Annotated in this window: 63 protein-coding genes and 2 riboswitches (2 of these 65 running past the window's edge); of the genes, 28 read left to right on the top strand and 35 right to left on the bottom strand. The window is 65.0% G+C overall.

What is annotated here, in order from left to right; translation table 11 throughout:
* The 5 genes in view from G566_RS0105935 to G566_RS13665 are tightly spaced (each overlapping or abutting the next) and all read left to right on the top strand, a layout consistent with a single transcriptional unit that may run on beyond the window.
* Positions 1-1,192, top strand: the 3' portion of a protein-coding gene (locus G566_RS0105935) for a DUF3089 domain-containing protein (RefSeq protein ID WP_022679760.1). Its footprint begins 20 nt before the window's first position; 1,192 of the gene's 1,212 nt are visible here — the last part of the coding sequence; its start codon lies beyond the left edge, outside the window; it ends in the stop codon at positions 1,190-1,192.
* On the top strand, positions 1,189-1,656 hold the full coding sequence (ruvX, locus tag G566_RS0105930) for a Holliday junction resolvase RuvX (RefSeq protein WP_029131316.1): 468 nt from the start codon (positions 1,189-1,191) through the stop codon (positions 1,654-1,656). The genes G566_RS0105935 and ruvX overlap by 4 nt, the downstream gene beginning before the upstream one ends.
* Positions 1,656-2,018 (top strand): peptide-methionine (R)-S-oxide reductase MsrB, encoded by a 363-nt coding sequence (msrB, locus tag G566_RS0105925; RefSeq protein ID WP_022679758.1) that lies wholly within the window; start codon positions 1,656-1,658, stop codon positions 2,016-2,018. Before ruvX ends, msrB begins: the two co-directional genes overlap by 1 nt.
* Positions 2,018-2,920 (top strand): peptidylprolyl isomerase, encoded by a 903-nt coding sequence (locus G566_RS0105920; protein ID WP_022679757.1) that lies wholly within the window; start codon positions 2,018-2,020, stop codon positions 2,918-2,920. The genes msrB and G566_RS0105920 overlap by 1 nt, the downstream gene beginning before the upstream one ends.
* The gene (locus G566_RS13665; protein WP_022679756.1) at positions 2,917-3,216 is read left to right on the top strand and encodes a DUF952 domain-containing protein; all 300 of its coding nucleotides are present in this window, start codon (positions 2,917-2,919) and stop codon (positions 3,214-3,216) included. Before G566_RS0105920 ends, G566_RS13665 begins: the two co-directional genes overlap by 4 nt.
* Here G566_RS13665 and G566_RS0105910 read toward each other — a convergent pair.
* On the bottom strand, positions 3,213-3,824 hold the full coding sequence (locus G566_RS0105910) for a glutathione S-transferase family protein (protein ID WP_156874441.1): 612 nt from the start codon (positions 3,822-3,824) through the stop codon (positions 3,213-3,215). The genes G566_RS13665 and G566_RS0105910 overlap by 4 nt on opposite strands.
* A gap of 96 nt (positions 3,825-3,920) precedes the next feature.
* On the opposite strand from G566_RS0105910, the gene G566_RS0105905 reads away from it, so the two are divergent.
* Positions 3,921-5,387: a Do family serine endopeptidase gene (locus tag G566_RS0105905; protein WP_243442417.1), complete on the top strand. Its 1,467-nt coding sequence runs from the start codon at positions 3,921-3,923 to the stop codon at positions 5,385-5,387.
* A gap of 49 nt (positions 5,388-5,436) precedes the next feature.
* Entirely contained in the window at positions 5,437-5,952 is a 516-nt protein-coding gene (locus tag G566_RS0105900; protein WP_022679753.1) for a methylated-DNA--[protein]-cysteine S-methyltransferase, read from the top strand.
* Between the two features lie 4 nt (positions 5,953-5,956).
* Here the strand turns inward: G566_RS0105900 and G566_RS15345 are convergent, their stop codons facing one another.
* Complete coding sequence (locus G566_RS15345; protein ID WP_243442416.1) at positions 5,957-6,688, bottom strand: PEPxxWA-CTERM sorting domain-containing protein; 732 nt, start codon at positions 6,686-6,688, stop codon at positions 5,957-5,959.
* 124 nt (positions 6,689-6,812) lie between these two features.
* On the opposite strand from G566_RS15345, the gene G566_RS0105890 reads away from it, so the two are divergent.
* A complete protein-coding gene (locus G566_RS0105890) occupies positions 6,813-8,300 on the top strand; it encodes a tetratricopeptide repeat protein (RefSeq protein ID WP_022679751.1) in 1,488 nt (495 codons plus the stop codon).
* 8 nt (positions 8,301-8,308) lie between these two features.
* Here the strand turns inward: G566_RS0105890 and G566_RS0105885 are convergent, their stop codons facing one another.
* The 9 genes from G566_RS0105885 to G566_RS0105840 all read right to left on the bottom strand — a co-directional run bounded on the left by G566_RS0105885 (position 8,309) and on the right by G566_RS0105840 (position 15,630).
* Entirely contained in the window at positions 8,309-10,315 is a 2,007-nt protein-coding gene (locus G566_RS0105885) for an acetyl-CoA carboxylase biotin carboxylase subunit (RefSeq protein ID WP_022679750.1), read from the bottom strand.
* A gap of 420 nt (positions 10,316-10,735) precedes the next feature.
* Entirely contained in the window at positions 10,736-11,047 is a 312-nt protein-coding gene (locus G566_RS13660; protein WP_169522768.1) for a UrcA family protein, read from the bottom strand.
* A 123-nt stretch (positions 11,048-11,170) separates the two neighbouring features.
* Positions 11,171-11,638: a DUF2269 family protein gene (locus G566_RS0105870; RefSeq protein WP_022679747.1), complete on the bottom strand. Its 468-nt coding sequence runs from the start codon at positions 11,636-11,638 to the stop codon at positions 11,171-11,173.
* A gap of 10 nt (positions 11,639-11,648) precedes the next feature.
* The gene (locus G566_RS0105865; protein WP_022679746.1) at positions 11,649-13,181 is read right to left on the bottom strand and encodes an acyl-CoA carboxylase subunit beta; all 1,533 of its coding nucleotides are present in this window, start codon (positions 13,179-13,181) and stop codon (positions 11,649-11,651) included.
* A gap of 62 nt (positions 13,182-13,243) precedes the next feature.
* The gene (locus G566_RS0105860; protein ID WP_022679745.1) at positions 13,244-13,936 is read right to left on the bottom strand and encodes an ATP12 family chaperone protein; all 693 of its coding nucleotides are present in this window, start codon (positions 13,934-13,936) and stop codon (positions 13,244-13,246) included.
* A complete protein-coding gene (locus tag G566_RS0105855; RefSeq protein ID WP_022679744.1) occupies positions 13,933-14,136 on the bottom strand; it encodes a hypothetical protein in 204 nt (67 codons plus the stop codon). Before G566_RS0105855 ends, G566_RS0105860 begins: the two co-directional genes overlap by 4 nt.
* A gap of 9 nt (positions 14,137-14,145) precedes the next feature.
* Complete coding sequence (locus G566_RS0105850; protein ID WP_156874440.1) at positions 14,146-14,418, bottom strand: hypothetical protein; 273 nt, start codon at positions 14,416-14,418, stop codon at positions 14,146-14,148.
* The gene (locus G566_RS0105845; RefSeq protein ID WP_022679742.1) at positions 14,381-15,034 is read right to left on the bottom strand and encodes an HAD-IA family hydrolase; all 654 of its coding nucleotides are present in this window, start codon (positions 15,032-15,034) and stop codon (positions 14,381-14,383) included. Before G566_RS0105845 ends, G566_RS0105850 begins: the two co-directional genes overlap by 38 nt.
* The gene (locus G566_RS0105840; RefSeq protein WP_022679741.1) at positions 15,031-15,630 is read right to left on the bottom strand and encodes an FMN-binding negative transcriptional regulator; all 600 of its coding nucleotides are present in this window, start codon (positions 15,628-15,630) and stop codon (positions 15,031-15,033) included. The genes G566_RS0105845 and G566_RS0105840 overlap by 4 nt, the downstream gene beginning before the upstream one ends.
* 83 nt (positions 15,631-15,713) lie before the next feature.
* Between G566_RS0105840 and G566_RS0105835 the strand changes: the two genes are divergently transcribed.
* Entirely contained in the window at positions 15,714-16,808 is a 1,095-nt protein-coding gene (locus tag G566_RS0105835; protein WP_022679740.1) for an MBL fold metallo-hydrolase, read from the top strand.
* A gap of 8 nt (positions 16,809-16,816) precedes the next feature.
* Here the strand turns inward: G566_RS0105835 and G566_RS0105830 are convergent, their stop codons facing one another.
* From G566_RS0105830 to G566_RS0105820, 3 genes are all read right to left on the bottom strand, one after another.
* A complete protein-coding gene (locus G566_RS0105830) occupies positions 16,817-17,209 on the bottom strand; it encodes a DUF983 domain-containing protein (protein WP_029131312.1) in 393 nt (130 codons plus the stop codon).
* Positions 17,210-17,366: 157 nt separating this feature from the next.
* Positions 17,367-17,822, bottom strand: a complete 456-nt coding sequence (locus G566_RS15785; protein WP_022679738.1) for a PEPxxWA-CTERM sorting domain-containing protein — start codon at positions 17,820-17,822, stop codon at positions 17,367-17,369.
* A gap of 374 nt (positions 17,823-18,196) precedes the next feature.
* The gene (locus G566_RS0105820) at positions 18,197-19,714 is read right to left on the bottom strand and encodes a M20/M25/M40 family metallo-hydrolase (protein WP_022679737.1); all 1,518 of its coding nucleotides are present in this window, start codon (positions 19,712-19,714) and stop codon (positions 18,197-18,199) included.
* A 350-nt stretch (positions 19,715-20,064) separates the two neighbouring features.
* On the opposite strand from G566_RS0105820, the gene G566_RS15020 reads away from it, so the two are divergent.
* Complete coding sequence (locus G566_RS15020; protein WP_084706777.1) at positions 20,065-20,217, top strand: light-harvesting protein; 153 nt, start codon at positions 20,065-20,067, stop codon at positions 20,215-20,217.
* Positions 20,218-20,235: 18 nt separating this feature from the next.
* Positions 20,236-20,505 carry a light-harvesting protein gene (locus G566_RS0105815; RefSeq protein WP_029131311.1) on the top strand — a complete coding sequence of 90 codons (270 nt, stop codon included), beginning with the start codon at positions 20,236-20,238 and terminating at the stop codon, positions 20,503-20,505.
* A gap of 193 nt (positions 20,506-20,698) precedes the next feature.
* Here the strand turns inward: G566_RS0105815 and G566_RS0105810 are convergent, their stop codons facing one another.
* Genes G566_RS0105810 through ispH form a run of 4 tightly spaced genes read right to left on the bottom strand, consistent with a single transcriptional unit; the run spans position 20,699 to position 24,572 of the window.
* Positions 20,699-22,108: a PucC family protein gene (locus G566_RS0105810; protein WP_022679736.1), complete on the bottom strand. Its 1,410-nt coding sequence runs from the start codon at positions 22,106-22,108 to the stop codon at positions 20,699-20,701.
* Positions 22,109-22,149: 41 nt separating this feature from the next.
* Positions 22,150-22,629, bottom strand: coding sequence for a ribonuclease HI (gene rnhA, locus G566_RS0105805; protein WP_022679735.1), 480 nt, complete (start codon positions 22,627-22,629; stop codon positions 22,150-22,152).
* Positions 22,622-23,578, bottom strand: a complete 957-nt coding sequence (gene thrB / locus G566_RS0105800; protein ID WP_022679734.1) for a homoserine kinase — start codon at positions 23,576-23,578, stop codon at positions 22,622-22,624. The genes rnhA and thrB overlap by 8 nt, the downstream gene beginning before the upstream one ends.
* A gap of 16 nt (positions 23,579-23,594) precedes the next feature.
* The gene (gene ispH / locus G566_RS0105795; protein ID WP_022679733.1) at positions 23,595-24,572 is read right to left on the bottom strand and encodes a 4-hydroxy-3-methylbut-2-enyl diphosphate reductase; all 978 of its coding nucleotides are present in this window, start codon (positions 24,570-24,572) and stop codon (positions 23,595-23,597) included.
* Between the two features lie 86 nt (positions 24,573-24,658).
* On the opposite strand from ispH, the gene G566_RS0105790 reads away from it, so the two are divergent.
* The 7 genes from G566_RS0105790 to G566_RS0105760 all read left to right on the top strand — a co-directional run bounded on the left by G566_RS0105790 (position 24,659) and on the right by G566_RS0105760 (position 31,899).
* On the top strand, positions 24,659-25,306 hold the full coding sequence (locus tag G566_RS0105790) for a hypothetical protein (protein ID WP_022679732.1): 648 nt from the start codon (positions 24,659-24,661) through the stop codon (positions 25,304-25,306).
* 237 nt (positions 25,307-25,543) lie between these two features.
* A riboswitch (glycine riboswitch) is annotated at positions 25,544-25,637 on the top strand.
* A gap of 1 nt (position 25,638) precedes the next feature.
* Positions 25,639-25,746: riboswitch (glycine riboswitch) on the top strand.
* 43 nt (positions 25,747-25,789) lie between these two features.
* On the top strand, positions 25,790-26,929 hold the full coding sequence (gene gcvT, locus G566_RS0105785; RefSeq protein ID WP_022679731.1) for a glycine cleavage system aminomethyltransferase GcvT: 1,140 nt from the start codon (positions 25,790-25,792) through the stop codon (positions 26,927-26,929).
* Positions 26,926-27,297 (top strand): glycine cleavage system protein GcvH, encoded by a 372-nt coding sequence (gene gcvH / locus G566_RS0105780; protein ID WP_022679730.1) that lies wholly within the window; start codon positions 26,926-26,928, stop codon positions 27,295-27,297. The genes gcvT and gcvH overlap by 4 nt, the downstream gene beginning before the upstream one ends.
* Positions 27,298-28,068, top strand: a complete 771-nt coding sequence (locus G566_RS0105775; RefSeq protein WP_022679729.1) for a class I SAM-dependent methyltransferase — start codon at positions 27,298-27,300, stop codon at positions 28,066-28,068.
* A gap of 5 nt (positions 28,069-28,073) precedes the next feature.
* Positions 28,074-29,441 carry an aminomethyl-transferring glycine dehydrogenase subunit GcvPA gene (gene gcvPA, locus G566_RS0105770; protein ID WP_022679728.1) on the top strand — a complete coding sequence of 456 codons (1,368 nt, stop codon included), beginning with the start codon at positions 28,074-28,076 and terminating at the stop codon, positions 29,439-29,441.
* On the top strand, positions 29,441-31,003 hold the full coding sequence (gcvPB, locus tag G566_RS0105765; RefSeq protein ID WP_029131308.1) for an aminomethyl-transferring glycine dehydrogenase subunit GcvPB: 1,563 nt from the start codon (positions 29,441-29,443) through the stop codon (positions 31,001-31,003). Before gcvPA ends, gcvPB begins: the two co-directional genes overlap by 1 nt.
* 134 nt (positions 31,004-31,137) lie before the next feature.
* Positions 31,138-31,899, top strand: a complete 762-nt coding sequence (locus G566_RS0105760; RefSeq protein WP_169522766.1) for an Npun_F0296 family exosortase-dependent surface protein — start codon at positions 31,138-31,140, stop codon at positions 31,897-31,899.
* A 98-nt stretch (positions 31,900-31,997) separates the two neighbouring features.
* On the opposite strand, the gene G566_RS15335 is transcribed toward G566_RS0105760, so the two are convergent.
* Together G566_RS15335 and G566_RS0105755 are read right to left on the bottom strand one after the other, a co-directional pair.
* Positions 31,998-32,147, bottom strand: coding sequence for a hypothetical protein (locus G566_RS15335; RefSeq protein ID WP_156874437.1), 150 nt, complete (start codon positions 32,145-32,147; stop codon positions 31,998-32,000).
* Entirely contained in the window at positions 32,144-32,758 is a 615-nt protein-coding gene (locus G566_RS0105755) for an arylesterase (protein WP_022679725.1), read from the bottom strand. Before G566_RS0105755 ends, G566_RS15335 begins: the two co-directional genes overlap by 4 nt.
* A gap of 68 nt (positions 32,759-32,826) precedes the next feature.
* On the opposite strand from G566_RS0105755, the gene G566_RS0105750 reads away from it, so the two are divergent.
* The 4 genes from G566_RS0105750 to G566_RS0105735 all read left to right on the top strand — a co-directional run bounded on the left by G566_RS0105750 (position 32,827) and on the right by G566_RS0105735 (position 37,554).
* A complete protein-coding gene (locus G566_RS0105750) occupies positions 32,827-33,531 on the top strand; it encodes an ABC transporter ATP-binding protein (RefSeq protein ID WP_022679724.1) in 705 nt (234 codons plus the stop codon).
* 12 nt (positions 33,532-33,543) lie between these two features.
* Positions 33,544-34,242, top strand: a complete 699-nt coding sequence (locus G566_RS0105745) for a dienelactone hydrolase family protein (protein WP_022679723.1) — start codon at positions 33,544-33,546, stop codon at positions 34,240-34,242.
* Positions 34,243-34,262: 20 nt separating this feature from the next.
* Positions 34,263-36,719 (top strand): ABC transporter permease, encoded by a 2,457-nt coding sequence (locus tag G566_RS0105740; RefSeq protein WP_243442415.1) that lies wholly within the window; start codon positions 34,263-34,265, stop codon positions 36,717-36,719.
* Positions 36,720-36,816: 97 nt separating this feature from the next.
* Positions 36,817-37,554, top strand: coding sequence for a Bax inhibitor-1/YccA family protein (locus G566_RS0105735; protein ID WP_022679721.1), 738 nt, complete (start codon positions 36,817-36,819; stop codon positions 37,552-37,554).
* A gap of 69 nt (positions 37,555-37,623) precedes the next feature.
* On the opposite strand, the gene G566_RS0105730 is transcribed toward G566_RS0105735, so the two are convergent.
* The 8 genes from G566_RS0105730 to G566_RS13650 are packed head-to-tail and all read right to left on the bottom strand — an operon-like array spanning position 37,624 to position 43,917.
* Positions 37,624-38,214 carry a 2-hydroxychromene-2-carboxylate isomerase gene (locus tag G566_RS0105730; RefSeq protein WP_022679720.1) on the bottom strand — a complete coding sequence of 197 codons (591 nt, stop codon included), beginning with the start codon at positions 38,212-38,214 and terminating at the stop codon, positions 37,624-37,626.
* Between the two features lie 11 nt (positions 38,215-38,225).
* Complete coding sequence (locus G566_RS0105725) at positions 38,226-38,948, bottom strand: SDR family NAD(P)-dependent oxidoreductase (protein ID WP_029131306.1); 723 nt, start codon at positions 38,946-38,948, stop codon at positions 38,226-38,228.
* Complete coding sequence (locus G566_RS13655) at positions 38,945-39,391, bottom strand: PaaI family thioesterase (RefSeq protein WP_022679717.1); 447 nt, start codon at positions 39,389-39,391, stop codon at positions 38,945-38,947. Before G566_RS13655 ends, G566_RS0105725 begins: the two co-directional genes overlap by 4 nt.
* Positions 39,388-39,861, bottom strand: coding sequence for a MarR family winged helix-turn-helix transcriptional regulator (locus tag G566_RS0105715; protein ID WP_022679716.1), 474 nt, complete (start codon positions 39,859-39,861; stop codon positions 39,388-39,390). Before G566_RS0105715 ends, G566_RS13655 begins: the two co-directional genes overlap by 4 nt.
* 30 nt (positions 39,862-39,891) lie before the next feature.
* The gene (locus G566_RS0105710) at positions 39,892-40,797 is read right to left on the bottom strand and encodes a dienelactone hydrolase family protein (RefSeq protein ID WP_022679715.1); all 906 of its coding nucleotides are present in this window, start codon (positions 40,795-40,797) and stop codon (positions 39,892-39,894) included.
* Entirely contained in the window at positions 40,794-42,383 is a 1,590-nt protein-coding gene (locus G566_RS15780) for an NTP transferase domain-containing protein (protein WP_022679714.1), read from the bottom strand. The genes G566_RS0105710 and G566_RS15780 overlap by 4 nt, the downstream gene beginning before the upstream one ends.
* Positions 42,359-43,330, bottom strand: coding sequence for an XdhC family protein (locus G566_RS0105700; protein ID WP_051135953.1), 972 nt, complete (start codon positions 43,328-43,330; stop codon positions 42,359-42,361). The genes G566_RS15780 and G566_RS0105700 overlap by 25 nt, the downstream gene beginning before the upstream one ends.
* Positions 43,297-43,917: an SRPBCC family protein gene (locus G566_RS13650; protein ID WP_022679712.1), complete on the bottom strand. Its 621-nt coding sequence runs from the start codon at positions 43,915-43,917 to the stop codon at positions 43,297-43,299. Before G566_RS13650 ends, G566_RS0105700 begins: the two co-directional genes overlap by 34 nt.
* 183 nt (positions 43,918-44,100) lie before the next feature.
* On the opposite strand from G566_RS13650, the gene G566_RS0105690 reads away from it, so the two are divergent.
* Positions 44,101-44,661, top strand: a complete 561-nt coding sequence (locus tag G566_RS0105690; protein ID WP_022679711.1) for a cold-shock protein — start codon at positions 44,101-44,103, stop codon at positions 44,659-44,661.
* On the top strand, positions 44,661-45,116 hold the full coding sequence (locus tag G566_RS0105685) for a DUF192 domain-containing protein (protein ID WP_022679710.1): 456 nt from the start codon (positions 44,661-44,663) through the stop codon (positions 45,114-45,116). Before G566_RS0105690 ends, G566_RS0105685 begins: the two co-directional genes overlap by 1 nt.
* A gap of 18 nt (positions 45,117-45,134) precedes the next feature.
* Here the strand turns inward: G566_RS0105685 and G566_RS0105680 are convergent, their stop codons facing one another.
* Both G566_RS0105680 and infA read right to left on the bottom strand, forming a co-directional pair.
* A complete protein-coding gene (locus tag G566_RS0105680; protein ID WP_156874436.1) occupies positions 45,135-45,467 on the bottom strand; it encodes a hypothetical protein in 333 nt (110 codons plus the stop codon).
* 125 nt (positions 45,468-45,592) lie between these two features.
* Positions 45,593-45,853: a translation initiation factor IF-1 gene (infA, locus tag G566_RS0105675; RefSeq protein ID WP_017668801.1), complete on the bottom strand. Its 261-nt coding sequence runs from the start codon at positions 45,851-45,853 to the stop codon at positions 45,593-45,595.
* 181 nt (positions 45,854-46,034) lie between these two features.
* Between infA and G566_RS0105670 the strand changes: the two genes are divergently transcribed.
* Positions 46,035-47,144, top strand: coding sequence for an S-(hydroxymethyl)glutathione dehydrogenase/class III alcohol dehydrogenase (locus G566_RS0105670; protein WP_022679708.1), 1,110 nt, complete (start codon positions 46,035-46,037; stop codon positions 47,142-47,144).
* Complete coding sequence (gene fghA, locus G566_RS0105665; protein WP_022679707.1) at positions 47,144-47,971, top strand: S-formylglutathione hydrolase; 828 nt, start codon at positions 47,144-47,146, stop codon at positions 47,969-47,971. Before G566_RS0105670 ends, fghA begins: the two co-directional genes overlap by 1 nt.
* Here the strand turns inward: fghA and G566_RS13645 are convergent.
* Positions 47,968-49,635, bottom strand: coding sequence for a thiamine pyrophosphate-binding protein (locus G566_RS13645; protein ID WP_022679706.1), 1,668 nt, complete (start codon positions 49,633-49,635; stop codon positions 47,968-47,970). The two genes, fghA and G566_RS13645, sit on opposite strands and share 4 nt — an antisense overlap.
* Positions 49,632-51,074: a DUF1254 domain-containing protein gene (locus tag G566_RS13640; RefSeq protein ID WP_022679705.1), complete on the bottom strand. Its 1,443-nt coding sequence runs from the start codon at positions 51,072-51,074 to the stop codon at positions 49,632-49,634. The genes G566_RS13645 and G566_RS13640 overlap by 4 nt, the downstream gene beginning before the upstream one ends.
* A 93-nt stretch (positions 51,075-51,167) precedes the next feature.
* Between G566_RS13640 and G566_RS0105650 the strand changes: the two genes are divergently transcribed.
* Both G566_RS0105650 and G566_RS0105645 read left to right on the top strand, forming a co-directional pair.
* Positions 51,168-52,343, top strand: coding sequence for an acetyl-CoA C-acetyltransferase (locus G566_RS0105650; RefSeq protein ID WP_022679704.1), 1,176 nt, complete (start codon positions 51,168-51,170; stop codon positions 52,341-52,343).
* 1 nt (position 52,344) lies between these two features.
* Positions 52,345-53,244: a crotonase/enoyl-CoA hydratase family protein gene (locus G566_RS0105645; protein ID WP_022679703.1), complete on the top strand. Its 900-nt coding sequence runs from the start codon at positions 52,345-52,347 to the stop codon at positions 53,242-53,244.
* A gap of 20 nt (positions 53,245-53,264) precedes the next feature.
* On the opposite strand, the gene G566_RS0105640 is transcribed toward G566_RS0105645, so the two are convergent.
* The 3 genes in view from G566_RS0105640 to mgtE are tightly spaced (at most 51 nt apart) and all read right to left on the bottom strand, a layout consistent with a single transcriptional unit that may run on beyond the window.
* Positions 53,265-53,600, bottom strand: coding sequence for a GntR family transcriptional regulator (locus G566_RS0105640; RefSeq protein ID WP_022679702.1), 336 nt, complete (start codon positions 53,598-53,600; stop codon positions 53,265-53,267).
* 51 nt (positions 53,601-53,651) lie between these two features.
* A complete protein-coding gene (locus G566_RS0105635) occupies positions 53,652-54,062 on the bottom strand; it encodes a DUF1489 domain-containing protein (RefSeq protein WP_022679701.1) in 411 nt (136 codons plus the stop codon).
* Positions 54,062-54,369, bottom strand: the final stretch of a protein-coding gene (gene mgtE / locus G566_RS0105630; protein WP_022679700.1) for a magnesium transporter. It continues 1,102 nt past the right edge of the window; only the last 308 of its 1,410 coding nucleotides appear in the window; its start codon lies beyond the right edge, outside the window; the stop codon is at positions 54,062-54,064. Before mgtE ends, G566_RS0105635 begins: the two co-directional genes overlap by 1 nt.

The following is a 54,369-nucleotide window of genomic DNA, read 5'->3' as shown; positions in this document are numbered from 1 at the left end:
GGCCAATATCGCCGCGCCAACGGCCAAGCCGGCGCGCGTGGAACGACCGGCGCGGCTGCCGCGGCTGTTCTTGTGGCTGGTGGCGATTGCCATCATCCTTGTCATTGTGGCCGCCTTTGCCTGGCGGCTGGCCGGCAACCGCCTGCTCAGCGCGGCGTTGGTGCCGGGCGGCGCGTTTGAAGCCGCCGCAGCCGGCACGCCCTATGATTATGGCGATCCTGCCAGTTGGGCGGCGCGGCCGGGCGGCCTGAAGGATGGGGCCGATGATCCCACGGCGTTCCTGCCGGAAGGCGCGCCTGCCATGGCCAGGGGCGATGTGTCGGTGTTCTTCATTCCGCCCACCGCCGCCTTTGGCAATTCGCAGTGGAACGGCCGTTCCAGCGATACGGCAACGGCGCTGCGGCTGGCTGGCTTCCTGCGCACCGAAGCCAGCGCGCTGGCGGCGGCCGGCCCGCTGTGGGCGCCGCATTACCGCCAGGCGGTGCTGGGCAGTTTCCTTGCCAACACGCCCGAAACGCGGCGCTTTGCCCAAGCCGCCCAGCGGCTGGCCTATGCTGATGTGAAGGCGGCTTTCGCGCGCTTCCTGGAAGCGCAGCCGCCAGGTGGGCCGATCATCCTTGCCGGCCACAGCCAGGGTGCGCTGCACCTGTTGCGCCTTCTGAAGGAAGAGGTGGCGGGCACGCCGCTCGCTGCCCGCGTTGTGGCAGCCTATGCGGTGGGCTGGCCGGTGTCGGTGAGCGCCGATCTGCCGGCGCTGGGCCTGCGGGCCTGCGAACGGCGTGATCAGGCGCGCTGCCTGCTGAGCTGGCAGAGCTTTGCCGAGCCGGCCGACGCGTCGGCGATCCTTGATGTTTATTACGCTGGCACGGGCCTGGCGGGCACCTCCCGCACCGGCACGGCGATGCTGTGCAGCAATCCCCTCACGGGCAGCATCGGCGACGCCGCCCCCGCCAGCGCCAACCCCGGCAGCCTGGTGCCTTCGGCGACGCTTACCGCCGGCAAGCTGGTGACGCCCGGTGTGCCGGCGCGTTGTGATCCCCGCGGGCTGTTGCTGATAGGTGAAGCACCAAGCGGCTATCCGGCGTTCGTGCTGCCGGGCAATAATTTCCACGTGTTCGATTATCCGCTGTTCTGGCAGGCCGTGCGCCTCGATGCGGCGGCGCGGGTGGCGGCGTGGAAAGCGGAACGCTGATCTCGGCCAGCGCGCCGGATTATGCGGCCGTGCTGCCCGATGCCGGCCGGCTGGGCGGACTGGACGTGGGCACCAAGACCATTGGCCTTGCCACTTGCGACTCCAGTTGGAGTTTCGCCAGCCCGGCCCACACCATCGCACGGACGAAGTTCAGCGCCGATCTGGCCGAACTGAAGGCCTGGGTCGCCAAGGAGCGATTGGTTGGCTTGGTGATCGGCTTGCCGTTGAACATGGACGGCACAGATTCATCGCGCACCCAATCGGTGCGGGCGTTTGCGCGCAACGTCGCTGTGTTGGGCCTGCCGTTGCTGCTGTGGGATGAACGCTGGTCCACCGCTGCGGTGGAGCGCGCCATGATCGCCGAGGATTTGTCGCGCGCCCGTCGTTCGGAGCGGGTGGACAGGCTGGCGGCGAGCTATATCCTGCAAGGCGCAATCGATGCCCTTGCCCGTTGGAGAGTGTGATGAGCTGCCTTAGCCCCGAAGCCCGCGCCGTGCTGTTCGAACATGCCACCGAACGGCCGTTCACTTCGCCGCTCAACGATGAAAAGCGCACTGGCGACTATCACTGCGCCGGCTGTGGTGCGCTGCTCTACCGGTCGGGCACCAAGTTCAACTCCGGTTCCGGCTGGCCGAGCTTTTACGACGCCGTGGAAGGCGCGGTGGGCACAAAGACCGATGTGAGCCACGGCATGGTGCGCACCGAAGTCCATTGCGCCGGCTGCGGCGGGCATTTGGGCCATGTGTTCCCCGATGGGCCGCCGCCGACAGGCCTGCGCCACTGCATCAACGGCCTGGCGCTGGACTTTCAGGCGGAGGACGCCTGATGCGCAAGCTGCTCCTCCTCGCGGCGCCACTGCTGCTGGCGCAAGCGCCGCCGCCGTCCTTGGTCAACACGTCCGCCGATGATATTGCCGCCAACGCACCGGGCGCGCATTGGCTCGACATCAACCCCGATCACATCATGGTGATGGACAGCGCCGCCGGCCGCATGGTGATCCAGCTGGCGCCGCAATTCGCGCCGCAGCACGTGGCGGCCATCCAGAAACTGGTGCGTGCCGGCCGCTTTGATGAGAGCCGTATCGTGCGGGTGCAGGACAATTATGTCGTGCAATGGGCCGCCAAGCCGGAGAGCGGCAAGGAACCGGTGAGCCAGCCGCCCGATGTGCGCGAACAGCGCGTGCGGCCGGAACGGCTGCCGGCGGAGTATGAGCGCCCCATCGCCGATGTCGCCTTCACGCCGTCGCCGTTCAAGGACAGCTATGCCGAAGCCGGCTTTGTGTCGGGCTGGCAGGCAGCGCGCGACCAGAGCACCGGCACGGTGTGGCTGGCGCATTGCTATGGCACGGTGGGCGTGGGCCGCGACATGCCGCCGGATACCGGCGACGGCGCCGAGCTTTATGCCGTGATCGGCCATGGCCCGCGCCATCTTGATCGCAACATCGCCAACGTGGGCCGGGTGCTGGCCGGCATCGAGCCGCACGCCGCCCTGCCGCGCGGCACCGAGGCGCTGGGTTTCTACAAGGATGAGCGTCAGCGCACCAAGATCACCCGCGTGCGCCTCGCCAGCCAGATCCCCGGCTTTCCGCGCTGGCAGATGATGGACACGGCCAGCCCCAGCTTTGCCCAGGTGGTGCAGGCCCGCGCTAACCGCACCGGTTTCTTCGTGCGTCAGGCCGGCGCGGCCGATCTGTGCACGCTGAAAGTACCCGTGCGTGAGGTGAAATGACACCGATCATCAAGCTGTTGCGCGCCGATGAATGGGCACAGTTTCAGGAAACGCGCGTGTTTGCCGGATCGGCGGATGATCTGCGTGATGGCTATATTCACATCTCCACGCCCGAACAGGCGCCCGGCACCCTGACCAAATGGTTTGCCGGCGATGTGGGCGTGATGGCGCTGACGCTGGATGCCGACGCGCTGGGCGACGCGTTGAAGTGGGAGGAAAGCCGCGGCGGGCAATTGTTCCCGCACCTCTATCGCCCGCTCAGGCTGGATGAGGTGATCGCGGTGCGCGCGGCCTAAGCCTTCTGCGCCGCCTTGGCGCGCTGGAAGCCATCCCGCGCCTGACACCGTTCCCAGTATGACAGCAGATGCGGGCCAACCTCGCCGAGGTGGCCGAGATTGCCCGCCAGCAGCAGCGCATAGGCGACGGCGATATCGGCGACGGTGAACGTATCGCCGCACAGCCACGGCCGGCCATCAGACAGTGCGCGTTCGGCCCAGGTGGTGCGGGCGATGAACCAGCGGCGATAGTCGCTCGCCACCTTGGGGTTGCGGTTTTCCGGTTTCTCAAGCTGCGTGTAACGCAGCACCAGCGTCTGCGGGAAGGTGAGTGTCGCGTCGGACTGGTGCAGGAAATTCAGGTAATCACCATAGCGCGGATCGCCGGGCAGCACCCGCAAGGCGCTTACCTTGTCGGCCAGATATTGGCAGATGGCGGCGCTTTCGGTCATCTTCACGTCACCATCCGTGAAGAAAGGGATAGTGCCGAGTGGGTTCAACTCAAGAAAGCTCGGCTCCATCCAGCGCGGCGGGAAGGGCAGCAGCACCAGCTCATAGGGCAGGCCGAGTTCCTCCAGCGCCCACAGCGGCCGGAAACTGCGCGCATCGTGGCAGTGCCAGAGTTTCATGATGTGCCCCTTCGCAAAGCCAAATCGCTCCCCATATTCATGGCTGCTTAAACTTCGCGCAGCAATCTCGGCATTATGAACAGGATATTCGCTCTCATGGTGGACAGGCTGAAATTGGCGGGCGGCGTGCTTTTGGGCGCGGCGGCGGGCGTCGGGCTGGCGGTGGGCATCGCCCAGCTGTCGGACACCGGCCATGTCGCGGCGCAGATTCCGCCGATGGACACGACCGACGTGCCCCGCGCCGTGCCGCAATCCGGCCAGGTGGCGCTCAGCTTCGCGCCCGTGGTCAAATCCGCCGCGCCCGCTGTCGTCAACATCTACACCGCCACGGTGGATCGCCGGCCGCGCAGCATGAACGAGGAATTCATTCAGCGGTTCTTCGGTGGTGCCCCGGTGCAGCCGCGCGTGTCGCAATCGTTGGGATCGGGCGTGATCGTTGGCGCCGATGGCCTGATCATCACCAACAACCACGTGGTGGAAGGGGCAGACCAGATCCTGGTCGCCCTGGCCGATCGGCGCGAGTTCAAGGCCAAGATCCTGTTTGCCGATCCGCGCCTCGATTTGGCGCTGCTGAAGGTGGAAACCGAAGGCGCCGTGCTCCCGGTGATCCGCATGGCCGATAGCGACCGGGTGGAAGTGGGTGATGTGACCGTGGCCATCGGCAACCCGTTTGGCGTTGGCCAGACGGTGACGACCGGCATTGTTTCGGCACTGGCCCGCACCGGCATCGGCGTTTCCGATTGGCAGTTCTTCATCCAGACTGATGCGGCCATCAACCCCGGCAATTCGGGCGGCGCACTGCTGGATTCGCAAGGCCGGCTGATCGGCGTGCCCACGGCCATCTTCAGCCGCGGCGGCGGTTCCAACGGCATCGGTTTTGCCATCCCCTCCAAGATGGTACGCGTGTTCCTGAACGCGGCCGACAAGGGCAAGCTGGTTTCCGGCTGGATCGGGGTAGAGGGCGAAGCGCTCACCGCCGATACGGCGAAGCAGCTTGGCCTCGATCGCCCCGGCGGGCTGCTGGTGACCGGCGTTGTGCCCGGCAGCCCCGGCGCCAAGGCTGGCGTCAAGGCTGGCGACGTGCTGAAAAGCGTGGACGGCAAGGAAGTCGCCAATGGCGGGCAGCTGCGTTATTCGCTGGCCACCGAAGGCGTTGGCACCACGCTGAACATGCGGCTGTGGCGTGATGGTGCGGAACGGCAGGTGCCGGTGACGCTGGCGCCGCCGCCGGAAAATCCGCCGCGCAGCATCACGCGGCTGGCCGGCCGCTCCATCCTGAACGGCGTGACGGTCGCCAATCTGTCGCCGGCCTATGCCCAGGAACTCGGCGCCGGTCTGCCCGAACAGGGCGTGGTGGTGGTGGCGATCGAGGCCAACGCACCAGCCTTGCGCTTTCTGCGCCCCGGCGCCCTGCTGGAAAGCGTGGGCGGCCAGCCGGTGCGATCGGTGGCCGACGTGATCCGCCAGTCCAACGCCGGCGCGTTGCTGGTGCGCTTTGCCATGGGTGAACAGCGCGCCGAATGCGGGGTGAACAATGCCGGCGGGATCAGCTGCCGGACATGATGGCGGATTTCCGCCAGCGCAGCATCGTGAACGCCGGTAGGAAAGGGGCATGAGCCACACTCTCTCCCGCCTGCCCAGCCCGCTGGGCGATCTCCTCGCCGTCACTGCCGCCGATGGCACGCTGCATGCGCTCGACTTCGCGGATTTCGAAGCGCGCCTGCACCGGCTGTTCGCGCGCCACCATCCCGGTGCCAGCCTCGCGCCGGGCGAACCGCCAGCGGAATTGACGGGAGCGCTCGCTGCCTATTTCACCGGCGCAGTCACCGCGCTCGATGGCCTGCCAGTCGCCCGCATCGGCAGCGAATTCCAGCGCCGCGTATGGGCCGCGCTGCGCCAGATTCCGGCCGGCGAAACCCGCAGCTATGGCCAGCTTGCGGCCGCCATCGGCCAACCCACCGCCAGCCGCGCCATTGGTCTGGCCAACGGTGCCAATCCCATTGGCATCGTCGTGCCCTGCCACCGTGTGATGGGTTCCGGCGGCGCGCTGACGGGCTATGCCGGCGGGGTGGAGCGCAAGGCTTGGCTGCTCAGGCACGAAGGCGCGCTGGCGCCGCTGCTGGCGTAAGGGTTCAGGCGGCTGCCACCGTCCGGCGGCGGCGCAGGGCGGCCCCCACGGCGCCAAAGCCGGCCACCAGCATCACCCAGCTTGCCGGTTCCGGCACCGGTTCCGGGCCAAAGAATTGCAGCTGCATGCGCGGCCGCTCGCCCTGGAAAGCACCATTGCCACCAGTGTTGCGGTAGACCATGTCGCCCAAGATCTCGATTGAACGGAAGCGCGGACCTGGGCTGGCCGGCTCGAACCATTGGCCAATGTTGGGGCTGCTGCTGTCAGCCCTGAAGTTGCCCAAATTGGTGCCATTGATGCGAAAATTGTTGATGTCGATGGCGTTGCTGTTCGCGCCGGCCGTGCGGCTGTCGGCGGTGAGCAGGATATAGTCGAAGGTGGTGCCGATCCGCGCCACCCGGGTGAGGCTGGCAGTTTCACCGGCGCCAAAGCTGCCGTTGCGATCGAAATCGATTTGCCAGGTTAGTGTGCCGCTGAACCATTCCCAGAACAGGCGAAACGCGTGCGGCTGGCCGAGTTGCCACACCGGGGAACCAACGGGGTTCAGCGTCGTGCCCACCACCTGGGTGCCGGCATCGAGCATCACCGCTTCAAACCCGGTGCCGCCCCAACGCGCGCGGGCGCCCAGTTCGGAGGGCAGGGGGGAGACGGGGCCGGACGACAGGATGACCGTGGCCGAGCCGGGAGCCGGCGCAAGGGATAAGACGCCTGCCGCAAGGCAAGCAAGATGGCGCAAGGAAATCACGTTCGACCCAATCCGAATGCAACAGATCCAAAACGGATTCATAAGGGAGAAAGGTTAACGAAAAATTCTCTTCGGCAATTGTTGACGGCTGCCACATTGTTGTGATGCTGGCCTGATGCGTACGCTGCTGTTCCTGTTGATTGGTCTTGTGGTGGCCTCCCCCGGTGCGGCGGCGTGGCGGGTGGCGGAATCGACGCATTTCCGGGTGTATGCCGACATGTCGGCCGCTGATCTGCGGCGGCGGGCAGAACTGCTGGAAGATTATCGCACTCTGCTGGGCAAATTCACCACGGCCCAGGTGGATGATGCGGCGCCGAAACTGGATATCTATATCGTCGATACGATTTCCAGTGCCGTGCCGTTCGGCAAGGTCGGTCCGGATGTCGCCGGGTTCTACAATGCCGGCGATCGCGGCATCGTGGCGTTCGCCACCAAGGGGGAATTCGGCCAGAAGGTGCTGCTGCACGAATATGCCCACCACCACATGTTTGCCTCCACCGGGCAAAGCTATCCGGCCTGGTATTTGGAAGGCTTTGCCGAATATTTCATGACCGCAACCTTCTTCCCGACGCGGGTTGATTTCGGCCTGTTCGATGCCGGCCGCGCCTATTCGCTCAGCCAGCAATGGCTGAACTGGGATCGGGTGATCGGGCGGGAAACGGCAAAACTGCGATCGGCAGACGTGTTGATGTTCTATGCCCAAAGCTGGCTGCTGACCCATTACATGTTCCGTGCGCCGGGCATGTCGGAAAAGCTGAACGCCTATCTGCGGGCCGTCGCCGGCGGCACTGATCCGCTCAGCGCGTTCAAGGCGAACGTGCTGCCCGAGCCGCGGGAACTCAATGGCCCGCTGAAGGCCTATATGAGCCGGATGACCTTCAGCCGGCTCACCCGCAAGGGGCCGGAAACCGCAATGGTGACCGTGCGCGATCTGTCGGCATCGGCGGGCGATGTGATCATGCTGTACGCCTGGCTGGACAACAGAGGCGGCGAGGCGCCGGATCCCAAGGCGGCGCTGGCCCGGGTGCGGGGTGCCACCGCGCGCCACCAGGGCGACGTGCTGGCAACCCGCACATTGGCGCTGGCCGAGATGTACTGGGGGGACAAGGCGCGGGCGAGCAGCTTGCTCGATGGCCAGTTGGCCGCCTCGCCCGGCGATTCCGATCTGCTGCGCCTGAAGGCCGAAGCCCTGCTCGCCGTCGACGCGCGCGCCAATCGCGGTGAGGCGCGGCGCCTGCTGGTGCGGGCCGCGAAGGCCGCACCGGCGGACTGGCGGGCCCTGCATCTGTACGTGCACACCAGCGATATCGAACGCGGCCCGGTGGACGACAATTTGTTCAACGTGGTGCAGAGAATGTGGGAACTGGCACCGCAAGCGTCGGGCATCGTGATCGACATGGCGACCGTGCTGGTGCGCAAGGGCCGCATGGCGGACGCCGCCAAGGTTCTGGAACCAGTGGCCTTCGCGCCGCACGGTGACGGTTATGCGGCGCTTGCCCGCAGCTTGCGCGAGGCAGCGCTGGCCGGCGACGCGGCGGCGTTCGTGAAGCGGCTTGAAGAAGGGCCGCCGAAAGAGGTGCAGGAGACCGCGGAAGCGAAGTGAAGGGCCTTCTAGCCTTCAAATTCCATGATCACCGCATCCACCGCCAGTGAATCGCCGGCCTTGGCCAGCAGTTTCGCCACCACCCCGGCCTTTTCGGCGCGCAGGATATTTTCCATCTTCATGGCTTCCACGGTGGCGAGCTGCTGGCCGGCTTCCACCTTGTCGCCTTCGGCAACCGCGATGGAAACCACCAGGCCGGGCATCGGGCAGAGCAGATATTTGCTCATGTCCGGCGGCACCTTGGCGATCATGTGGCGGGCGAGTTCGGCGGCGCGCGGGGTGAGGACGCGGGCCTTGTGGGCCGCACCGCGGGTGGTGAGCAGGGTGAAACTGCCCTTCCTTGCAACGCTGATGGCGATGGCGGTGCCGTTGATATTGCCGGTGAACAGGCTGTCGCCCACACGCCAGCCGGACTGCACGACCAGATCGCGGCCATCGATGAGGACTTCGTGGCTGCCGGCCTCCCCGGTCACGTCCACCGGCACCTGTTCGCCATCGAGTTCGACGACCCAGTTGATGCCATAGATGGCGCCATCGCCGGAAAGCTGGCCATCGATCAACTGTTCGCGCGCCACGGTTTCAGCGTGGATGATGGCGGCCGCGGCCACCAGCGTATCGCGGGTTTCGGGCGCAACCGGCGCGCCGTGGAAGCCATCGGGATATTCCTCTGCAATGAAACCGGTGGTGACATTGCTGCCAGCCTTGAATCGATCATGCTGCATGATGGCGGCCAGGAAATCGATATTGTGGTTGATGCCCTTGATCAGATAGGAATCGAGCGCATCGGCCTGCGCGGCGATGGCATCGGCGCGGGTCGGGGCCCAGGTGATCAGCTTGGCGATCATCGGATCATAGAACATGCTGATTTCAGCGCCTTCCACCACGCCGGTATCGATGCGGATCAGACGGCCTTCTTGATCCAGGCCGGCTTCCGGCGGCTGGCAGCGTGACAGGCGGCCGATGGAGGGCAGGAAGCCGCGATACGGGTCTTCGGCATAGATGCGGGTTTCGATGGCGTGGCCGTTCAGCTGCACATCGGCCTGGGACAGCGGCAGCGGTTCGCCCGCGGCGACGCGGATCATCAGTTCGACGAGATCGAGGCCGGTGATGCATTCGGTGACCGGATGCTCCACCTGCAGGCGGGTGTTCATTTCAAGGAAGTAGAAGCTGCGATCGGCGCCTGCGATGAACTCCACCGTGCCGGCGCTGAAATAGCCGACATTGCGGGCAAGCGCGACGGCCTGTTCGCCCATCGCCTTGCGCATTTCCGGCGTGACGAACGGGGAGGGGGCTTCTTCCACCACCTTCTGGTGGCGGCGCTGGATCGAACAATCGCGCTCGTTCAGATAAAGGATATTGCCCTGCTGGTCGCCGATCAGCTGGATTTCGATGTGGCGCGGCTGTTCGACGAACTTTTCGATGAACACGCGATCATCGCCGAAACTGGCCAATGCCTCGCGGCGGACGGAATCGAAGCCTTCGCGCACGTCAGCTTCGCTCCACGCGAGGCGCATGCCCTTGCCGCCGCCGCCGGCCGAAGCCTTCATCATCACCGGATAACCGATGCCAGCAGCGATTTCGACCGCGTGTTCGGTGCCGGTGATTTCACCGACAAAGCCGGGCACGACGCTGACGCCCGCCGCCTTGGCGCGGCGCTTGGATTCGATCTTGTCGCCCATGGCGGCGATGGCGGGGGCCGGTGGGCCGATGAAGGCGATCCCGGCCGCGCTCAGCGCCTCAACGAAGCTGGCGCGTTCCGACAGGAAGCCATAGCCGGGGTGAACGGCTTCGGCGCCTGTCGCCTTGCAGGCGGCGATGATCTTGTCGGCGATCAGATAGGATTCGGCAGCCGGCGCCGCGCCGATGTGCACGGCTTCATCGGCCTCGCGCACATGCAGGGCCTGGGCATCGGCATCGGAATAGACGGCCACCGTCTTGATGCCCATCGCGCGGGCCGTGCGGATCACGCGGCAGGCGATTTCACCGCGGTTGGCAATCAGGATTTTCGTGAACAAGGCGTGTGGCTCCCGTCTGCTCGTATGATTGCTCCATAGCGGGGCGGGGCCACCATGCAACATATCGATTTTGGCGATGACCCTTAGCAGGCACGACTTGTTGGGCTTTGCGTCAGGTGCGGTGCATCAGCACAGGCAGGCGGGCGTGACAGATGGTCCCCTTCCCCCGGGCAGCCGATCCCCCCACAGGCTGCATCCATCGGTCATACCCCGGCCGGCGCTGCTGATCCCCTGCAGCGGCGCCGGCCACTCCTCTGATTTCCGGAATTTTCCATGCGTTTGTTCTTTGCCACCATCGCTGCTGCCTTTGCCGCCCTGACCGGTGACGTGGTTCAGTTTGAAGGCCTGTCGCCAACCCGGTGAATGCAAAAGGGCCGGCGCGTGAGCACCGGCCCTTTCGGGTTCAGGCTTGAATGAATTTCAGCGGTTGGAAGCAACCGCAACAGCGAGCCGGGCGCGGGCCGCATCAATCTGCGGCGCAGCAGCCTTCATCGCATCGGTCCGGCAGGCATCAAAGGCCGCCAGTTCGTCACGGGTGAAGGTGACCGGGTATCCGCACAGGCGCGTCACCGCTTGCGACAGGCGCTTGTCCAGCGCGCGCTGGCCAGTGGCCGACGACAGATCGAGATCCGCAGTCTGCACCTTCACCTGCCACTGTTCATAGCCGGGTTCGGCGGCCAGAGCCGGCATCGCCAACGTTGCGGCGGCGAGAAGAGCTATCGTGATGCGCATCATGTACCTCCCAAAACACTTGATGAGAGGATGATGCGAGCAATGTCACGTGAATGCAACAAGATTGTCACGAAAATGTCATTTAAGAGTCTTTTTTCTGCAATATAGCCGTCACATTGGTGCTCAGGCGGGCCGGGCAATCATCAGCCACAGCGCCGCCACCAGTGGCACGGTGGAGATGAGTCCCCAGAAAATCCATCGTTTTGACAAGGCCTTGTAGGCATCGGGCACTGGCCCATCACCGAATTGGCGCGCCATCCGCGCGCTCTTGATCTGGATCGGCACGATCAGCCCCATCCAGATCAATCCGGCGGCGACGAAACAAAGCTGCGCCCAGAGCAACCAGCCGCTAACAAGATCAAATTGGCCTTGAATGGCAAGGCCATAGCCGCCAACCATGGTCAGCACCACGCCCCACACCGTCATCGACCAATCGGTGTAGGTGATGAGTTTCTGGGCGAACTGCAGCACCGGGCCGCGGCCGTCGCGATCGGCGAAATACTTCCAGATCGCCGTCACAGTGATGTTGCCCATCAACATCACGACACCGGTGATGTGCAGGAATTTCCAGACGAGATAGGTTTCGGGCATCACGTCCCGCTTACAACGGGATATTGTCGTGCTTTTTCCACGGGTTCTCGAGCGTCTTGTTGCGCAGTTTCCGCAGGCCCGTCGCGATCCGCTTCCGCGTCGCATGCGGCATGATCACTTCATCGATGAAGCCCATCGACGCCGCCACGAACGGATTGGCGAAGCGGGCTTCATATTCGGCGGTGCGGGCCGCAATCTTGTCCTTGTCGCCGATATCCTGGCGGAAGATGATTTCCACGGCGCCCTTCGCGCCCATCACGGCGATTTCGGCGGTGGGCCAGGCATAGTTCAAGTCGCCGCGCAGATGCTTTGACGCCATCACGTCATAGGCGCCGCCATAGGCCTTACGCGTGATCACGGTGATTTTCGGCACGGTGGCTTCGGCATAGGCGAACAGCAGTTTGGCGCCATGCTTGATGATGCCGCCATATTCCTGCGCCACGCCGGGCAGGAAGCCGGGCACATCCACGAACGTCACGATCGGTATGTTGAAGGCATCGCAAAAACGCACGAAGCGGCCGGCCTTCTTGCTGGCGTTGATGTCGAGGCAGCCGGCCAGCACCGTCGGCTGGTTGGCAACAATACCGACCGTGTGGCCTTCGATGCGCGCAAAGCCGATCAGGATATTGCCGGCATGGCCGGGCTGCAGCTCGAAGAATTCGCCATCGTCGGCGACTTTCTGGATCAGCTCGTGCATGTCATACGGCTTGGCGGCGCTGGCCGGGATCAGCGTGTCCAGGCTGTGGTCAATGCGCAGCGGATCGTCGCTGGTGGACCGGAACGGCGCATCCTCGCGGTTGTTCAAGGGCAGGAAATCGAAGAACATCCGCGTGCGCAGCAGTGCATCGATATCATCTTCCAGCGCCAGATCGGCGACGCCGGATTTGGTGCTGTGGGTGATGGCGCCGCCCAGTTCTTCCTGGGTCACCACCTCGTTGGTCACTGTTTTCACCACGTCCGGGCCGGTGACGAACATGTAGCTCGAATCCTTCACCATGAAGATGAAGTCGGTCATGGCGGGTGAGTAGACCGCGCCGCCCGCACAGGGCCCCATGATCAGCGAAATCTGCGGTACCACGCCGGATGCCAGCACGTTACGCTGGAACACTTCGGCATAGCCACCAAGGCTGGCGACGCCTTCCTGGATGCGGGCCCCGCCCGAATCGTTGAGGCCAATCACCGGCGCGCCAACCTTCATGGCGGTGTCCATGATCTTGCAGATCTTCTGGGCGTGGCGTTCAGACAATGAGCCGCCAAAAACGGTAAAATCCTGCGAGAAGACATAGACCAGCCGGCCGTTGATGGTGCCGCTGCCGGTCACGACGCCGTCACCGGGGATCTTCTGTTCGGCCATGCCGAATTCGGTGCAGTTATGCTCCACATACATGTCGAGCTCTTCAAAGCTGCCGGGATCGAGCAGGATATCCAGCCGCTCGCGCGCCGTCAGCCGGCCCTTCTTGTGCTGGGCCTCGATGCGCTTTTCCCCACCACCCATGCGGGCGGCGGCGCGGCGGCGTTCCAGTTCTTCCAGTTGCTTCAGCATGGGTGTGCACTCCCTTGGTGTCTCCCCTAGCAATTGCGATGCTCGGGGCAAGTGCGTTGTTTTCACCCTGCCAACAGGCGCAGGCAGCGGATCGCCGCATCGAGATCAGCGCGGCGCTCTGCTTCGGCCTTTTCCGCCAACGGATCGCGGCCCCATTGCTGTTCCTGCCAAAGCGCATCGACATGGGCGATGTCATAGGCGGCTTGCGCCTCGAGTTCGCCTTCCGCCACCGCCAATGCCAGCACGGCAGAGCCTGTGATGGTCACGATCGGATCCAATGGCGCCAGCTGGTACGGCGTGAAGGCGGCAAACGCTGTATGAAGGCGCGTCAGCGTCGCCAGCGGCTGGGCGACATGCATGATGCCAGTGGTGATGGTCAGCCCCACGTCGTAACGGCGGGCGAGCCATTCCACCCATGGGTCCCAGGCCGTTGCCTGCGCCGCCAGCAGCGAGGCCGGGCCGTCGGCGCGATAGGCGATAAGTTCGCTTTCCGCATAAGTCGCCAGCCGTTTGGCAAAGCCGGCGTGGTCTGCTGCGACCCGATCAATGGCAGCGTTGGCAAAGCCGCTGAGCGGCAGGCTGCGCGGATCAATCTTCTCGCCTTGCGCCTGCCATTCGCCGGCAATGGCTTCCGCCAGCGATCGCGTGGGCACCGCAAGAGGCACGCGTGCCGGCGTGCGCAGCGGCCGGCCGTCCAGCGCCACGCCGAAAGGCCCGTCGCCGGTGACGGTTGCGTCTTTGTAGAAGCGCTTCATTTGCGGGTGAGGCCCAGATGCTTCGGCCGAACGAACAGCGAGCAGCCGCCAAGCAGCACCACCGCCAGCCCCGGTGCCTGCCCCACTTCGCCCACCAGCCACACGCCGGTGGCCATCACTGCCAGCCCGGTCAGCCGGACGGCGAGATAGATCAGATAGCGTTTCTTCGCTTCGGCAGCGGGGAGGGGGGCTTCACGCATGGATTGGCCTTACCCCCGTCGGCCGCGCTGCAGCAAGACGAATGCCAGCGCAAACTGCAGCACGGCCGCGACCCAGAACAGTCCGCTCGCCACCTCACCGTTTTCGCCGGCCGCTGCACTGCGCCGCGCCAGAACCACGAAAGCACCGCCGAATGCCAACGCCAGGATCGCCATGATCCGGCCCAGCCGCCGCAGCCGGGCGATCATCTCGCCGGAACCCGGCATGTCGTCGGGGGACGGTTCCTCAGCCATTGAGCAGCGCCAGCAGATGATCGGCATCATCGGCGACATGCGCGGCGCCGGCGTCGATCAGTTCATGCGCGTCGTGATAACCCCAATCGACGCCGATACTCTTCACGCCCGCGGCTTCGCCCATGGCGATATCGAAGATGGTATCGCCGATCATCACCGCCTGTTCGGCCTTCGCGCCTGCTTCGGCCAGCGCCATATGAAGCATTGAAGGATGAGGCTTGGACGGGTGGCGATCGGCGGTTTGCAAGCTGACGAACAGGTGATGGATGCCATGGTGTTCCAGCGCCAGTTTCAGGCCGCGATCGGATTTTCCGGTGGCGACTGCGAGAAGCCAGCCCTGCCCATCGAGCGTATCGAGGAGGCTGCGGATACCCGGGTAGAGCGGCTCGGCATCGAGCGCCTTGTCGGCCCGCAGGCGCTGGAAGGCGGTCTTGTAGTCTTCGGCCAGGCTCAGGTGCAGGTCATGATCCGCCTCCGGCAGCAGCGCCTGCATGGCTTCCACCAGGCTGAGGCCGACGATGCGGCGGGTGGCGTGGCTGTCGGGGGCGGGAAGGCGGTGGCGCTGGAAACTCTGCTCCATCGCCCGGATGATGTTGACCTGGCTATCGATCAACGTGCCATCGCAATCGAAAACAGCGAGTTTCATGATGTCTTCCTTGCGGCGCGGATTCTCGCCGCGCCTTCTGTCTCGCCCAGTCGCTCCAGCGCCGTGATCACGCCGGACGCATCGGCCTCGCTGCGGTTCTGGCTGGCCTTCAGCGTGGTACGGATGGCGGCGGGGGTGAGTTCATATCCGGTGATGGCGCGCATCATCGCTTCGGCGCGCGGGCGCTCCATCTTGTGCATGGTCCAGTTCTCGCCCACCCGGGGCTCGAAGGTGGCCGAAGCGACGTGCAGCAGTTCCTCCACTTCGTCCATGCTCATGGCGCGCACCGGGCCTTCGATCTCGACCGCCTGGTAATTCCACGTGGGCACATTGTTGGCCGGCTCCCCATACCAGTTGGGTGAGACATAGTGGCCCGGCCCGCCGACGCTGATCAGCGCGGTCAGGCCATCGAGATGCTGCGCCAGCGCATTGCCACGCGCGAGGTGGAACATCACCGTGCCCGCCGCGCTCACCAGCACCGGCGCATGCGCCAAGCGCGGTCCATCGGGCGTTTGGCCAAAGATGTGGGCAAAGCCTTGCGCCGCCACGAAAGCGAGCGGGTCATCATTGCTGCGAAAGGCGGCATTGGGATGCATAGCGGGGTTTCCCTGCCGCAAGCCCATCCTGTCGGCAAGGAGAGTCGACGCCGCGCGGCCTGCCCGCTACCCCCTTGGTCATCATGACCGAACCACCGCCCTTGCTGCCCATCCCCGCCGGCCAGGCCAGCACGGAACCGCGCGAGGCAGACGAGATCAAGGGCCTGCGCTATCCGCTCGGCCGTTGGGTGCCGGGGCCGGGCGAAGCCGAAGAAGTGGCGCCCGGCATTTTCTGGGTGCGCATGGGCCTGCCGTTCGGGCTGGATCACATCAACCTGTGGGTGATTGATGCCGGCGACGGCTGGGCGATTGTCGACACCGGGGTGGGCCTGCCGGCTTCGAAAGCGGCGTGGGAAGCGCTGTTTGCCGGCGCGTTGAAGGGCAAGCCGGTCACGCGCGTCATCGTCACCCACTATCACCCGGATCACCTCGGCATGGCCGGCTGGCTGTGCCGCAAGTGGGATGTGCCGCTGGAAATCACCCGCACCGAATATCTGCTGGCGCGCACACTCACATTGGATGTGCGCGACGCGCCGCCGGATGAAGCCGTGGCCTTCTCCATCCGCGCCGGCTGGAGCGAGGAACAGGTCGCCGCGATGAAGGCTAAGGCCTGGGGCAGTTTCGGCAAGATCATCAGCAAGATGCCGGCCGGCTTCAAGCGGTTGCGCGATGGCGATGTGCTCAATATCGGCCCGCGCCAGTTCACGGTCGTGGTCGGCCGCGGCCATGCGCCGGAACATGCATGCCTGGTGGCCGACGATGTGATGATCAGCGGCGATCAGGTGCTGCCGCGCATCACGTCGAACGTCTCGGTCTATCCCACTGAGCCCTATGCCGATCCACTGGGCGACTGGCTGGAGAGCATCGATACGCTGCGCGCCATTCCCGATCATGTGCTTGTACTGCCCGCGCACAACGAGCCCTTCTATGGCCTGCACACGCGACTGGACCAGCTCGCCGCCGATCACCATGGCAAGCTGGAAAAGCTGGAGGCCTTCTGCGCTGAACCCCGCACCGCCGTCGACTGCTTCGCCGCCCTGTTCCGCAGGCCGATTGGTGAGGCTGATTACGGGTTGGCAACAGGTGAAACCGTCGCCCACCTGCACTGGTTGGAAGAGCGCGGCCGGGTCAGCCGCGTGAAGGACGGCAGCGGCGTGGACCGTTTCATCAGGGCGTGACTGCCACGTCAGGGCGTCGCGTCGTCGCCGGCTGAAGGATCGCGCTGGAACCCGTGCATGCCCATCCGCCATTGCACGGCGATGATGGCCCCTTTGCACGGCTGCAACAGGCCAATTGCCAGCGCCGCCGTGATTGGCAGGATGATAGCGGAGGCCATCGCAGACGATATGCTGGCGTCCCGCGCCAGATGCACGGCCAGCGGCGCCACCAAGTGGCCGGTGATGAACAGTGAGGCATAGGCCGGAAAATCATCGGCCCGCTGCAGCGACCAATCCTCGTCACAGCGGCCGCATCGATCAACCGGCTTGAGGAACGCCCGGAACAGCCGGCCCTGCCCACAGCGCGGGCACCTGCCAACCACGCCGCGCGCCATCGCCCGCCACAGCGAATGCGGCTTCACGATTGGCGGCTGATCAGGCAGGGCCCCAGCCGCATCGGACGGATCGAGAGGATTCGTGTGAAGGTCAGGCAGCGAGGCGCTCATGCCTGTGCATAGACCAATTGGGAAAAGTTTGCCTGTCGCCTGAACGTCAGGAGCAAGCCTGGCTTTTTCCCATTCAGGCCGAACCTGCCATCGTAAGCCCACGCCGCCGCCGTGCCGCGCCGCCCACCACGCCGAAGCCAAGCATCATCGTGGCCCATGTCGATGGTTCCGGTACGCACGAAATCTGCAGTGTCATGCTGACAATATCATCAACCACGGCGCCCCAGTCCGATCGCTCGAAGGTCACATATTCCGCTGCGGGCTGCGGACTCACCCTGAACTGGAACTGGCCACTCCAAAAACCTGTTTCGGCATCCTGGCCGATATTGGAAGCGCCCCAGAGACGAAAGGGAGTGGGGAAGGGCCCGAGATCAACGTAGGCGCCGCCCCAGAAATCCCAATCACGCCCTGATGAGCAATCTCGCCGATCCGCGCAATATTCGGTTAGAGGTGGCGGCATCCACGGCTGCCGCACGACCATCGTCAGCGTCAGCACCTTGGTCAGGTTTGGCCGGGCGGCGTTCTGCACTTCAAAGGTTTTGGAGAAACCTTCCCCGAACCCTTGCGGATCATACGTCCAGGTGAAGCCGGAGCCCTCCAGCGTCCCGCTGTGGGCCGAGTTCCATCAATTCTGGGGAAAATCGAGATGAAGTCGTCCAACAAATTGCCCGCCGACTGGATGGGTCAAGGGTGCGGTGCCAACCACAACTGTTGCTGCCTCGGCCGCAGCGGCCGGCATTGCCGCCAACAGCAACGCTATCACGTGTACAGGCCTGTTCATGACACCCTCCACCGTTGATCGGAGGACGGTATCATTTCCGGCGTTGCCGAACCATGAAATTAGCGGTGTTAGCAGCTGTCAGCGGCACGCTCATCCGCGCGCCACGGCTGCGTCACGCCAAGCTATTGAACCACTGCCATTTCATAGAGAAAGTCAACGAACCCTGCCGTGCAGCCAGCCAGGCCCTGTACGGCCGGGTTGCTGCTTTCTACCACGAAATATTCGTCCGGCGCATGCGCGCCGCTGCCGTGGCCGAGGCCAAACTGGCCGGCAGGCAGTGAGACCGGCGGCTGGGTGAAGACACTGCCGGGCCAACTGCCGGCGCTGCGCGGGTAGAGCGTGGCGGGCGCGTTGAAGCGGGCATACACGGCCTGTTGAGCGCGCACCACGCGGGCATCCTCGGCGGTTTCGGTGGGGTCGTAGCCGCCGCTCACCACCACTTCGATATCGCCAAAGCCCCTTTTGGCTAGATGGGCCTCCAGCTTGGCTTCGGCTTCACGGAAGGTCTGATTGGGCACCAGACGGCATTCCAGCTTGGCTTCGGCACGGCCGGGCAGCACGGTCTTGCCGCCTTGGCCGGTGTAGCCGGCGACCAGGCCCTGGATGTTGACGGTCGGCTGGCTGGCGAGGCGTTCAAGGCTTTGCTGCCACGGTTCGTTGTTGATCCACATCTTCACGCCCATGGCGCGCTTGGCCTCGGCCTCGCTCTGGCTGGCGGCCGTCATCGCGATCAGTTCCTTTTCCCGCGCTGTCAGCCCGCGCACATTGTCGAACCAGCCGTCGATAGCGGGGGTGAAGCCGTCTTCCTTCACCAGCGTGTTCAGTGCCTGCACGAGGTGCCACACGGGCGAATCCACATGGGCGTGCTGGCTGCTGTGAATGTCGATCTTCGGGCCCTTGCCCCAGCGTTCGCCACTGGCGATCAGCTGGAACTCGATCGGGCCCTTGGCGCCCAGATTGATCATCGTGCTGCCATTGGCCGTCTGCCAGGCGGTAGGAATGACGATGCCGTCGCATTTCTTGAGCGCGGCGAGCACTTCGGGGGCCTGCACGATCTGGTGGAAATTGGGGGAGGCGATTTCTTCCTCGCCCTCGGCGACCAGCACAAGATTGACTGGCAGTTTCTGTCCGGCTTCGCGGAAGGCGTGGAGCGCGGCCAGAAAGGCGGCTTCCGGCCCCTTCTGATTGATGGCGCCGCGGCCGACGATCACCTGGCCCCAGCCCGGCTTGTTGGTGATGCGCGCCTCGAACGGCGGGCTGGACCATTCGGCTGGATTCACCTGCTTCACGTCATACATGAAATAGATGCCCACCGTGCGCTTGGCACCGGCATCGAGCGTGGCGAAAATGCCGGGCTGGCCCTTGGTGGGCATGCGCTTGACCATCTGGAAGCCGGCATCCCTGATCAGGCCCATGGTGTAGGTGCAGGCCTCTTCCATCTGCCAGTTTCCGGCGGCGATGCCGGGGTGGCGGATCCAGTCCTGGATGCGGGCGATGTTCTCGGGCAGCTGCCGGTCGATGCTGGCGCGGATCTTCTTCTGCGCATCGGCGGCCGGGCCTTTCGGGGTGGCGGCCAATGCAGGGGCGGCGGCGATGACGGCGGCGCCGGCAATCAGGCTGCGGCGGTTGAAATCGGTCATGCGGTATCCCCAAAACTGTGAAGCAAAGCAGATCATATCGGACATGGACGAAGGGTAAAGCCCGCTCTGAGCTGGCTTGCCCAGTGCTGCAATGCAGCGAAGGCCAATGTTGCACTGCAAAATTGTCAAGCCAGCCAAATGCAATGCCGCAGTGACAGATTGACACATGCGACAGATTGGATATCAGGGAATCACCTGCGATCTCCTGCCGCGATCCTGCCAACGGGTCGGCCGTTGGTGGAAGGTTGGGGAGGGGCTGGCCAGCGCGTGATGCTGTTTGGCCTGGTAATCAGGCGGGAAGGCATTGGCCGGTTGGCACGGTGACTTCACCAAATGGGAAGGGGAATATCATGGCAGATGATACTAAGGTCTATCCGACCGGACTGACCGAGAAGGAAGCAATGGAAATCAATGAAGGTCTGAAGTGGGGCACCCGTATTTACGGTGCATGCGCAGTCCTAGCCCATATCCTGGCGTATGCACTTACGCCTTGGATGAAGTAATTTAAGGGAGTCTGGCACATGAACGAAGGTCGCATTTGGCTTTACGTCAACCCCAGCGTCGGTCTGCCGCTGTTCTTCCTCGTTTGGGTCGCAGGGGTCGCTTTCTCGATCCATCTGGCGATCCTGACCAACACAACTTGGTTTGCTGCCTTCTGGCAGGGTGGCGCTGCTGTCGCCGCCGCTCCGGTAATGGAAGCTGCCCCGGCTGAAGCCGCTCCGGCTGCTGAAGCTGCTCCGGTGGAAGCCGCTCCGGCTGCCGAAGCTGCTCCGGCTGAAGCTGCCAAGTAAGTCTTTCGCTCGGCATCGCCGGGCAGGCTGGAATGGGCCGGTGCCACCCGCTTGACGGTGGGGCACCGGCCTTTTTTCTTGTGTATCATTTTCCGGGGTGCGCAGCCCCCGTGGGCGAATCAGGCCCGGCGATGTGGGGCAATGGCGGCGGAGTGCAGCGGAAAACCGGCCGCAAAATGCCTTCTGCAGCGCATTAATTTTCGTTTTCGCGGTGCAACAGTGGGCGCATGGCGATCAGCGTGGCCAGCATCAGCAGCAGTTCCAGGCCAAAGATCAGCACATAACCATCCGCCTTGGCGGCCAGGTTGAACCCCAGATCGACGCCGCGGGTGAGATCGCGAACTACGCCGCCGATGGTTGCGCCAATCCCCTGGGAAGTGGCCTGCACCGCGCCCCACGCCCCCATGGCAATGCCAACCTGGTGTTTCGGCGCCAACTGCATGGTGGCTGTCAACGTGCCGTGGCCGAACAGGCCAGTGCCAAGCCCGGCCAGCAGCACGCCCAGGGTGAAAATCGACGGCGCGTCGGATGTGGCGGCGAAGATCACCAGGCCATAGGCCGGAACGCCGATCAGCGCGCCCAGGCTGGCCATGCGGAACGGATCGGCACCCAGGCTCAGAATATAAGAGGCATAGGCAAAACCGATCAGGCTGCCGCCCGCCGTCAGCGCCGAAAGCAGGGTGGTGGTGCCAACGCCCAGATTGAGCACTTCGCCGCCATAAGGTTCCAGCACGATATCCGACATCGAAAAGGCTAATGTGCCCAGTCCCACCGCGAGCAGACGCAGAAGCGTCTTTTCCTTGGCCACAAACAGGTCCCAGCTTTCGCGGAAGCTGGGATCAGGCGCGACTGGCTGAGGCCGCAGCCGGCTGGGAATCCGGGTTTCCTGTTTCCACAGCGCCAAGAAATTCAGGCTGACCGTCACCACTGCGCAGCCCTGGATCACCTGGATAAGCCGCCCTTGCGAGAAATCCGCCAGCACCCAGCCGAAAAACAGGGCCGCACCGATCGAGCCCAGCAGCAGCATGACATACATCAGGCCAACCACATTGGGTTGTTGTTCGGTCTTGGTGAGATCGGTGGCTAGCGCCAGGCCAACGGTTTGGGTGATGTGGATGCCGGCACCCACCATCAGAAAGGCAATGGCCGCGGCCGGCGTGCCCAGCCACACCCGCTCATCAAAAGCTTCCTGCGCCCCCGACAACACCAGGATAGCAAAAGGCATGAACGCCAGGCCGCCAAACTGCACCATGGTGCCCATGTAGATATAGGGCACCCGCCGCCAGCCCATGGCGGATTTGTGGGTATCGGATTTGTGGCCCACCAGCGCGCGGAAGGGCGCGGCGAGCAGCGGCAGCGCCAGCATCACGCCAACCACCGATGCCGGCACACCCAGTTCCACGATCATCACCCGGTTGAGTGTGCCAACCAGCAGCACCAGGCTGATCCCGACGCTGACCTGGATCAGCGACAGACGCAGCAGGCGCGACAGCGGCAATTCCGGGGTGGCAACATCGGCAAACGGCAGGAAGCGCGTGCCCCATGTCGTCCACACCTTAATGAGTTGGGCGTTCAGGCCCTTGGCTGGCTGTTCGGCTGACATGCGGCCTCAAAAAGCCGATTGGCTGGGGTTTGGCAATAGCGTCAATCGCTGTTGGCCGGGGCTGCTGCCCGCAAGGCGGCAATGGCTTCATTGGCCAGCGTATCGGCGCGTTCGTTCTCCGCATGGCCGGCGTGGCCCTTCACCCAGTGCCAGCGCACGACATGCGGGCGGGCGGCTGCAAGCAGGGCCTGCCACAGATCATCGTTCTTCACCGGTTTTTTGTCGGCGGTTTTCCAGCCGTTCTTCTGCCAGCCGTGCACCCATTTCGAAATGCCGTCGCGCACATAGACGCTGTCGGTGGTGAGATCGACGCTGCAGGGCCGGGTGAGGGCGTTCAGGGCCGAAATCGCCGCCTGCAATTCCATGCGGTTGTTGGTGGTATGGGGTTCGGAACCGTTCAGTTCCCGTTCCTTGCCGCCAGCGCGCAGGATGGCGCCCCAGCCGCCGGGGCCGGGATTGCCCTTGCAGGCGCCATCGGTGAAGATGGCAACTCGCGGACGCGCTGGCGCATCGTCAGCCACCCATCATCTCCGGAGTTGCATCCAGATACCATGTCAGGCGGCGGGCAAAGGCCATCGGATCCTTGCGGGTGACCAGCGCATCGGCCGGTGTATTGAGCCAATCAAAGGCGCGGGTGAGGGTGAAGCGCAGCGCGGCACCGGCGGCCAGCCGCGGCAGGGCAGCCCGCTCTGCAGCCGTGAGCCCGACTTCGGCCAGATAGCCTGCCATCAAACCGGCAGCGCGCTCGGGGAAGAACTGCCGGCCATCGGCTGAGAAACACCAGGCGGCGTGGGTGATGGCGACATCATAAGCGCGGGCATCAGTGCAGGCGAAATAGAAATCGATGAGGCCCGTGACGCGCCCATCCAGCATCAGCACATTATCGGGAAACAGATCGGCATGGATGGTCGATTGCGGCAGGCCAGCGGGCCAATCGGCGGCGGCGGCCAGCCCGCGCGCCACGGCATCGGGCAGGCCGGCGTCAATCTCGCCCAGCCGGCCATTGCAGCGGGCGGCGAGCGGCGGCCAGGCCGCGGGGCCAAGCGTGTTGGGCCGAGGGGCGGTGAAATCGGCGAGCGCACGGTGCATCTGGCTCAGTGCGGCGCCAACCGCGCGGGCGGCCTCCGGCGTGGCTTCGGTAACGCTCACACCCGGCAGGAATTCGATCAGGCAGGCCGGGCGACCATTCAGCACCTGCAGCACCTGGCCGCGGGCATCGGCAACCGGGCCGGGGACGGGCAGGCCCTTGGCCGCAAGATGGCCCATCAGCGCCAGGAACCAGGGCAGGTCACCGGCGTCGACGCGCTTTTCATACAGGGTGAGGATGAAGCGCCCGCGTGTGGTTTCGAGCAGAAAATTGCTGTTCTCGACGCCTTCGGCGATGCCCTTGAAGCTGACTGCGGCGCCGACATCATAGCCGGCCAGAAAGGCCGTCAGATCATCGGCGCTGACCGGGGTGTAAACGGCCATCGCTCGGCAACCCGGGTCAGGCGGTCAGCGAACGCGGCAGCTTGAACACCACTTCTTCCACCGCCGTCGTGATATTTTCGGTCGTCACGGCAAAGCGTTCGTTCATCGCGGCCAGCACTTCCTGCACCAGCACTTCCGGGGCCGAGGCGCCGGCGGTCAGCCCGACCGTGGTCACACCTTCAAACCAGGCCCAATCAATCTCGGCCGCGCGCTGGATCAGCCAGCTGCGCGCGCCTTCGCGCTCGGCCACTTCGCGCAGGCGCTGGCTGTTGCTGCTGTTGGCGGCGCCGATCACCAGCACCAGATCACAGCGCGGTGCCATCGCCTTCACGGCGGCCTGGCGGTTGGACGTCGCATAGCAGATATCGTCGCCGCGCGGGCCTTCGATATCCGGGAAGCGCCGTTTCAGTTCGGCAACCATGTCCGACGTGTCGTCAACGCTCAGCGTCGTCTGGGTGAGGAAGCCCAGCTTGCCGCTGTTGTGCGGTTGCACGGCAGCTGCGTCTTCCAGCGTTTCGATAAGGGTCATGGCGCCTTCGGGGACCTGGCCAAAGGTGCCGATCACTTCCGGGTGGCCCTGATGGCCGATGAACAGGATGTGGCAACCGCCGGCCACCAGCCGTTCGGCCTGGCGATGCACCTTGGAAACCAGCGGGCAGGTGGCATCCACATAGGTCAGCCCGCGCTCTTCGGCCTTGGCCGGCACGGCCTTGGGCACGCCGTGGGCGGAAAACACGACCGGCACACCGTCGGGGACTTCGTCCAGTTCCTCGACGAAGATGGCGCCCTTGGCTTTCAGACTGTCGACCACGAACTTGTTGTGGACGATTTCATGCCGCACGAAAACCGGCGCGCCCCAGCGTTCGAGCGCAAGTTCAACGATGTGGATCGCGCGATCCACCCCGGCACAAAAGCCGCGTGGAGCGGCAACCAGTACGTTCAGGGCTGGCAGTTCGGCAGGAACAAAATCCATGGCGGGGGCGACGTTGCTCATGCCCTGGCTGATACGCGATTGGCCCGGCCCGCGCCACAGTTTGTTGGCGCTTGCGGTGACGCCTTTTGCCCCATAGGAGAAGGGGCATGACGAGCCCTGCTTTTCGCCGTTCCATCGCCCTGACCGCTCTTGCCGTGCCGGCGCTGCTTTTGGCCGCGTGTGACCGCAATCCTCTGGTGGTGCGGCGCTCCTCATGCCCGGCCGTCGCGGTGGCGGCCTATGCCGGCGACATGACGTTGTTCCGGCCGGGCGCGGCGGGCACCGTTGCCGATGCGGCCAACATGGACGCCGTGGCGACCATCACCAACGTGCGCGATGACTGCGCTGAAACCAGCGATCAGTTCGTTTCGCGCATCAATTATGACGTTATCGTGCGCCGCACCGACGCGGCACCAGCCCGGCAGTTCGTGCTGCCGGTATTTGCCGCCGTGGTGCAGGCCGGGAACATCGTGAACGCCAAGCAGATTTCCCAGGTGACGGTGAATTTTGCTGCCGGCCAGGAACGGGCCGTTGCCCAGGGCACGGCCACGGCCGCCGTATCGCGCACCGCTGCCGCCGTGCCGCAGGCCATTCTCGACAAGATCAACCGCAAGCGGCGTCCCGGTGAACTGGATGCGGCCACCGATCCGATGGCCGATCCTGAAGTGAAGGCTGCCCTGCGTGCCGCCAGCTTCGAAGTGCTGCTCGGCTTCCAGCTCGACGATCGGGCGCTGGCCTACAACATCGCCAAGTAAGCCAGATTAGGGCAGCGATTCGGCGTGAGTTGACGTTGGTCGCGCCCCATCTGCGCGGTTGATGCTCAACGCCAGGGCAAGGCCGAGGAGCAGGACAATCAGGGGCAGGCGCTTGGCAATCATGCTCTGGAGTTACGGCCGTCTGCCGACGGGGTTGCGGCATTGTGGTGGTCATTCGAGCAGTTGACTCAGGCGCGAGGTTCGCCCAATCGGCGGTTGTCGCCGGGGGCAACTCCGGCGCCGCGCGCGGGAGAGTGTGAAGCGCAAGTTTCACCGCCGAAGGAGCAAGCCGCCCCCGGAATCTCTCAGGCAAAAGGACCGCGCCGGCGTATTAGCGACACTCTGGAAAGCGGGTGCGGGCTCACGCCTTCACCCCACCGAAGGGGTAAGCCGGACATTGTCCGGTCAAAGCTCTCAGGTCTGGCGACAGTGGGGGAACCAGGTTTGGCACAAGGCTGAACCGTGACTGTTGCCGGGGGCCGTATGGCTGATGATGCCGATCTGAAAACACTGCCTTTGGATGCGCTGCACCGCCGCCTGGGCGCGCGCATGGTGTCTTTTGCTGGCTATGCCATGCCGATCCAGTTTGACGGCATCATCGCCGAACATTTGTGGACGCGTGAACATGCTGGGCTGTTCGACGTGTCGCACATGGGCCAACTGCTGGTGGAAGGGGAAGGCGCCGCCGAATGGCTGGAAAGCCTGGCGCCCGGTGACTTCAAGGCGTTGCAGCCGCACCGCGTGCGCTATTCACTCCTGCTGGCCGACAATGGCGGTATCCTGGATGACCTGATGGTCACCAATACTGGCCGCAATTTCTATCTCGTCGTCAACGGCGCGACCAAGCATGGCGACATCGCCCACATGGCTGCGCGGCTGCCGGCTGGCATCACATTGCACCACATGGAAGATGACGCCCTGCTGGCGCTGCAAGGCCCGCAGGCAGTGACGGTGATGAGCCGGTTCGACCTCACCCCCGAGTCTGCCGATCAGCCCGCCTTTGCCGATCTCAAGTTCATGGCCGGTGCACGCTGGCTGTGGAACGGGATCAAGCTGGGCATCACCCGTTCCGGTTACACCGGCGAGGATGGTTACGAGATTTCGGTGCCGGCCGAACATGCCGAAGCGCTGGCCGAGGCGCTGCTGGCGCACACTGAAGTGAAACCGATTGGTCTTGGCGCCCGCGATTCGCTGCGGCTTGAAGCTGGCCTGCCGCTCTATGGCCATGATCTCGATCCGGAAACCACGCCGGTCGAAGCCGATCTGAGCTTCGCCATTTCCAAGCGCCGCAAGACCGAAGGCGGTTTCCCCGGTGCGGAGCGGGTGCTCGATCAATTGTTCAATGGCGCCGCCCGCAAGCGCGTGGGCCTAGCCGTTGAAGGCCGCATGCCGGCTCGTGAAGGCGCGACCGTGTGGGTGGGCGCCGAACAGGTGGGCGTGCTCACCTCCGGCGGTTTCGCGCCCAGCCTCAACGTGCCGATTGCCATGGCCTATGTTGCCACTGGCTGTGCCGCCGATGGCGCGGCGTTGGAAATCGAAGTGCGGGGCAAGCGGATCGCGGCCACAGTAGTACCGATGCCGTTCAAACAGAAGAATTATGTTCGGGAAGGGGACAAGAAATGAGCCGTCTATACACGCAGGATCATGAATGGATCGACGTTGCCGGCGGTGAAGCCACCGTTGGCATCACCGATTATGCGCAGGGCCAGCTGGGCGACGTCGTGTTCGTCGATCTGCCCGACGCCGGTCGCGCCGTGACCAAGGGCGGGGAAGCTGCCGTGGTCGAATCGGTGAAGGCCGCGTCTGATGTCTATGCCCCGGTGTCGGGCACCGTGACCGAGTCCAATCCAGCGCTGGCCGACGATCCGAGCCTGGTCAACAGTGCGCCGGAAGCCGACGGTTGGTTCTTCAAGCTCACCCTGTCCGACGCGTCGGAGCTGGATGGCTTGATGGACAAGGCCGCTTACGACGCGTTTGTCGCCAGCCTTTAAGTGACCACAGGCACCGCCACGCGCTGGGATCCGTCCCTCTATGCAACCCACGCCAGCTTCGTGCCGGCGCTGGGAGCGGCGGTGCTTGACCTGCTGGCGCCGCAGTCGGGCAGCCAAGTGCTCGATCTGGGCTGCGGCGATGGCGTGCTGACACAGAAGCTGATCGCTGCCGGCTGCAGCGTGGTTGGTATTGATGCTGATCCGGCGATGGTGGCGGCGGCGCAGGCCAAGGGCATTGATGCCCGGCTCGGCGACGCGCGCGCGCTCGATTTCGAAGCCGAATTCGATGCCGTCTTCACCAATGCCGCCCTGCACTGGGTCGGCCAGCCCGACGTGGTGACGGCGGGCGTGAAGCGTGCACTGAAGCCCGGTGGGCGTTATGTCGGCGAATTCGGCGGCCACGCCAATATCGCGGCCATCCGCACCGCGCTGATCGCTGTGCTCGCCCGCCACGGCTTCCCGGCCGCTGGAGCCGAAACCAGCTACTATCCCACCGCCGAGGCCTTCCGCGCCGTTCTGGAAGCGGGCGGTTTCGTGGTGGACAGCTGCGCCATCATCCCGCGCCCGACGCCGCTGCCAGAAAGCGGAATGGCCGGCTGGCTGGAAACCTTCCGTGGCGGCTTCATCGACGCCGCCGGCGTGCCCGACGACCAAAAAGACCAGATCATCGCCGAAACCGTCGCTCTCCTCGCCCCGGCGCTGCAAGCCGCCGATGGCCAGTGGGTCGCCGATTATGTCCGCATCCGTTTTTCCGCTCATCTCCCGGAGTAAGGCCCTTGCGTTATCTGCCCCTTTCCACGGCTGACCGCTCAGCCATGCTGGCCACCATCGGTGCCGCCAGCGTCGACGATCTGTTTCGGGACGTGCCTGCCGAAGCTGTGCTGGATGGCCCCATCGCCGGCCTCCCGAACCACGCCAGCGAAATGGCGGTGGAGCGCGCGCTGGTAAAGATGGCCGGCAAGAATTTGACCGCCAGCACCACGCCCTTCTTTGTCGGCTGCGGCGCCTACAAGCATCATGTGCCGGCCACGGTGGACATGGTGATCCAGCGCGGCGAATTCCTCACCGCCTACACACCCTATCAACCGGAAATCGCGCAAGGCACCCTGCAGGTCCTGTTCGAATTCCAGACCCAGGTGGCGCGGCTCACCGGCATGGAAGTGGCCAACGCCTCGATGTACGACGGCTCCACCGCCATGACAGAAGCGGTGTTCATGGCGCGCCGCATCACCCGCAAATCCAAGTGCATCGTGTCCGCCGGTGTCCACCCGCACTATACCTCGGTGCTGAAGACGCTGACCCGCTTCACCGGCGACGTTGTGGAGGCCGGCACGCCCGTGTTCACGCCGGGCGCGCCGGGCGATGACCTGTCCAGCCTGATTGCCAGCATTGACGCCGAAACCAGCTGCGTCGTCGTGCAGAACCCCAATCTGTTCGGCCATGTCGCCGATCTCACCCCGCTGGCCGATGCCTGCCACAAGGCCGGCGCGCTGCTCATCGTCGTGGTCACCGAAATCGTTTCGCTGGGTGCCATCAAGTCGCCGGGGGAAATGGGCGCCGATATTGTGGTGGGCGAAGGCCAGTCGCTCGGCGCCGGGCTGCTGTTTGGCGGGCCGTACCTGGGCTTGTTTGCTTGCCGCGAAAAGCATGTACGCCAGGCTCCGGGCCGGCTGTGCGGCGAAACCGTGGACGCCAGCGGCAAGCGCGGCTTCGTGCTGACGCTGTCCACCCGCGAACAGCATATCCGCCGCGAGAAGGCGACCAGCAACATCTGCACAAATTCCGGCCTGATCGCGCTGGCCTTTTCGGCGCATCTATCGCTGCTGGGCGAAAAGGGCCTCCGCCACCTCGCGGCCCTTAATCACGCCCGTGCCGTGCAACTGGCTGATCGGCTGAGCCGCATGCCCGGCGTGACGCTGCTGAACGGGCCGTTTTTCAACGAGTTCACGCTGGACCTTGGCCGCGAAGCCCGCCCCGTCGTGCGCAAACTGGCCGAAAAGGGCGTGCTCGGCGGTGTGTCGCTGGGCCGGTTGTGGCCGGGCGAAAAGGCGCTGGCCAACGGCATGATCGTGGCGGTGACGGAAACCGCGACCGACGAGGATTTTGACGCGTATGAAGACGCGCTGGACGAGGTGATGGCGTAATGACGACTGCAATGAACAATGTGGGCCGCCCCACCCGCCTCGTCGCCGGCACCGGTGCCGTCGCCGAAACCTTCACCGGCAACAAGGCGCTGATGCTGGAAGAGCCGTTGCTGTTCGAGCGCGGCTCGCTCGACACGTCGGGCGTTGATCTGCCGCCGGTGCCGCCGGTTCCGGATCGCCTCGGCGGCCTTGGCCGTGATGCCGTCATCGGTCTCCCGGGCTTTTCCGAGCCCGAAGCCGTGCGCCATTACACCCGCCTGTCGCGGCAGAATTATGCCATCGATCTCGGCATCTTCCCGCTGGGTTCGTGCACGATGAAGCACAACCCGCGCCTGAACGAGAAGATGGCGCGGCTGCCCGGCTTTGCCGACATTCACCCGCTGCAGCCGCAATCCACCGTGCAAGGCGCGCTGGAACTGATCGACGTGCTCGCCGATTGGCTGATGAAGCTGACCGGCATGCCGGCGGTGGCCATGAGCCCCAAGGCCGGCGCCCATGGCGAGCTGTGCGGCATGGTGGCGATCCGCGCCGCGCTCGATGCGAAGAACGATCCGCGCCGCGTCGTGCTGGTGCCGGAGTCAGCGCATGGCACCAACCCGGCGACCGCGGCCTTCTGCGGATTCACCGTGGAAAACATCCCGGCCAACGATCGCGGCCGGGTCGATCTGGATGCCATGCTGGCCCGGCTTGGCCCGGATGTGGCGGCGGTGATGATCACCAACCCCAACACCTGCGGCCTGTTCGAGCCTGACCTGAAGCGCATTTCCGATGCGGTGCATGCGGTGGGAGGCTATGTCTATTGCGACGGTGCCAATTTCAACGCCATCGTTGGCCGCGTGCGCCCCGGCGATCTGGGCGTTGATGCCATGCACATCAACCTCCACAAGACCTTCTCCACCCCGCACGGTGGTGGCGGGCCGGGTTCAGGCCCAGTTGTGCTGTCGGCCGCGCTGGCCCCGTTCGCGCCGATCCCATTCGTGCGCAAGACCGCGACCGGCCTGGAACTTGTCGAAGAAGACACCGCCGGCACCCATGCGAACCAGAGCTTCGGCCGCATGGTCGCCTTCCACGGCCAGATGGGCATGTTCGTCCGCGCGCTCAGCTACATGATGAGCCACGGCGCCGATGGCCTGCGCCAGGTCGCCGAGGATGCGGTGCTCAACGCCAATTACATCCTTGCCAGCCTGAAGGATCTCTACACCGCGCCGTTCGCCGCCAGCGGCCCGTGCATGCACGAAGCGCTGTTCTCGGATGATTTCCTCGATGGCACCGGGCTTTCCACGCTCGATCTGGCCAAGGCGCTGATCGACGAAGGCTTCCACCCGATGACGGTCTATTTCCCGCTGGTGGTGCACGGCGCCATGCTGGTTGAACCGACCGAGACGGAGAGCAAGGCCAATCTCGATCAGCTGATCGGGGCGATGCGCCACGTCGCGACGCAGATGCTGGCCGATCCAGATGCCTGGCGCACCGGGCCGCATTTCGCGCCGCGCCGCCGGCTTGATGAAACGCTGGCGGCCCGCAAGCCGGTGCTGGCGTTCAAGGACAGCGAAGCGGCATGAACAATCAACATCGCAATCAATGCTGATCAAGGATACTATTCCTTAACCTTGATACTCTAAATCGCCTGCCGTGCGAGGGGTGCACGGAGTTCAAGGGTCGATCTATGCGTATTCAGCTCATGTTGGCAGCGGCAATGGCCGTTTTGCTGCTCTTGTCTGCTCGAGCGGTGTATTCCATCACGATCGAAGCGCCGGGCATCCAGAACAGCACCGCCAGATTTGCGACTGTCGGTGTTGAGAGCTTCAACAGCAGAACTGCTGGTACAAACCAGATATTCAGCTCGAACTTCGGCGGTTCGGCTTTCAACGGCACCTATAGCCGGGTTCAGGTGATCAACGCCGATCAATTTGGCGGCGCCGGCGGCAGCGGCCGTTATGTCGTTCAGTTCGGGACCCCGGGCTTCACGCTGGACCTGACGTCATCGCGGCCGGGCGGTGTCACGTATTTCGGCTTCTGGCTGTCGGCGCTCGACAATGGGAACACTGTGCGTTTCTTTCAGAACAGCACGCAGTTGTTTACCTTTGATGCCACGGTGTTGCGCAATTTCGTCAATGCGCAGCCCAACGCCAGCGCCTATCGCTGCAATCCCAATGCGCCGGCCAATCGCAATTGTGGCGAGCCTTATGCATTTCTGAACTTTTATGCCCACAGCGGCACCAGCTTCGATCGCATCGTTTTCGACCAGGTGACGAGCGGCGGCTATGAAAGCGACAATCACACAGTCGGCCGCTGGTTGCAGCCGGGCGGCACCTGGGTGCCTCACGGCGCATCGGTATCGCCGGCGGGCATCACACCCAATGCAATTCCGGAACCAGCGGCTTGGATGATGCTGCTGGCCGGTTTTGGCCTAGTGGGCGCTATTTCGCGTCGCCGCACGAGTGCCATTTCCGTTTGACAGTTGATTTCGAACCAACGGTTGAATGAGCAGCGCCTTGATCTCTGGATGCGAGGCGGGGGGATTTTGCAGCGAGGACAGCCGTTCAACCGGCCTGATCAGTTAGGCAGCGGCATGGGGCGATTAAACGCCGGGTGAAACGAAGTTGCGCTGCTGTTTGCCTGCGCCCCTGCCACACCGCTCATCGTCGCCACCAGCGCCAATTTCACGCTTTCCGGCAGACAAAGGCCTGCAATCAAGCGCATCACTTCACCAGTGCAAGTTCCCGTTCCACGGCGGGCATGATGCGCTTCACCATCACAGCCACGCCCTTGCCATTGGGGTGCATGCCATCGGCCAACTGCAGGCCGGGCTGCGCGGCAACGCCATCCAGGAAGAAGGGATAGAGCGCCACACCATTCGCCTTGGCCACCGCCGGGAACATGGTTTCAAATTCCGTGACATAGGTTTTGCCCAAGGTCGGATTGGCCCGCATCCCGGCGACCAGCACGCGGGCGCCCTTGGCCTTGAAGGTCTTCACCATCGCATCAAGATTCGCGCGCGCCGTCTTCGGTGGTTGCCCACGCAGCATGTCGTTGGCGCCCAGTTCCAGCACCACCAGATCAGGCTTCGCCTTCATGCCCGCCAGCACCCAGTTCACGCGGGCGCGCCCCTGTGTGCTGGTGTCGCCCGACACGCCGGCGCCCACCACGGTCACGTCGCGGCCTTTCGCTTTCAGCGCCTTTTCCAGTTGCGGGGCAAAGCCCTGGCCGGGCGGCAGCTGATAGCCAGCCGTCAGGCTGTCGCCATAGGCCAGTACCACGAGTGGCCGTGCCAGCGCCGCCTGCGACATGAACAGCGCGCCAAACAGCAACGCCATCTGGTAAAGCGCAGTTCGAACACCTAATTCGGGCAAGACTCGAATCCTTTCAGCCAAGCGGGACGCGGATGAACAGCCATATGGTGATTGAAGCCCGCGATGTCACCCTGCGGCTGGGCAGCGGCGATGCCGCAGTCGATGTGCTGCGCGGGTTGACGCTGGATGTGCCGGCCGGCCAGCGACTTGCCATCCTCGGGCCGTCGGGTTCCGGCAAATCTTCGGCGATGGCCGTGCTGTCCGGCATGGAGCGCGCCACCAGCGGCACCGTGCGTGTGGCCGGTGCCGAATTCACCACCATGAACGAAGACGGCCTGGCCCGCGCCCGGCGCGGCCGTATCGGCATCGTGCTGCAGGCCTTCCACCTCATCCCGACCATGACCGCGCTGGAAAATGTCGCTGTGCCGCTGGAACTGGCCGGTGAAGCCGATGTGCAGGCTCGCGCCAAGGCCGAACTGGACGCCGTTGGACTCGGCCATCGGCTCCACCACTATCCCACCCAGCTTTCCGGCGGGGAGCAGCAGCGTGTCGCCATCGCCCGCGCGCTGGTTGGCCGCCCGGCGCTGATCTTCGCGGATGAACCGACCGGCAATCTCGATGCCGCCACCGGCGCGGCCATCATCGATCTGCTGTTCAGCCGTCTGACGGAAACCGGCGCGACGCTGGTGCTGATCACCCATGATGCCGATCTGGCGCCGCTGTGTGACCGCATCATCACCATGCGCGACGGGCTGATCGTGGATGACCGGATGAATCTGGCGCAAGCCGCCGAATAAGGGGAAAAGACCATGACATTGTTCAGCTATTTCGACGGTACCGACGAACTGGAAGCCTATCTGGCGCTACCGGCCGGCGACGGCCCGTTCCCGTGCGTGCTGATCGCGCCGAACTGGGTGGGGCAAACCGCGTGGGACAACGCTGTGGCTGACAAGCTGGCCGCGCTTGGCTACGCCGCCATGGCCATCGACGTGTATGGCAAGGGCCGTCGCGGCGATCCGGCCGGCGATAACAGCGCCCTGATGGGCCCGTGGGTGGGTGATCGCGCCGCGCTGCGCCAGCGCCTGCTCGCCGCTGTCGATGCCGCCGCCGGCCTGAGCCAAGTGGACGCCAATCGCTTGGCCATCATCGGTTACTGCTTCGGCGGCCTGTGCGCGCTCGATGTCGCGCGCGCTTGCGATCCGCGTGTGAAGGCGGCGGTGAGCTTCCACGGCATCTACAACCCGGGCCTGGGTGCGGCCGGACCAATCAAGGCCAAGGTGATGGCGCTGCACGGCTGGGAAGACCCCTACACGCCGCCGCAGGATCACCACGCGCTGGCCGCCGAAATGACCGCGGCTGGCGCCGATTGGCAGATCCATGCCTATGGCAGCACCTATCACAGCTTCACCAACGAACATGCCAACGCGCCCGGCACCGCGATGTATAACGCGGCGGCTGACAAGCGCAGTTGGGCCGCGATGACCGGCTTGCTGGCCGAAGTCCTCTGAGCCTCGCCCTTCGCCTCGCCTTGCGGGAATTGCGCGGCGGCCTGGCTGGCCTGCGCATCTTGGCCGTGTGCCTGGTGCTCGGCGTCGCCGCGCTTGCTGGTGTCGGCAGCCTCGCCAGTGCCATCAATGCCGGGCTGGCGGAGCGCGGCCAGTTTCTGATGGGCGGCGATGTGGCGCTGCGCGTTTCGGGCCGGAATCCGACGCCGGAACAGCGTGCAGCCGCTGCCACTCTGGGCACGGTGGGCGACGTGGTGAAGCTGCGCGGCATGGTCAGCCGCGGTGATGGTGGTGACAGCGTGTTGGCCGAAGTAAAGGCGGTCGATGCGACCTGGCCGCTCTATGGCCGGGTGGTGCTGGAAGGCGGCGGCAAGGTTGGCCCCGGCATGGCCGCCGCCCAGCCAGTGCTGGCCGACAAATTGGGCCTGAAACCCGGTGACCGGCTGCAACTTGGTCAAACCACGCTCACCTATGCCGGGACATTGCTGGAAGAGCCTGACCGTGCCGGCGATGGCTTTGGCTTTGGCCCCGGCCTGGTGGTGGACGTGAAGGATCTGGAACGGGCCGAACTGATCACGCTGGGCAGCCTGTACACCAGCGAACTGCGCGTGAAGCTGAAGCCCGGCGTGCCCGTCGACGCTGCCCGCGAGCGGCTGGAGGCCGTCGCTGGCGAAGGTGGCCGCGTGCGTGATCGCAGCAACGGCGCGCCCGGTACCCGCAATTTCGTGAACCAGTTGGGCCAGTTTCTCAGCCTTGTCGGCCTCACCGCGCTGGTGGTGGCCGGCGTTGGCGTAGCCGGCGGGGTTTCCGCCTATCTCGGTGCGCGCACCCGCACCATCGCCACGCTGAAAGTGCTGGGAGCCGACAGTGCCACGGTGCGCGCCGTCTACCTGTGGCAACTGGCGCTGGTTTCGAGCGGCGCGGTGCTGATCGGCCTGGCCATCGGCGCGGCGACGCCGGGTGCAGTGGCGCAGTTGGCGGCCGCCAGCCTGCCGGTGCCACCGGCCACCGCATTGCAATGGGGCGCGCTCGCTCAGGCGGCCTATTATGGCCTGGCCATCGCATTGGCTTTCGCCTTGTGGCCACTGGCGGAAGGCGCGGGGATGCCGGCCGCGCGCTTGCTGCGCAGCCTGACCGAGAAACGCACCCGCCCTGACAACACCACGTTGGCGATTATTGCCGGCGCAGCGAGCTCCGTGCTGGCGCTGGTCGTGCTGCTGGCGGACGAACAATTGTTCGTGATGGGCTTTCTGGCTGGCGCCATCGGGCTGATCGTCGTGCTGTGGGCGCTGGCGGCCGGCGTGAAGTGGCTGGCGGCGCGGGTGCCCAAGCCCAAGGGCACGCTGGCGCGTCTCGCTCTGGCCAATCTCCATCGCCCCGGCGCGCCGACGCGCAATCTGGTGGTGGCGCTGGGCCTGGGCCTCACCCTGCTTGCTACGCTGGCCACGATCGAGGGCAATCTGGCCAGCCAGATCAACCGCACTATCCCCACCAAGGCCCCCAGCTTCTTCGTGCTCGATATCCCCAATGATCAAAAGGCCGAATTTGCCGCGCTGGTGGAGCGCACGGCGCCCGGCGGGCGCACGGTGATCGTGCCGTCCCTGCGTGGGCCGGTGACAGCGGTGAACGGCGTGCCGGCGCAGCAGATCAAGGCCGGTGCCGAAGGCTGGATCCTGCGCGGCGATCGCGGGCTTTCCTATGCCGCCGATTTCCCTGAAGCCAACACGCTGGTGTCCGGCAAATGGTGGCCGCGCGATTATGCCGGCCCGCCGTTGATCAGCCTTGATGATCAGGCCGCCCAGGCGCTGGGCCTGAAGGTGGGCGACACGCTGAGTGTCTCCGTGCTGGGCGTGGACATCACCGCCCGCATCGCCAACACGCGGAAAATCGACTGGCAATCGCTGGGCTTCAACTTCGCCATATTGTTCGCGCCGGGTGCGCTGGAAGCCGCCCCGCATGGCTGGATGGCCACGGTGCAGGTGGCGCCCGCCGAGGAACGCGCCGTCGCCCGGGCGCTTTCGGCCCAGTTCCCCACCGCGTCAGTGGTGCGCGTGAAGGATGTGATTGGCCAGGTGCAGACATTGCTGGGCCAGCTTTCTGCCGCCATCCGCGCCGCGGCCAGTGTCACCGTGGCGGCCGGCATCGCTGTGCTGGTCGGCGCGTTGGCCGCGGGCGCACGGGCGCGCACTTATGATGCGGTGCTGCTGAAACTGCTGGGCGCGACGCGCGGCCAGGTGGCAGCGGCGACCCTGGCCGAATATGGCCTGCTCGCCGCCATCGTTTCGGGTCTGGCGCTGGTGCTGGGCAGCACGGCGGGCTGGTTCGTGGTGACGCAAATCTTCAAGCTGGATTGGACGCCGGATTGGCCGCGCGTGCTGCTCACCGTGGGTGTGGGCGCTGTTGTCACCGTTGTGCTCGGTCTGGCTGGCAACTGGCGGGCGCTGTCGGCCCGGCCGGCAGCGGTGCTGCGACAGTTGTGATTGCGCCGACGTAACGTTCGGTCATTGAAAATTCAGGCGGGATGCCCGATATTGATCGGGTCGTCGGCCATTTGCCGACCACAGGAGGAACTTTACGATGGCCAATAACGTGGACCCCCGGCTTGCTGCCTTCCGGGCCCAGGCCCAAGGCGACGCCGGCTTTGATGCCGGCCTGCGCAGCTACATGCTGTCGATCTACAACTATATGGCGTCAGGCGTGCTGCTCACCGGCATCGTCGCGCTGCTGGTTTATTCGACGCCGGCGCTGTTTGCGGTGTTCTTCAATCAGGTCGGTTCGCCCACCATCCTGGGCTGGGTGGCGATGCTGTCGCCGCTCGCCATCATCTTGGCGATGAACTTCGGACTGAACCGGATGAGCGAAACCTCGCTGAAGGGCCTGTTCTGGGGCTTTGCCGCGCTGATGGGCGTGTCGATGAGCGTCATCTTCGCCCGTTATACCGGCGCGTCGATCGCGCAGACCTTCTTCGTGACGGCGGCGTCGTTCGCTGGTCTCAGCCTCTATGGCTACACCACCAAGAAGGACCTGTCGGCGATGGGCCGTTTCCTGATGATGGGCCTGATCGGCATCATTGTCGCCTCGATCGCCAACATCTTCATCGGCTCCAGCGGCTTGCAGTTGGCGGTGAACATCCTGGGCGTGCTGATCTTCGCTGGTCTCACCGCCTATGACACGCAGCGCCTGCGCGAGATGTATTATCAGGTCGCCGGCACCGAGTTCGCCGGCAAGTTCGCCGTGATGGGCGCGCTGACGCTGTACCTGAACTTCATCAACCTGTTCCAGTTCCTGCTCAGCTTCATGGGCAATCGGGATTGATCAGTTGAACTGACCAAAGTTAAGGCCCGGCGGGGAAACTCGCCGGGCCTTAACTTTTGTGCAGGACATTCAGGCGGCAACAGCCGCCGCTTCGACCCAATTGATCCGGTCCTGCCCGAAGTGCATCTGCCCGGCGACAAAGCAGGTCGGCGCGCCGAACACGCCGCGCGCCACAGCGGCTTCGGTGTTGGCGATCAGGCGCTGCTTCACCTCCGGCTCCTGCGCCAGTGCCAGCAGGGCGGCAGCGTCATGGCCGGCTTCGGTCAGGGTGGCGACTAGTATCTCGGCATCAGCCATGTTGCGGCCGTGCAGCCACATGCCGGCGAACAGCGTGTCGGTCACCGCTTCGAAGCGTTCGTCGCCCTGAAGGCCGGCCAGAATGCGCATCAGCGTGATGGTATTGACCGGGAAATAAGGATTGTTGCCCAGCGCTATGCCATCACGCGCGGCCCAGCGTTGCATGTCCTCGTTCATCCAGCGGCCCTTGGCGACGACCACGCCGGGCGGGCTGCCGCCGGTGGCCTTGAAGACACCGCCCAGCAGGATGGGAACGGGCACGAGGCTGGCCCCGGTCCGTGCTGCCACTTTCTTCAAGCGATGCCACGCGAGATAGGCGGTGGGCGAACCCACGTCGAAGAGGAATTCAATCGGGTGAGGCATGGTCTTCTCCTTTACCAGCGTTCGATCCAGGGTCGCAGGTCCAGCTCGTGCGTCCAGGCGGAGCGGGGCTGATGGTGCAAGCGCACATATTCAGCCGCAATGGCTTCGGGATCGAGGATGCCGTCCTCGCTCTTCAGGGCATAGCGGTCGGGGAAATTGCTGCGGATGAATTCGGTGTCGATGGCGCCATCGATGATCGGGTGCACGACATGGATGCCCTTGGGCCCCAGTTCCCGCGCCATTGCCTGCGCCAGGCTCCTGAGCGCGAACTTGCCGCCGGAAAAGCCGGCAAAGCCCGCCGAGCCGCGCAGAGAGGCAGTGGCCCCGGTGAAGATGATCGTGCCCCGCCCGCGCGGCACCATGCGGCGGGCAGCCTCGCGGGCGGTGATGAAGCCGGCCAGTGCACACATTTCCCAGATCTTGCGGTAACGCCGCACGGTTTCATCGAGGATGCCCATGGGAGAGTTGGCACCGATGTTGAACACCAGCACCTCCACCGGGCCAATCTTGCGTTCGACCCGGTCGAACAGGCCGATCATCGCCTCTTCATCGCGGGCGTCGGCACCGATTGGCAGGCAGCGCCCGCCTTCATCGGCAATGCGCGCCGCCAACGGAGCGAGGCCATCGCCCGTGCGCCGCACCGGCACCGCCACCAGACCATCGCGGGCAAAGGCCGCCGCCACCGCGCCGCCAGTGGCATCGCCGGCACCAATCACCACCGCCGCGCCGCTCATGCGCCAGTACTCATGATCATGCAGGTGGCGATGCCGGTGGCCAGCAATTTGCCGTTTGCGTCCACCAATGTGCCACGCGCCGTCGCCAGCCGGCGCCCGCGTGACACCACTTCGCCACGCGCGGTTACCCGGCCGGTGGCGGGCGTGATGGCCCGCACGAAGCTGACATGCAGATCGGTGGTGACGTAGCTCTCATCGGCGGAAAGCGTGGTGTGGACCGCGCAGCTCATCGCGCTGTCGAGCAGGGTGGCCGCAAAGCCGCCGTGGACGATGCCGATGGGATTGCCGTGCTGGCTGCCGGGGATGGCGTGCATGATCATCGTGCCCTCGCCAGCCTCGCCGCCATCCATCGCCATCAGCGCGCCCATGCCGTTGCCGCCCCTGCCGGCAGCGAGCGCGCGCATTTGGGTGAGGCCGTCGGTTTTCTGTGCAACTGCAGTCATTCTGTGATCTCCAGACGTTCGTAGCTTTCATCCAGCAGGAAGCGCAGCGCCGCCAGCCTGCCGCCGCCCAGGCGCTGTTCCATCACATCCTGCGCGGCCTGCCAGCCTGCTTGCGCGGCGGCGCGGCGTTGGTGGCCGGCATCGGTGAGCCACACAAGGCGCCCGCGCCGGTCCTCCGGGTCGATCTCGATGCGCAGCAGGCCATCACTGGCCAGGGGTTTCACCAGGCGCGAAACGGTCGACGCATCAGCCGCCAGTCGCTCCGCAAGCGCGCCGATCGCAAGTCCGCGCCGGCGCGACAGGCAGGCGAGCAGGCCGAACTGGCCAATGGTCAATCCGTGAAGGTTGAGCGCGTCATCATAGATCTTGCTGACTTGCCGCGACAGCCGCCGCACCTTGGCCGCTGTGCACAATGCCGCCGGACCGGGCGGCAGTGCGGAGGCAGGCGACTCGGGTGGGCTTATGCTCATGCCCGCAGAATAAGATGCAATTGCAGATAATCAACCGCCGGATTTCAGCAGTGCCAGCGTGCGCTGCCAGGCCAGATCGGCAGCTGCCTTGTCATAGCGGGCGGGTGAGGTGTCGTTGTTGAAGGCGTGATTGACGCCCGGATAGGTATGGGCTTCGAACCGGACCCCGGCCGCGGTGAGTGCGGCCTGCCAGGCCGGGCCCATGGCGTTGATCCGCTCATCCAGGCCAGCATAGTGCAGCATCAGCCGCGCCTTCACCCGTGTCGCACCGGTCACATCCTGCGGCGCCGCGCCATAATAAGCCGCGCCGGCACGCAAGGCCGGGCCGGCTGCCACCGCCAGCGCGTTGACCATGCCGCCGCCCCAGCAGAAGCCCACCGCACCCGGCACACCCTTGCCTGGGGAACTTGCAGCCAGCCATTTCAGCGTGGCAACGCCATCGGCCACCGTTTGCTGGCGATCGAGCGCACCGATCATGGTGCGCGCTTTGTCCTCGGCGCTGATTGTGCCGTCACCCAGCGTTGGCGTGCCGCCGTTTGGCGCCAGGAAATCAGCGGCCAGCGCCACTAGGCCTTCGGCGGCAAGGCGGCGGGCAACATCGCGGATATGATCGTTAAGCCCGCGGTTCTCGTGAATGACGAGCACGCGCGGCGCCGCGGCCGCGCCCTTGGCCGGTTGGGCGAGGTATCCCAACATTTCCCGGCCAGCCCCAACGGAAAAGCGCACATCGCCCACCTTGATGCGCGCATCATCAGCCGCCACCAGGGGCGCCGCATCGGCGCGCGCCGCAATCAGGCCGAGCAGGGCGTTGGCCGCCGCTGTGCCACCGGCCAGCCGCGCCATTTGCGCGACCATATCCCGCCGGCTGAGGTCGCCCACATGGGTGAAGCGATCATAAAGCGCGATCATCGCCTGGGTCGGTTGCGTCTCGGTCATCCTGCTTCTCCTGCGGCCAATTCCGCCAGTGCGGTGGGGGTGTCGATATCGACAAGGCACGCGGCCGATGGTGCCGCGACTTCTGTGACGGTGAAATCGGCCATGGCCGCCTTGCCGCCGTTGTCGCCGGTCAGGGCCATCAGGCGGGTAAAGGCGGCGCGTGGCCAGCGCACCGGGTGGCCGCGACGGCCGTCCCACAGCGGCACCACCAGCTCTCCCGGCGTGGCCGCCAGCGCGGCAATCAGCGCGGGTTCCACGGCAGGCATGTCGCCCAGGCAAATCAGTGCTGCATCCCAATCGGCAGGCACGGCTGTGATGCCGGCCGCCAGGCTGCGACCCATGCCTTCGGCCCAGTCGGGCGCCGTTACGAACTGCACATCGTGCCCGGCCAGCGCGGTGCGCACCGCTGCTTCATAATGGCCCAGCACCACGATCGGCGGTGGCAGCCCGGCGGCGGCGATCGCATCCACAGCGTGCGCCACCAAGGGCTTGCCGCGCCAGGGTGCCAGCAATTTGTGGCCGGCACCAAAGCGGCTGGAGCGGCCGGCGGCGAGCAGTATTGCGCCAACCCGGCCCGGCGCGCTGGCCACCGCGCGCGGTTCCGGCCGTTCGGCTTCGGGCAGCAGGCCGCCGTCACCCATGGCGGCGATCGTCTCGGCTGTAACGGCCAAGCCGGCCGCGAGGCGTTCCAGCACCAGATCGAGGCCGTTGCGCTTGGGGCTCTTGGCGCAACCGGGCAGGCCGATCACCGGGCGGCCAGCCAGCGTGCCCAGCACCAGCAGATTGCCGGGATCGACCGGCATGCCCAGCCGTTCTACCGTGCCGCCTGTCGCAATAATGGCCTGTGGGATCACGTCACCGCGATCGACCGTGGCCGATGCGCCGGCGACCAAAAGAAGATCGGCGCTGCATCCGGCCAGCTGGGAGGCCAGCGCAGCCTTGTCGTGCGGGCAGGGCGGCAGCATCTCCATCCAGCTGCCCAGGGCCGAGATCCGTGCGGCCGTCACCCGCTCCAGCTTGGCGAGGGCCTTGGCGCTGGTGCCGGGCAGGGTGGTGGCAATCAGCGCGACGGACAGGGGCCGGAAGGCCGCCACCATCAGCGGACGCGCGGCGGCGATGGCGGCGCCCAGCGCGTCGCCGGTGACAGCGTAATTGATCGTCTTGATGGTGGCGACGATGGTACCTGCCGCCACCCGCGTGCCGGTGGGCAGCGTGGCGAGGGTGAGTGCTTCATCGACAGCATTGACCGCAGCCACCATGCCGGGCGGGGCAGTGAACAGGCCAGCGGCGGTGGCGGCAAGATTGACGCGGCCGTGCACCGGCGCCAACGACGCCAACCCCGGCCCGGCCAGTGCTGCGGCCAGCGCAGCAGCGGCGTCATCCTCGGCTACGTCGCCGGGCTCCAGCCGGGCAACGACCAATTCGATAACGCCTGCCGCAGCGGCATCGGCGAGATCGGCAGCGTCCAGAACATGGCCCTTGGGCAGGCGGCGCTGGCCGATCTGCTGCCCGTGCGCCAGCAAGGCCCCTTCGGCCTGTGCCAGCGGAACCGGCCCGAACTTCATGGCGTGAGCGCGTTTCTCCATGCCGCAGTCATCTGCGCGGCGATGGAGAGCGCAATTTCGGCGGGGCCGGTGGCGCCGATGGCAAGGCCGGCCGGGCCATGGATACGGGCCAGATCATCCGGGCCAAAGCCTTGCGCCGCCAGCCGTTCCAGCCGTCCGGCGTGATTCTTCCGGCTGCCCAGTGCGGCGATATAGTAAGCCGGTGATCGCAGCGCTGCGGCCAGCGCCACATCATCGATCTTGGGATCATGGGTAAGCGCGACCACGGCAGACGCCGGGTTGAGCACGGCTTCCAGCGCCTCGTCGGGCCAGCGGCGATCAAGATCGAGCCCGGCAAAGCGCGCATCGGCGGCAAATAACCCGCGTGGATCGATCACCGTTGGCACCACGCCCAGCCCGTCGGCCAACGGCACCAGCGCCTGCGCGATGTGCACGGCGCCGATGATGAACAGCCGGCGCGGGGGCGGATAGCGGCGCACGAACGGGCCGACTTCTCCGGCAACGGCGCGCCCTGTGGCAGGATCGCTGCTGATCGTTGCCATCTGCCCGGCAGCCGTCGCGGCCAGTACATCGGCTACCAAGGCCGGAGGCAGGGCATCGGCGGCCAGGCGCTGCACCAGGATCGAAATCCGCCCGCCGCAGGCCAGGCCGGCCGTCCACGCCACCGTGTCGGCCACACCATAATCCAGCACGGCGTGTCCAGCCTGCGCGGATATCATGTCTTGCGCCGCCAGGATCACATCGGCTTCGACACAGCCGCCGGAAACGCTGCCTTCGAACAGGCCATCGGCGCGGATGGCAAGATGGCTGCCTTCGCGGCGCGGGGCTGATCCCCAGGTCGTGATGACGGTGGCAATCGCCACGCCATGGCCAGCCTGAATCCACCCCAGCGCAGTAGCCAGGGTGGTCAGATCCTCGTCGCGGCCAACGCCCGTCACATCGTCATTCCGGATCCCACGCCGGACCATTGCCAGAGCAGGAAAAGCAGCGTGACGAGGATGAGACCGGTGGCCCAGGCCAAGGGTGACAGACCACCGGCGCCAGGTTCCGCTTCGGCGGCTGCCGCCTGATCGGACGCGGCCGCCAGCGCCACGATGTCGACAGGCGGTGCTTCTACTTCGGCCTTCAGTTTGGCGAAGAAACCTTCAGCATATTGCTTTGCCGCACCTTCCACCAGCCGGGCGCCGAGCTGGGCCAGCTTGCCGCCCACCTGGGCCTTCACCACATAATCCAGTTGCGTCTTGGCCGGGCTCAATTCGGTGAGCACGACATCGGCGCTGCCCTTGGCAAAGCCGGCGACTCCGCCCTTGCCTTCACCCACCAGGCGATAGCGCTCGGGCGCAACGATATCTTCCAGCCGCACAGTGCCGGCGAAGCGTGCACGCACCGGGCCCACCTTGGCTTGCATGACGCCATCGAAAACTGGCGTATCTGCTTCAGTGCGAGTCAAACTCTCCACGCCATCGATGCAGCGGGCCAGCACATCGGGATTATTCAGCGCCGCCCACAAAATATGGCGCGGGCTGGCGATTTCCACCGATCCTGCAAGGTCCATAAACTCTCTTTCCAGTTCAAGGCGGTGGCGGTGCGGTCGTGCCCTTTCGATGCCAGTTTCACATGACAAGTCAATCATGAGCGGAAAAGCATTATTGCGATTTAAAAACTATCCGTTAATAATCTGTCTATGTATGGTGTGCTGCGGGGTGTGTATCGTGCGTTGTAGGGTCTGGGGGTTTTGATGAAGGGCGCCGAAGAAGCGACGCAGCTTGCCGCTGATGAAGTCATCGTGCGTGGCACGATGAAGTGGTTCGATCCGGTCCGCGGCTATGGATTCATGGTGCCATCGGCGGGCGACGGTGCGGATGTGCTGGTGCATTTCAGCCTGGTGCGCGAACTGGGTCGTCGCACCTTGCCGGAAGGCGCCACGCTTACCTGCATTGTGGTCGCGCGGGATCGCGGCCGCCAGGCGCGGCGCATCACCGATCTCGATCTCACCACTGCCGTGGGTCCGGATCCGGAAACCGCCGCCGCCCGCGCGGCCGATCGCGTCAATCCGCAGGCCATGCTGGCCGCCGCCGGACCGTTCGGACCGGCGCTGGTGAAGTGGTTCAACCGGCTGAAAGGCTATGGTTTCGTGGTGCGGCCGGGCTCCACCGAGGACATTTTCATCCACATGGAAACCGTGCGCCGGGCCGGGCTGGGTGAATTGCAGCCGGGGCAAGCCCTGGAAGTGCGGGTGGCACCTGGGCACAAGGGGCCATTGGCGGTTGCGGCACAACCGGCTAATACGCCGGAGTGATGAACTCCATACGCTCCGCCGCCTTCCTGTTCAGTCTTGCCGCGCTGGTGCCATTGGCACCGGCAGGCGCTGCGACTTGCCCCAACAGCGGCTTGCGCATCGTCCCTGTGGCGTTTCAAACGGCCAAGGGTCGGTTCGTCTTCAAGGTCGAAGTGGCGGCAACGGCCGAAGAACAGGCTTGCGGTATGATGTTCCGCGATCGCATGGCGCCGGGCACTGGCATGGCCTTCCCGATGCGGCCCCCCCGCGCCACCGGGTTCTGGATGGAAAATACGCCGCTGCCGCTGGACATCATTTATGTCTCTGCGGCTGGGCGGGTGCTGAACGTGCGGCGTGGCCAGCCTTATTCGCGCGAGGTGCTCAATTCCGCCGGGGTCACGGCTGACGTGATCGAACTGGCGGCGGGTGAAGCAGAACGGATCGGGTTGAAGCCGGGCGATCGCGTGCGTCGGTAATCAGGGTAATCGGGCTGATCAGCGGGCGTCTGGGTCGAGCAGGCGCTGCCACCAGCTTTGCGCCTTCACCTGGGTGCCGCGGTGCATTTCCATCTGCCAGTGCGGCAGGCTGCTCGGCTCGACTTCGCGGCCCTGATTGTCCACCACCAGGATGGCGATATTGCCGGCCGGGTCGCGCCGAGCCGCCAGTGAATGGCTGCCACCATCAAGCACGAATTCATGACTGCCATCGGCCATCAGATCGAGCAGGGAGGACGGCGTGGCCATCCAGCCCGGGCCAACGATGCGATCGAGCACCGCACCTGTCGGGGTGGCAACAGCCTTTAACGCAGAAACAATGTACCGAGCCATAAACCACCGTAACACACAAATGTTGCAATGCGACATCTATGTCGTGGTTTTGGTTAATTGGAAAGACAGTCGCTAGCAACGGCCGGTTCAGCGATGACCCGGCCGGCCTTTGCAATATCAAGTTGTCAGCGGCGGAAGAAACGCCGCTGGTTCATCGGCATCGGTGTGGTCTTCTCACGGAACACGATGCGGCCCTTATCCAGGTCATAGGGCGTCATTTCCACATGCACGCGGTCGCCCACGATGGAACGGATGCGGTTCTTGCGCATCTTGCCGGCGGTGTAGGCGATGATTTCGTGCTCGTTTTCCAGCTTCACGCGGAAACGCCCGTCGGGCAGGATTTCGGTGATTTCACCTTCGATCCGGATGATTTCCTCTTTCGGCATGTTAAGCCTGAATCCTGCTGGCAAAGTGCATGAATGATCCTGTGTTGAGCGCGCCTGCTGTGGCATCCCACGGCGACGGCCCTGCCCCATGGCCTGAACACATCAAAAATGCAAGCCTGCCACCTTGGCAAACCGGGACTTTGGCGGCAGGTGTGGCCTGCATTCATCAGGGGATATTGTCATGAAAAGCCGCGCCGCCGTCGCTTTCGCGCCCAACCTGCCGCTCGAAATCGTCGAGGTTGACCTGGAAGGCCCGAAGGCCGGCGAAGTGTTGGTGGAAATCATGGCCACCGGCATCTGCCATACCGATGCCTACACGCTGGAAGGCAAGGACAGCGAGGGCATATTCCCGTCGATCCTGGGCCATGAAGGCGCCGGCATCGTGCGCGAGGTTGGTGCCGGGGTGAGCAGCGTGGCACCGGGCGATCACGTGATCCCGCTCTACACGCCGGAATGCCGCCAGTGCAAAAGCTGCCTTTCCGGCAAGACCAACCTGTGCACCGCCATCCGCGCCACGCAAGGCAAGGGGCTGATGCCCGATGGCACGACGCGCTTCAGCTACAAGGGTCAGCCGATCTTTCACTACATGGGCTGCTCGACCTTTTCGAACTTCACCGTGCTGCCGGAAATCGCCGTGGCGAAAATCCGCACCGACGCGCCGTTCGACAAGGCCTGCTACATCGGTTGCGGTGTCACCACGGGCGTGGGCGCGGTGGTGAAGACCGCAAAGGTGGAACCCGGTGCGCGCTGCATCGTCTTTGGCCTCGGCGGTATCGGCCTCAACGTGATCCAGGGCCTGAAGCTGGTGGGCGCTGATCAGATCGTGGGCGTGGACATCAACCCGGACCGCGAGGGCTGGGGCCGCCAGTTCGGCATGACCGATTTCGTGAATCCGAAGGACGTGACAGGCGATCTCGTTGCCCATCTCGTGGCGCTCACCGAGGGCGGCGCAGATTACACCTTCGATTGCACCGGCAACACCGACGTGATGCGCACCGCGCTGGAAGCCTGCCACCGCGGTTGGGGCGAGAGCATCATTATCGGCGTTGCCGAAGCCGGCAAGGAAATCGCCACCCGCCCGTTCCAGCTGGTGACCGGCCGGGTGTGGAAGGGCAGCGCCTTTGGCGGCGCCAAGGGGCGAACGGACGTGCCGAAAATCGTCGATTGGTACATGAACGGCAAGATCGCCATCGATCCGATGATCACCCACGTGCTGGACCTTGAAGACATCAACAAGGCGTTCGATCTGATGCATTCAGGGGAAAGCATCCGTAGCGTCGTGGTGTTCTGATGGAAACGCTGTCCCGCGCGGCCTGCCATGGTGGCGTGCAGAGCTTCCACAGCCACCAGAGCAACAGCACCGGCACGGCGATGCGCTTTGGCGTGTTCGTGCCGCCGGGAAATGGCCCGTTCCCGGTGCTGTGGTGCCTTGCCGGACTGACCTGCACCGAAGAGACGTTTGCCATCAAGGCCGGCGCCCAGCGTCTTGCGGCGGAACTGGGCCTGATGCTGGTGACGCCCGATACAAGTCCGCGCGGCGAAGGTGTGGCCGATGATACGGCGTGGGACATGGGGCAGGCGGCGAGCTTCTATCTTGATGCCACTGCCGAGCCCTGGGCTGCGCATTTCCGGATGCGGACGTGGCTGATCGACGAACTGCCTCGCTTGATCGCGGCGCATTTCTCGGCCGACATGGCTCGGCAGGGCATCACTGGGCACAGTATGGGTGGCCACGGCGCGCTCACGCTGGCGTTGAAGCATCCGGGCTTGTTTCGCAGCGTGTCAGCCTTGGCGCCGATCGTGGCGCCAACCCAGGTGCCGTGGGGGCGCAAGGCGCTGCCGGCCTATCTGGGCGATGATCCCGCGGCGCACGCGGCGCATGATGCCTGCGCGCTGATCGATGGCGGCGCACGCGTGGAGGAATTGCTCGTCGATCAGGGCGAGGCAGACGCCTTCCTGGCCGAGCAATTGCAGCCCGAACGGCTGGAAGTCGCCTGTGCCCGCGCCAGCATCCCGCTGACGCTTCGCCGCCATGCCGGATACGACCATGGCTATTGGTTCGTGCAGAGCTTCGTCGCTGATCACCTGCGCTGGCACGCGGCGCGATTGACCGCTTAAGGTGCTCTGGCGACGGGCACTTCAATCAAGGTCGGCGCATCGCTGGCCAGCGCGGCCTTGAATGCCTCGATCAGCGCCGGAATGCTTTCCACCCGCACGCCCTGCACGCCGTGGGCCGTCGCCAGCGCCATGAAATCGATGGGCGGGTCTTCCAGGTCCATCGCCACGAATATGCCTTCGCGGGCGCTGTGATCGCCGATGGCGCGGGTGCGCTGCTTGAGGATACGGTAGCTTGAATTGTTGAACACGATGGTGACGACCGGCAGCTTGTAGTGCGCGCAGGTCCATAGCGCGGCCGCGGAATACATCAGGCTGCCATCGCCGGTGAGCGCCACCACCGGCCGGCCGGGGTTGGCCAGCTGAATGGCGGCGGCCTGGGGCAGCGCCACGCCAATGCCGCCGCCGCGCATGCCGAACCAGGAGTCGGGCCGGGTGGCGGGCAGCAATTGGCGCACCGTGTTCATGCCGGAGGACAGCAATTCCTCGATGATGATGGCGTCAACCGGCATCGCTTCGCCCAGCCGTTTCAGGACGGCCATCGGGTCTATCGGGCTGGCATCAATCGCGGCTTCGGCCTTGGCGAACAGCGCGGCCTTGGTTTCGGCAATCTTTGCTTCAACGCCGGCCCGGCGAGACGCGCCGCTGCCCTGAACCAGCGCGGTCAATTCGGGCAGCGTTGCCTTCGGGCAGCCCTGAATGGCGGCAGTGGCGGCGAAATTCTTGCCGATCTGCCACGGCTCGTCATCCAGATGCACAACCTTGGTGCCGGGCGCGAGCGCCTCCACCCCGGTGGCCTGGCTCTGGGTGAGCAGGTCTGCGCCGATGCTGATCAGCAGATCATGGTTCTGCATCACGTTGCGCAGTGCCGGTGTCATTCGCGGCACGGTGCCGGCATAGAGCGGATGGTTGCTTGGGAAGGCGGCGCGGTTGGCCATGCCCTCCATGTAGACCGGTGCGCCCACGGCTTCGGCAAAGGCGACGATCTCGGCAAAGGCGTCGCGGTTGGCCACGCAGTCACCGCCAAAGATTACCGGGGTTTCGGCCTGGCTGATCAGCGCGGCGGCCTTGGCGATCTCGTTCGCGTCACCGCGGATGCCGGCACCGATACGGGTCGGCTCGCCGATGTCGAGGCCTTCCGGTGCCATGGCGGTCAGCACGTCGCCGGGAATGGAGAGGAACACCGGGCCGGTCGGCGCCGTAAGTGCCACTTTGGCCGCCCGGCGAACGGCACGCGGCAACTCCTCGATACTGTTCACCTCGAACGACCATTTGCACAGCGGGCGCGCCATGGTGGCCAGATCGTCCCAGAGCAACGGCTCGGTCAGGCGGATGCTCATGTCCTGCTGGCCGGCAGTCACCAGCACCGGCGCACCGGCCTTGGCGGCGTTGTACAGCATGCCCATGGCATTCCCCAGGCCCGGCGCGGCGTGCAGGTTGCACACGGCCAGCTTGCCAGTAGCCTGGGCCCAGCCATCGGCCATGCCCATCACCACCACCTCGTTGAGGCCGAGCACATAACGCAGCCGATCTTCGACCACGAAGGCATCGAGCAGTGGCAACTCGGTCGTACCGGGGTTGCCAAAGATGATCTCCACACCCTCCGAATGCAGGATATCGAGGAACAGGTGCTTGCCGGCCCGCGGCGCAGCCACTTGATTGCTCACGGGATCATCTCGCCTTCGGTCACAGGTGACAGCCGCACACTGCCATCAAGCAACGGCGCGCCGGGCAGATAGGCGCGGAACATCAGCACGAACTTGCCCTTGGGCGCCGGCAGCCAGTTCACCACCCGCTCGCCCGACGGTTTGCCGTGTTGCACGAACAACTCAATGCTGCCGTCGCGTTCCGGGCGCAAATGCTGGGATCGGTCGCCCACGGCGAAGCGATTGAGCTCGTTCGGCACGAAGAACAGCCGGCCATCGGGCGCCTGTTCGTACATGGTCAGCGACCAGAAAGCGCCCACCGGGAGATTGCCCGGTATTTTCACCCGCCAGCTCTTCGCGCCGTTCAGCGGGCGGCCTTCGCCATCCTTGGTGGCTGAAACATAGATCGCCTCGATGCGGGGCAGTGCGGCGAGACCGCCCAGCGCGACGCGGGCGCGCAGATCATCATCCTCGCCATAGAGCGCCATGTTGAACGGCGGATAGACCCAGCCATCGACGCCGTCGCCCGCGGTGAGTCCGCCGCGCAGTTCGTGGATCAGTGCCGGCAGGCTGTCGTTCCACAGCTTCTGCTGTTCTGGCGCCAGTGTTTCCCAGCTCTTGCCCAGGCCCTGATCGGCAAATTGCGCGGCGCGGTTGACGAGCAGAGTGTCGCCGGAGCGCTCGATGGCGGCATTGACGGTGGCGAGAAACGCCTTGCCATTGGGCTTTGCCGGCACCTTCAGATCGAGCGGCGTGTCGCCGGCCACGGCCGAGAGCGTATAACGGGTGAGGCCATCGGCAGCGGCGGCCAGATCCTCCTCGCCATTCACCACCACGCGTACCAAGAGCCAGGCATCGTTGGACTGGGAGCGCACCATTTCGACCCCGGCAGGCAGATCGCCGCGCCAATTGGGGCCAACAATGGCATAGCGGCCGCCAGTGGCACCCACCGTGCGTGTGCCGAGGACGGCGATCACATCACTCGTGATGCTCATCAGCGCGGCCGAATGATAGCGCTTCAGCGCCGGGATCGAGAAGAACACCGGGCCCTGTGACAGGTCGAGCCAGGCCGAGCCATAAAGCGTGTCGTTGTTGGGCGTCGTCACCTCGCGGGTGGTGGCATCGGCCAAGGTCAACCGCGGGACAATGGCGTTGATGCCGGTTCCCATGCCGGCGGCGGACATGCGAGCCACCTGCGCCTGCCTGGTACGCAGCATTTCATAGGGTGCAAAGCCGAAGCGGAAAGCGCGGCGCAGGGCCTGGATTTCCGGTGTGTCGGGCAGCGGATCCGGGATCACATTTGCCGGCGCGGCGGGCTTGGCCGCAGGCTTTGCGGGCGCAGGTTTGGCAACCGGCTTGGCCGGTGCAGCCTTTTTTGCCGGCGCACGTGTCGGCGCGGCAGCCCCCGGCTGGGCCAGCAGGGCCAGTGCGACGGCGACGATTCCCCAATGGTGGCGCATTCGCCTCTCCCTGATCATTTCGTCCGTCAATGCCCAAGGGGGTGAGCGGCGTAAAGTGCGGTGTTGCGAATCTCTCGATCAGGAGTGGGAAGAATGAGCGAAGCCTATATCGTTGCCGCCCAGCGCACCGCCGGTGGCCGCCGTGGTGGCCTGCTGCGCGATTGGCATCCGGCTGATCTTGCCGGCAAGGTGCTGGATGCGCTGGTCGACAAGACCGGGGTTGATCCGGCCCTGATCGAAGATGTGATCATGGGCTGCGTGGGCCAGGGTGGCCAGCAAAGCACCAACGTGGCGCGCAATGCCGTGCTGAGTTCAAAGCTGCCGGAATCGGTGCCGGGCACCAGCGTCGACCGCCAGTGCGGCTCCAGCCAGCAGGCCATCCATTTTGCTGCCGCCACGGTGATGAGCGGCCAGATGGACGTGGTGATTGCCGCCGGCGTTGAATCGATGACCCGCGTGCCGATGGGCATGACCGTGGCGCTGCCCGCCAAGGCCGGCATGGGCATGCCCTATGGCGATGCCATGGCCGCGCGCTACCCCGGCATCCAGTTCAGCCAGTTCACCGGCGCCGAAATGATCGCCGCCAAATATGGGCTGACCAAGGACATGCTCGACGAATTTGGCTATGAAAGCCAGGTGCGCGGCGCCCGTGCGGCCAAATCGGGCGCGTTCGATGCCGAAATCGTGCCGATCAACGTGACGACGCATGATGGCGCGCCGCACGTCCATACCCAGGATGAAGGCATCCGCTTTGATGCCAGCCTGGAAGGCGTGAAGGGCGTCAAACTGATCAACCCGGAAGGCGGCCGGCTGACGGCGGCGACCAGCAGCCAGATCTGCGACGGCGCATCGGGCGTGCTGATTGTCAACGAACGCGGGCTGAAGGCGCTGGGCGTCAAGCCGCTGGCCCGCATCCACACTATGACGGTGGTTGGCGAAGACCCGGTGATCATGCTGGAAGCGCCCATCGGCGCCACCAAGAAGGCGCTGCAGCGCGCCGGCATGAGCATCAGCGATATTGATCTTTATGAGGTGAACGAGGCCTTTGCTTCGATCCCGATGGCCTGGCTGCAGGTGCTGGAAGCCGATCACGCCCGACTGAACGTCAATGGCGGCGCGATTGCGCTGGGGCACCCGCTCGGCGCGTCGGGCACCAAGCTGATGACGACGCTGGTGCACGCCCTGCACGCCCGCGGCAAGCGCTGGGGCCTGCAGACCATGTGCGAAGGCGGCGGCTTGGCCAACGTCACCATCATCGAGGCGCTTTGACATGACCTATACCCAGATCGCCCTCGATATCGACGGTCCCATCGCCACCATCACGCTCGACCGTCCGGAGAAACTGAACGCCTTCACTGGCGTGATGATGACCGAAATCATCGCCGCGTTCGATGAGACCGATGCCAATGATCAGGTGAAGGCCGTCATCGTCACCGGCCGTGGTCGTGCCTTCTGCGCCGGGGCCGATCTCAGTGCCGGCGCTGCCACCTTCGATTATGAAAAACTGGGCGGCGCCCGCAGCGCCAATCCGATGCAGGACGATGGCAGCATCGACTGGACGCACCCGGCCACTCGCGACGGCGGCGGCCAGATGACGATGCGCATCTTCCGCAGCCTCAAACCCGTGATCGCCGCCGTGAACGGGCCGGCAGTGGGCATCGGCGTCACCATGCAATTGGCGATGGACATGCGGCTGGCCAGCGACACCGCGCGTTTCGGTTTCGTCTTTGCCCGGCGCGGTATCGTGCCGGAAGCCGGATCAAGCTGGTTCCTGTCCAAGCTTGTTGGCCTGCCGCAGGCGCTGGAATGGTGCATGACCGGCCGCGTGTTTGATGCGGCTGAAGCGCTGAAGGGCGGCCTCGTCCGTTCCACCCACGCGCCCGATGATCTGCTGCCCGCCGCTCGCGCGCTGGCGCTGGAGATCGCCGAGAACACGGCACCGGTTTCCATCGCGCTTACCCGGCAGATGCTGTGGCGCATGGCCGGCGCCGCCAGCCCGTGGGACGCGCATCGGCTGGATTCAAAGATGGTCTACATGCGCGGCCGCTCGGGCGATGCCAAGGAAGGCGTGGTCAGCTTCCTCGAAAAGCGCCCGCCGGCCTATCCGGACACGGTGAGCCAGCACATGCCGGAAAACGTGTTTCCGTGGTGGCCAGAAGAAAAGTGGTGATGGAAGGCTGGTAAGCGCGCTTAAGCCTGTTCGAGCAGGTCCGTCACGTCCAGCCCAAGCTGGGCGATGCGGGCCTGCACGCGCGGCCATTCTTCGGTCAGGAACTGGTGGCGTTCCTGGGTGAGCAGATTGTTCAGCGCACCATCGGCGGCAAACAGGCCAACGCCCTTGCGTGCCCGTACCAATCCGGTGACTTGCAGATCCTGATAGGCCTTGGCGACAGTGAGCGGGTTCACGCCGGCTTCCGCCGCCAGAGCGCGCACCGACGGCAACATGGCGCCATCACCCAGCGTAAGGATGCGATCGATGATCAAATCGCGGATCTGGCGGTAGATTGGACGATCGGTGGCAAACATGCACTGTTGTATGCCGCCAGCACAGCCAAAGGTCAAGGCTGTGTTAAAGGCCTATAGCAGCCACAGCGATTGCAGTTCCCGCACCATGCCGGCTGGCAGGGCTTCCACGCCGTCGCCAGGGCCGCCATCGAAATCGGTTGGCGCATCGGCTGCCTCCAGATAGCGCCAGCCCTGGTGGGCACGGCACGGGCGCGGCTGCACCGGCACCGGGCCTGGCTGCAGTTCGATGGCGCATTTCGGTCCCCAATCGGTGCTGGCCATGGCGATGGACAGGATGGTTTGCCGCGCCACCAGCCGGTGCCCGATGATCCAGAAGATTGACCCGCCGATCAGTTCTTCGGCGCGTTTCGGCATGAAGCGGGTGTGGGCACCGGCACGGCCCGCGCCCCACCAATGCGCCTGCCGCGCCGCCAACGTCTCGATATCGGGGCAGCCGGCGGCCACTTTCGTAAGATGCAGCATCAGCCGAGGTACTGGACGCCCACCAGCGTGGCGAGGCCGAGGAAGGCGAAGAAACCCATTGAATCGGTGATCATCGTCACAAACACGGAAGATGCAACCGCCGGGTCAGCCTCCAGCCGATCGAGGGTGAGCGGCACCATCACGCCGGCAAGCCCTGCAACAACGATGTTGAACAACATTGCCGCGGCGATCACCAGACCAAGGTTGGTGTTGCCCAGCACCAACACAACGCCCAGCCCCATCAGCACGGCCAGCGTCAAACCATTGAGGCAGGCCACGCGGATTTCCCGCCAGATGGTGCGGCGCG

This window comes from Sandarakinorhabdus limnophila DSM 17366, from assembly GCF_000420765.1.
In the GTDB taxonomy this organism is placed as follows: Bacteria; Pseudomonadota; Alphaproteobacteria; order Sphingomonadales; family Sphingomonadaceae; genus Sandarakinorhabdus; species Sandarakinorhabdus limnophila.
The sequence above is the reverse complement of the archived record's forward strand: the minus strand, read 5'-3'. Positions and strand labels throughout refer to the sequence as shown.

Coding starts and splice junctions, on each gene's coding strand:
- msrB (WP_022679758.1), top strand. CDS start 1,656: ATGAGCTGCCTTAGCCCCGAAGCCCGCGCCGTGCTGTTCGAACATGCC.
- G566_RS0105920 (WP_022679757.1), top strand. CDS start 2,018: ATGCGCAAGCTGCTCCTCCTCGCGGCGCCACTGCTGCTGGCGCAAGCG.
- G566_RS13665 (WP_022679756.1), top strand. CDS start 2,917: ATGACACCGATCATCAAGCTGTTGCGCGCCGATGAATGGGCACAGTTT.
- G566_RS0105910 (WP_156874441.1), bottom strand. CDS start 3,824: ATGAAACTCTGGCACTGCCACGATGCGCGCAGTTTCCGGCCGCTGTGG.
- G566_RS0105905 (WP_243442417.1), top strand. CDS start 3,921: ATGGTGGACAGGCTGAAATTGGCGGGCGGCGTGCTTTTGGGCGCGGCG.
- G566_RS0105900 (WP_022679753.1), top strand. CDS start 5,437: ATGAGCCACACTCTCTCCCGCCTGCCCAGCCCGCTGGGCGATCTCCTC.
- G566_RS0105890 (WP_022679751.1), top strand. CDS start 6,813: ATGCGTACGCTGCTGTTCCTGTTGATTGGTCTTGTGGTGGCCTCCCCC.
- G566_RS13660 (WP_169522768.1), bottom strand. CDS start 11,047: ATGCGCATCACGATAGCTCTTCTCGCCGCCGCAACGTTGGCGATGCCG.
- G566_RS0105870 (WP_022679747.1), bottom strand. CDS start 11,638: ATGCCCGAAACCTATCTCGTCTGGAAATTCCTGCACATCACCGGTGTC.
- G566_RS0105865 (WP_022679746.1), bottom strand. CDS start 13,181: ATGCTGAAGCAACTGGAAGAACTGGAACGCCGCCGCGCCGCCGCCCGC.
- G566_RS0105860 (WP_022679745.1), bottom strand. CDS start 13,936: ATGAAGCGCTTCTACAAAGACGCAACCGTCACCGGCGACGGGCCTTTC.
- G566_RS0105855 (WP_022679744.1), bottom strand. CDS start 14,136: ATGCGTGAAGCCCCCCTCCCCGCTGCCGAAGCGAAGAAACGCTATCTG.
- G566_RS0105850 (WP_156874440.1), bottom strand. CDS start 14,418: ATGATGCCGATCATCTGCTGGCGCTGCTCAATGGCTGAGGAACCGTCC.
- G566_RS0105845 (WP_022679742.1), bottom strand. CDS start 15,034: ATGAAACTCGCTGTTTTCGATTGCGATGGCACGTTGATCGATAGCCAG.
- G566_RS0105840 (WP_022679741.1), bottom strand. CDS start 15,630: ATGCATCCCAATGCCGCCTTTCGCAGCAATGATGACCCGCTCGCTTTC.
- G566_RS0105835 (WP_022679740.1), top strand. CDS start 15,714: ATGACCGAACCACCGCCCTTGCTGCCCATCCCCGCCGGCCAGGCCAGC.
- G566_RS0105820 (WP_022679737.1), bottom strand. CDS start 19,714: ATGACCGATTTCAACCGCCGCAGCCTGATTGCCGGCGCCGCCGTCATC.
- G566_RS15020 (WP_084706777.1), top strand. CDS start 20,065: ATGGCAGATGATACTAAGGTCTATCCGACCGGACTGACCGAGAAGGAA.
- G566_RS0105815 (WP_029131311.1), top strand. CDS start 20,236: ATGAACGAAGGTCGCATTTGGCTTTACGTCAACCCCAGCGTCGGTCTG.
- G566_RS0105810 (WP_022679736.1), bottom strand. CDS start 22,108: ATGTCAGCCGAACAGCCAGCCAAGGGCCTGAACGCCCAACTCATTAAG.
- thrB (WP_022679734.1), bottom strand. CDS start 23,578: ATGGCCGTTTACACCCCGGTCAGCGCCGATGATCTGACGGCCTTTCTG.
- ispH (WP_022679733.1), bottom strand. CDS start 24,572: ATGAGCAACGTCGCCCCCGCCATGGATTTTGTTCCTGCCGAACTGCCA.
- G566_RS0105790 (WP_022679732.1), top strand. CDS start 24,659: ATGACGAGCCCTGCTTTTCGCCGTTCCATCGCCCTGACCGCTCTTGCC.
- gcvT (WP_022679731.1), top strand. CDS start 25,790: ATGGCTGATGATGCCGATCTGAAAACACTGCCTTTGGATGCGCTGCAC.
- gcvH (WP_022679730.1), top strand. CDS start 26,926: ATGAGCCGTCTATACACGCAGGATCATGAATGGATCGACGTTGCCGGC.
- gcvPB (WP_029131308.1), top strand. CDS start 29,441: ATGACGACTGCAATGAACAATGTGGGCCGCCCCACCCGCCTCGTCGCC.
- G566_RS0105760 (WP_169522766.1), top strand. CDS start 31,138: ATGGCCGTTTTGCTGCTCTTGTCTGCTCGAGCGGTGTATTCCATCACG.
- G566_RS0105755 (WP_022679725.1), bottom strand. CDS start 32,758: ATGGCGTTGCTGTTTGGCGCGCTGTTCATGTCGCAGGCGGCGCTGGCA.
- G566_RS0105750 (WP_022679724.1), top strand. CDS start 32,827: ATGAACAGCCATATGGTGATTGAAGCCCGCGATGTCACCCTGCGGCTG.
- G566_RS0105745 (WP_022679723.1), top strand. CDS start 33,544: ATGACATTGTTCAGCTATTTCGACGGTACCGACGAACTGGAAGCCTAT.
- G566_RS0105735 (WP_022679721.1), top strand. CDS start 36,817: ATGGCCAATAACGTGGACCCCCGGCTTGCTGCCTTCCGGGCCCAGGCC.
- G566_RS0105730 (WP_022679720.1), bottom strand. CDS start 38,214: ATGCCTCACCCGATTGAATTCCTCTTCGACGTGGGTTCGCCCACCGCC.
- G566_RS0105725 (WP_029131306.1), bottom strand. CDS start 38,948: ATGAGCGGCGCGGCGGTGGTGATTGGTGCCGGCGATGCCACTGGCGGC.
- G566_RS13655 (WP_022679717.1), bottom strand. CDS start 39,391: ATGACTGCAGTTGCACAGAAAACCGACGGCCTCACCCAAATGCGCGCG.
- G566_RS0105715 (WP_022679716.1), bottom strand. CDS start 39,861: ATGAGCATAAGCCCACCCGAGTCGCCTGCCTCCGCACTGCCGCCCGGT.
- G566_RS0105710 (WP_022679715.1), bottom strand. CDS start 40,797: ATGACCGAGACGCAACCGACCCAGGCGATGATCGCGCTTTATGATCGC.
- G566_RS15780 (WP_022679714.1), bottom strand. CDS start 42,383: ATGGAGAAACGCGCTCACGCCATGAAGTTCGGGCCGGTTCCGCTGGCA.
- G566_RS0105700 (WP_051135953.1), bottom strand. CDS start 43,330: ATGGTCCGGCGTGGGATCCGGAATGACGATGTGACGGGCGTTGGCCGC.
- G566_RS13650 (WP_022679712.1), bottom strand. CDS start 43,917: ATGGACCTTGCAGGATCGGTGGAAATCGCCAGCCCGCGCCATATTTTG.
- G566_RS0105690 (WP_022679711.1), top strand. CDS start 44,101: ATGAAGGGCGCCGAAGAAGCGACGCAGCTTGCCGCTGATGAAGTCATC.
- G566_RS0105685 (WP_022679710.1), top strand. CDS start 44,661: ATGAACTCCATACGCTCCGCCGCCTTCCTGTTCAGTCTTGCCGCGCTG.
- G566_RS0105680 (WP_156874436.1), bottom strand. CDS start 45,467: ATGGCTCGGTACATTGTTTCTGCGTTAAAGGCTGTTGCCACCCCGACA.
- infA (WP_017668801.1), bottom strand. CDS start 45,853: ATGCCGAAAGAGGAAATCATCCGGATCGAAGGTGAAATCACCGAAATC.
- G566_RS0105670 (WP_022679708.1), top strand. CDS start 46,035: ATGAAAAGCCGCGCCGCCGTCGCTTTCGCGCCCAACCTGCCGCTCGAA.
- fghA (WP_022679707.1), top strand. CDS start 47,144: ATGGAAACGCTGTCCCGCGCGGCCTGCCATGGTGGCGTGCAGAGCTTC.
- G566_RS13640 (WP_022679705.1), bottom strand. CDS start 51,074: ATGCGCCACCATTGGGGAATCGTCGCCGTCGCACTGGCCCTGCTGGCC.
- G566_RS0105650 (WP_022679704.1), top strand. CDS start 51,168: ATGAGCGAAGCCTATATCGTTGCCGCCCAGCGCACCGCCGGTGGCCGC.
- G566_RS0105645 (WP_022679703.1), top strand. CDS start 52,345: ATGACCTATACCCAGATCGCCCTCGATATCGACGGTCCCATCGCCACC.
- G566_RS0105640 (WP_022679702.1), bottom strand. CDS start 53,600: ATGTTTGCCACCGATCGTCCAATCTACCGCCAGATCCGCGATTTGATC.
- G566_RS0105635 (WP_022679701.1), bottom strand. CDS start 54,062: ATGCTGCATCTTACGAAAGTGGCCGCCGGCTGCCCCGATATCGAGACG.